The following is a 56,957-nucleotide window of genomic DNA, read 5'->3' on the forward strand; positions in this document are numbered from 1 at the left end:
TAGTATTTTCGAAATCTTAAAAAATATACAGAGAAAGCAGATAAGTGAAGAACCTACCTGCTTACTACTGTAAAAAAAGAAAAAAGTACCAGCCGTGGATTGAGCGGCTTGGAAGTAGTATGTATTGATTTGGAAAAATTATTCAAGGGGTGAAGAGAAGAATGGCATCGATAGTGAATAGTGTATGTGAAATAATTCGGTTAATGAGTAAAACGAAAGTAGAACGCATCCAAATCATATACGAAATTGGCGATATTATTGAGGAGAAATGCAGAAGGTGTTATTACAATCGTTCGGAAAAAGAGTGTTTCAGTATTAGTGTCTGTCAAAATTGCCCGACTGGCCAAGAATTACGTCAGTTGGGTAGATACCTTGATACGCAGCCGAGAAATCGTGGTGGAAAACGAAAAGATATACCCATTGGGCTTACTCCGGAGCGTGTACGCGAATTGAATCAACAAGGCATCCCAGATAAAGATATTAGCATTATGTATGATCGTAGCCCCTCTTATGTAGGGAAAATGAAACAACAATGGAAGCAAGCTGGTGTTTGGAAAGGCCCGACTGATACGAGAGAAATAAAAAAAGGCTAGGATTGCTCCTAGCACTCAAAAAGGAGTTGAAGTTATGGGGAATGTGACAGAAAACCCTTATTTCCTGTCGCACCTTGCGCCTTGATTATATAACGTTTGCCAAACAAAAAGTGCGAACGACAGCAATCTTAACACACCTTTTATGTGATATTCGTATAATTCAAGTTTTGGATGAATGCTAAAATTAATGAATAGGGGAAGGTACACTATGTTTTGGTTAGGATGTTCTTTAGGATACGTTGTAGGTTCGGTTATTACATGTACGCTATTCTATTTTGGTTTTAGATCTGAAGAAAGTAAAAAAGCTGATATGCAAAGAAGAATGATAGATGAGTCGGAAAAGAAAGCGCGGTAAAATTTGAATTTTGTTAAGAAACGAAATGGTTAATAACTGTGAATGATTAGATGATAATCGTGAAAAGACAAAAGAGCCCTTTATAAGGATTTTGTTGGTGTGTTAATCTAACAATCACATTCGTAATCACGGTAATATTCATCGCACGAATCATTCTTATCATTGCAGCAGATGCAAAAAGTTTTTTGGATCAAAATATCAATAAAATCAAGGATTTCAGTATTATTTGTGAGGGTCAGATTTTGGAAATCTTCTACTTGAAATACTCTTGTTTCATCTGGGACAAGGGTGGCGATAATTGGTGTGGGGGACCTTCTTGTTCGAATAGTTACTTCAATCGAGCTGACATCACTGGGAACAGATATTTGAATTAATGTTTTATTGTGGTTATTAGTGAAATCTTCAAAAACTCTTCTTGAAGCGCCAGGAGGTACGATAATAGTTAAAGGTAAATTTTCAGTTGGGGTGATATTTGAACCAGCTATGGTATGAGTTTCGATATAGCAGTTATCTTTTTGACAGTGAGAATACGATGGTTCTTTATAATCCTTTTTACAATAATCATTTTGATTATTGCAGCAGATACAAAATGTTTTTTGAATAAATATAGAAATGTTGCTATTGATATTAGTATTATTTGTGAGAGTGAGGCTATGGAAATCCTCTACTTGGAATACCTTGGTTTCACCTGCAACTATTGTTACAGTAATCGGCAGACGAGAACTTCTTGTTCGGATAGTTACTTCAATTGGTTGAGAAGTACCAGGAATGCGAAGATCAAGTAATGTTTTATTGTGGTTATTGGTGAAATCTTCAAAAGCAGTTCTTGTAGTGTTAGCTGGTACGTTGAAATTTAAAGCTGTATTTGAACCAGTTATTGTATGGGTTTTGATAAAACAGTTATCTTTTTGATGGTGCGCATACGATTGTTTTTTATAATACTTTTTACCACCTTTATAAAAATAATCAGCCATATGTCCCTCTCCTTGTAGTTTTGTCTATATATATTATCTGGAAAACACAAGGCAAGATTGGACAAAATGGTATTAAGTTTTTTGTATAGGAATTTCATTTTGTAAAAAAGGGGAATTGATATGTGTACTTATTGGGAAGATGCAGTTAAAGAATTATTTAAGAAGCAAGAAAAGGAACGAAATAAAAGAACAGCTAGCAAAAGCTAACTGCTGTACTTAATTTATGGCTTATTCCAAAAAAGAGACATACCACCAAAATATAAAATTATTAAAAGGACAATTACTATGAAAGCAATTAAAGAAACTTTCTTCCAGAAATTTTTCATTAGTAGACCTCCTTTATAGAAAATATTAACATCTATCGAAAATTTGAACAAAATAATCCTTTGAATAGAAAGAGAGGTTAGGATCAATGGAAAATAACATTAAACTTTTAGGTGACGATGGGATGCTAGGAATGGAGTACAAGGAAAGAACGATTCGTGTATATAACACAGAAGGCAATCTGATGGAATTACTTTCAACGAGAGCACAGACTCAAGAAGTAATCGATTTTCTTGAAGAATGTAAAAAGGAAATGAAGTAAAAGTTTAGCAGAGTAGATCGAACGGAGGGGAACCGTATCGTATGAATCAATTGTCATTTTTTGAAGACATCGATGAAAAGGAGATGCGTAGACTTGTGGTGAAGGAGCTGAAAAACTACAAAGCATTGTGCGTCCGGATGAAAAATCAAGAAGAACAGGCTCAAGCGGGGGGCATCGTTCTTTTTCCTAAAATGAAAGGTGACGATAAGAATCATGAGATACGTTTTAAACAAACTGAACGGACGTTACAATATGCGCTTGATGAAGATGAACGCAAGATAATTGAAATGAAGTACTTGGGAAATCGGAAGGTTAAAGATTCGTTTGTGTACAATGAGTTGATGATGAAACGTGATCCGTTTTATCAGAAGAAAAAAAGTGCTATTCAGTTGATAGCTACGGCTTTGGGGATTATATAAATTTAGTTTTGTAATGAGATTGTTCTACTTTATTGCATCCTTCTCCTGCCTAATGGTGGTTTTTTATTTAGAATAATCAATTGAAATTGATTATAAATAGGTCAATTATTATAATAGATTTGTATAATTTTGTATGGAGAAAAAATAGAAATCATATAATTGAGTGGTTTGGAGGAAGTTGAATGGGTGGAAAAGAAGGTTCAAGAGGATATCTTTATCAATCTATTGCTACTGTTTTGGATTCATTATTGGATGAAAAATGGATTACATATACGAAATTGGCGATATTATTGAGGAGAAATGCAGAAGGTGTTATTACAATCGTTCGGAAAAAGAGTGTTTCAGTATTAGTGTCTGTCAAAATTGCCCGACTGGCCAAGAATTACGTCAGTTGGGTAGATACCTTGATATGCAGCCGAGAAATCGTGGTGGAAAACGAAAAGATATACCCATTGGGCTTACTCCGGAGCGTGTACGCGAATTGAATCAACAAGGCATCCCAGATAAAGATATTAGCATTATGTATGATTGTAGCCCCTTTTATGTAGGGGAAATGAAACAACAATGGAAGCAAGCTGGTGTTTGGAAAGGACCAACTATTTGTAGTTTAAACAAGCATTAATTAATTAATTATACAAACAAAAAAAGAGCACTTTGTATAGGTGACATGATAGGGCGTGCGTAATGATCAAGATAATTACTTGCCTTTATTTATATGTTTTAAATAAAGGCCCTTTTCGTATAGATTGTTGTTTTTTTGCGATGAAAATAAGACCTTAGATTAAATCCAGGTCTTAAGTATTTATGAAAGCTTTCTTCGTATGGCGATATTAATCTTCAACACGATTTCCAAGTCCAAACAATAACCTAAATAAATGCACAAGGTAGAATCCGAAAATCAGCTTTATAAATATAAATATTTACTAAAATTCTATTTTTTGTGCATATTACCATTTAGAATATTCTTGCATTTTCTAATATTTCGTTTGATTTGCTGATTTTCAAAAAAATAAACCTCTGTACCTGCCCAAATAAAAACCCAACACACAATGCTTAATACTCCTGCAACATAGGCATGAGTGCTTGAAAGTTTCAAGAATATTAACCCAACAATAATACCAAGCACAAACAAAACAATAGCCTTTTTGACATTTCTCGCATATGTATATTCCTCTTCGTTCAAGAGGTTAGAAAAAGTGTTAAATGTGGCAGTCTTCAATGACTTTTCGTCAAAATCATTCTGACCTGAAAAAAATATTTCTACTTCTTTTCTTTTGCCACTGTGCAGCTTTGACAAAATAAAATCTTCAAGGTCAGAGCTTAGGTGAACATCATCTGAGCTATAATATCTTGAAAACGGAGTATCAGTTTCATCTAAATAAATATTTATACTTAATTCATCTTTCATGTTAACCCTCCTTTAAATCCAATTTACTAGTTGAAAGTCAACCTTTTATCAGTATGGTCAAGATAGCAACAATTCTTACGAAAACAGCGTAAATAAAAAACAGAACAGAATCCTTATTTAAACATAAAAGAGCGCTTTCCAATGCGCTCTCTGACCAAAATTAATATTGAAAAAGAATACCACATGTTATCGTATGTATGCTTCTTAGGGGTGTGTGGATTTAATACAAAATCGTTATTTGAGAAGGAAGAGAACTAAATGGAAAAATTGATCTATGATTTTGAGTTAATGATACAAGATGGTGATTTGAAAGTAGGAGATGAAATTTATGCTCCTAATGATAGAAAAGCGGAAGTACTATCAATTAAATCAATTAAAATCTTGGGTTGGAAAGTAAAGATTAAAGGAAAAGACAAGTTAAAAAGGCTATAACAAAAACGCTATTTGAATAAAGGCTAGTGAACCAGTTTTTAACACTCACTGAAATTAAGAATCATAACATACTTTGTAATAACTTATATGGAAGTGAGTTGAATAATAATGTTTTATTCATATTTTGATACCCGAGCTAGAATGCGTCCGTATGGTACGGCGGGTATTACGTATAGCGGAGCACAAAGTACAATTCACGCTGTTCAACAAGCGTTACAAGCACAGCAGCAAATGCAGCAAGGTATACAACCGTACTATTCATCTATGGAATATTATTACCCAATGCATCATATTACGCCATATGGAATTTCTTTTTCAACAATTCCATATGGAACTGTATACAATTTATAAAAATATACGGGGGAATAAATTTGAGTATTTATATAAGGGCGCAAGTACAGAACGCTCTTATAAGAAATGATATGTGTCTGATGAATTAATATTCAATTAAATGTGTAATTTAGATTAATATAAAAATTTTATTTTGTAGGGTTATTTATATATGAAAAAGAGCACTTAATAAAGTGCTCTCGTGACGAGTTTCGTTTTCTCAAAGAAAGGATACGCCATATCATACGGTTTTTTTCAAAATGTGCTGGGATAAATTAATTAGTATTTGAAAAAAGAGCAGCTAGCAAAAGCTAACTGCTCAGTCTTGAAGGAAGTCTCGAATAGTACGGTTACACACAAGAGATTTCCGGCTGTTTACCAGCTTATCTACAGTATGGACGGAATATTGAGTTTTATTCAGAGGGAGATACTGAAGGAATGCTTGTTAACTCAATGCATATCCAACAACCAAAGTAAGTGTTAAAAACACTGATAATGAAAGTGTTAGTAGAACTGTTACTATGCTTCTAAGCATTGAAATCCAATTATCTACTTTAGAGAATCCTTTCATACCAGCAAAAAAAGTTCCTATAAACGAAACGAATTGGATTTGTGAAAATTGTGCCCAAATTATGCATGAACAATGTATTGAAAGAGATGAATAGAATCCTTTACATCTTATTCCATATATAACAAAGCTGGTTAGCTTCTGATTCAAGCGCTATTAAATGATTATTATTAATAGAGTTATTCGTATACATTCTGTTCTTTTGGATGTTAAGGACCGTATAATTCACATCGTTATGTTCATTTGAAAATGTTGATTCATTTAATAATGTCAGTGTTGAGTTGATGTTGTATTTATCAATTCGCTCTTTTTTTCCTTTGAAAAACAGTTTGATAAGATGCGGCTCATCATTAATGAGCAAACCGAGTTCAGGTGATGAGCGGACGATTAAATCATCTGATATCCAACGTGATTTACCTGGATCGAACCAAGAGACGTCTTTGTTTTTAATAAATTTTTTGTACTGCTTTATAACATCAATGTAGTTTTGCTTTTTCTTCTGATCAACCGTTTGTACTAATGTTTCAAAACATTCAAAAGGTAGTTCGTTTTGATGAAATTTAATAATAGTGTCTCGTAATTGTTTCCAGTAATCAAAAGCTGGTTGGTATTCAGGTTGAGATTTTAGATTTTTTACAAAGTTTGTTTTAGCTGCACTACTTTTCAGTGTGAAGTCTAGAAATTGTGTAAGTCCTACTTTAATTTCTGTCATATTACACCCCCGTAGTATTTATATTTAATACTATCACTATTTATGAATTATTTGGATTGAATTGTATTTTAAAACTACAGTTGAATGCATCGAGGAAGAGCTCGGTATCGTTGTTTGTAAGCTGCAGGGGTTCCTGAGTGTGCGTAATGGTTTCTATGTAAATAGATGAGTTTTTCTCACTTATCTATTTACATAGAAATTTCATTTTAATACAAAGGGGAATGGACATGAATAATACTCTAGATATCTTGCAGAGTTCAATTAACTTATTAATAGAAGTTAGAGATTGGATGTATGTCATACCAAATGCTAATTCAAGGGGATTTAGTACTGACAAAGAGTATTGGTTTAATTATGAAGACTTTAAGATGTTTAGAACATCAGAAGAAGTTGGTATAGCTGTTAAAAATGATACGGGAGCATTTGAACATTTCAGCTACAGTGAATTTTTATCATTCTTTGATCGTAAATAAAAGAGCAGCTAGTAAAAGCTAACTGCTCAGATTCATAATATTATTCCAAAAGTATTATTTATTCTTTCTCGTCTAATGCTCGTGCAGCAATTTTGACTTTAGAAAATGCACCGCTATTGTTTCTAAATACAATCTGGTATCTACCATCAGGGAGCCAGTCCGACCATTCAATGCTGAATTCATTTATAGTTTGCTGTCCAGGTGTTAACTTACCATTCGATAACCAACCGCCTTTAGAATTGTATAGATCATAACTGAAAGTTTCATCACCAATGTTTTTTATGAAAACCCTTAGGTCTTTTCCTCCTTCATGATAAAATTTAAAAATTCCTGAACCATGAAAAGTGTACTCTTCATTAGCTTCTAAAGCATATTGAATCGGCGGAAGTTGTGTTTTGTTAGGCTCAGTAATTTTAGGAATTACATTTATTTCTTCAGTTGCCGCGAATGTTGAAGTTTGACCTACTCCGATAAGAGAAGCAGCAATTACAGGGATAACTAATAATTTTTTCAAGATAAACACTCCTTATGGTTTTTAATTGAGAATTAATCTCAAACACATAATAACCAATTAAGATGAATGAGTTAATAAATAAATGTTATGTTTTACAAAAGTAATCAATAATTTACAGGTAACCCAACATATTGATAAAAGTTAATATAGAGTTTTCGCGTTGAAAACCTAACAAAATAATCCTTTGAATAGAAAGCGAAGTTGGAAGAATGGAAGGTAACGTAAAGTTTTTAGGTAATGATGGAATGTTAGGGATTGAGTACAAGGAAAGAAAAATTCGTGTATATAATACAGAAGGCAATGTAATGGAATTACTTTCAACAAAAGAACAGGTTCAAGAGACTATCGATTATTTAAAAGAATGTCAAAAAGAAATGAAATAATGTCCTAAATAGTAACAAAATCGAACGGAGGGGAACCGTATCGTATGAATCAATTGTCATTTTTTGAAGACATTGATGAAAGGGGGATGCGAAGACTTGTGGTGAAGACGATGGGAAAATGCAAAGCATTGTGCGTCCGGATGAAAAAACAAGAAGAATAGGCTCAAACGGAGGGCATCGTACTTTTTTCTAAATTGAAAGGTGCCGATAAGAATCATGAGATACTTTTTAAATAAATTGAACGGAAGTTAAAATATACTCTTGATGAAGATGGGTTTGTTATACTTTATTATATTTTACTATTTTTAATTCTATTAAAAATAGTAAAAACCCGTCCAAACTTTTTAAATCTATTTTACATAATATATAGTAAAAAGTTTAAAGGAGGGAAATTAGTATGTCTTATTATTACTACTGTAAGTATTGTAAGGATTACCAAAAGAAACAGCATGATTGTCACAAAAAAAGCAGTAAGTGTTATGACAAATATGATGGCTATTATGAAAGATGCGATAAAAAACAAGAGGAAAAACCTTGTGTTAATGTAAAAGTGGATTGTTGTTGTGATGATAAGGATAAGCTTGTAAGGGCGTCTGCGTTTAGAGCTATAAATACAGTGAATCAAAATGTTCCAGCTAATACTTTTGTTAAAGTTTTATTCCAAGATGAACAATTTGATTTAGCGAATGAGTATAATCCAGTTACATCAATTTTTATTCCAAAGACAAGAGGCGTTTATTCTGTTATTGGAACAATTGCTTTCATTCCTAATAACCTAAACGTAAATTATAGAGCGCGGGTAGAAATTCGTGTTAATGGAAATCCAGCAATTGCAATAGATAATGATTTTTTTGGTCCAATAAACTTTGCTAATGTTGTGGCTGTTTCATCAATACTTCAATTACATGCAGGGGATTCAGTCGAAATTTTTGCACAAAGTAGCGTAGCTGGAGTTATTAGTAATGTAGAAGATAGTACGCATTTTGAAACTGCAAGATTCCCGTCTCCAAAAGTATAAGTTGTAAGTAATTTCATATAAGGACATTCCAAAATTTATACTTGCCCTGTACAAGAACGGATGATTTATTTGTAGTGCATGAAGTATTTTAACGGTGTCCAAGCTGTTTTGAAAGTACTGGATAAATTAACGATGTACTATTAAATAGTGTCTGATGATTGTAAATGAAACAGTCGAAGAAGAGTAGCGGTGTATGCAAAAAGAAATACATGATGTTCAGGTAAAGAAAGTCAACTGGTAAGGGGATCTTACCGATTTAGTTTATGAAAAAAGGCCCTGTTGTCTCCAACAGGGCCTTTTCTAAAATGGCAAAGAGTAACTCTTACCTTACTCCTTGTCCATAGAATACACAAAAATCTTACGCTTGTACAGGTCAATAATTTACAATAATAATATTGGAATATAATGCTTAAGAATAATTCTAGAGGATAGAAAAATATTTTGTATAGAGTATATTGTTGATTTTAAAGGGGATTTAAGAGATTGTTATCAACTTACCGGTAATAAAGAGATATTGAAATAATAAAATATGAAATGTTACATATCTCACTGAACAATATAATCTATTTAATAATAATAAAATTGCATGGAGGAATTTTTTCTGAAAATCCGAGTTGATGAAACTAGATAATTTGCATTACTGATATAACCGGAATGTTACATAAGTGCTTTGTTTTAAAAGTTATACTTTCTTTTCGCTTTGCCTGATGGTGAAGCATTCTTATTTTTTGTAATAGCAACAATTAGTTTAAACTTTTCAAATCAAGCTTGCATAGTATGCAGTAATAGAGTAGAAAGGAGCGCTATATATGTCTTGTTATTACTACTGTAAGAATTGTGAGAGTTACAAAAAGAAAAATCATGATTGTTGTAAAAAAAGAAGTGATTATTATAATAAGTGCGGTAAAAGATGTGATGACTGTTCTTGCGATCATAAGGAGAAAAACCTTGTAAGAGCATCTGCTTTTAGAGCTGTAAATACAGTTGATCAAAACCTTCCGGCAAATACTTTTGTTAAAGTATTATTTCAAAATGAACAATTTGATTTAGCGAATGAATATAACCCGGCAACATCAGATTTTACTCCGAAGACTAGAGGCGTTTATTCCGTAATTGGAACGATTGGTTTCTTTCCGAACGATACAAATGTAAATTATAGAGCGCGTGTAGAAGTTCGAGTGAATGGAAATGCGGCGATTGCTATAGATAACGACTTTTTTGGTCCGATAAATTTTGGGAATGTCGTAAGTGTTTCAACAATACTCCAATTACATGCAGGTGATATTGTTGAGATTTTTGCGCAAAGTAGTATAGCTGGGGTTATTAGTAGTACAGAAGATGGTTCTCATTTTGAAGCCGCAAGATTCCCATCTCCAATAAAATAAAAGAGATGTTTGTGATTTATGGACTATTTTTTTAAAAAAGGCTCTACCGTATGGTAGGGCCTTTTAGTTAAAGGTGTTAAATTGGTAATATATTAAAATAAGTTCATAAATACTTGATAAGCAACACCTAGAGTTAATACGATAGCTAATAGTTTTGCTACCCAACTCGGTGCATTTAAATTTAGTAAAAGGGAATGACATATACTAAATGTAATGCCGAGTGTTAAAAGAATTGCGATAAGATATAAAACTAATAGGAAGAAAGGGTGCTCTATGGAGCCAAAGTTAATTTTGGATTGAGTCATGTAATGTGTACCTCGTTTTTGTTTATATATTAATATAATAATAAATAACGCAAAAAATTGGAAGAGTTATGTAATAAATACTATAAAAGTAAATTTGAAGTTATGGATGAGTAGAAAAAAATAATCTTTGAAAAGACGATAAAAAGCTATCATTCGTTTAAGTATCTTTACAGTGGTTTTTGATTAAAGTTTAAGTTCGATATACAAGAACGAGTGTTCTTGATATACTGAAAACTAAAAAAGGTGCGTCTACATGATTGATTTTAGTAATATAGTTGGAAAACTAGATGAAATAATTTACAAACCTAATAATCTATTCATTACTAACCAAAAAGAAGAAAAGCAAAATTCAGAATATGCAGGAGGGGTATTCCAGCTAAATAATAGAAGCGTCCGATTTAGGGTATCAAAAATTACGCCTAATAAGATTGGACAGTTTGTTTCTTTTTGGGAGAAGGATGCTTCCATGAAAAATCAGGCATTTTCTTATGATTTGGCTCCTAACCTTTTAGTTATCACTTGTATAGCGGATAATAAACTAGGACAATTTATTTTTCCAAAAGAGATTCTTCTAAAAGAAAAAATATTAAAAACTCAAAATCAAAAAGGGAAAATGGCTATGAGAGTTTACCCTATTTGGGATAAACCTGTTAGTAATCAAGCTAAGAAGAGTCAACTATGGCAACTTCATTATTTTGTCGATTTAAGTGATGCTGAAAATGTAGCTACAGATAAATTATTAAACTTATATTTATAGCGAGTAATAAGAAAATGATTTTTTGAAATACCCAATGTTTGTAGGGGTGGATCTTCGGAAATGTGAACAGGGTAATGGTAAGTAAAGAATAAAAAAAGAGCATACAAATAAAGTATGCTCAAAAAAAGATAGGTTTTATGAGTGGAGAATCTCCATAAGATAATATATGCTCATTTCATTAATATGTGTAAAATATCAACAAAATATCAACAGAATATCAATAAATGAGTTATTTTAGTTTTTTAATGAAGTCATGTTTTTGTGAAATGAAAAAAGAGCCGTTTCTTTAGAAAGATTCGGCTCTTTCTATTTTTTTATTATCGTACTGTTCGAAATAAAAAATCATGAAATTATATGATTAACAATTTGATAATGATCGGACTTCAGTTATATATTTCTTGAAGTCTGGATACTGAGATATAGGCTGGCAGTTAGGGGTTAGTAGTTGATTAATTAAAGATACGTTCGTAATCACTTCGTTACAAGGACCGTAGAATGTAACTTTTAGCTTTGAATTCGGAGGAACTTTGAATACGATAGGGATTTTTTTCATTAAATCAACTCCTTATATAATAGGGGGTATATGTTTATTTCTTTTAAATTAGGAAGACATATTAATATAATATGTAATTTTATTGTATTTGATTATTATATATACGGTATTAGTAGATGGAGTTTTATTTCACCATATCATTTGAAAGTAAGGTGAGGAAATTTAGCATGCTTTTTCTAAATTGTTTTATCGCTATGAAAAGTAAGGGGCATTTTCCTAAATCGGAAAAGTCTTTTCTAATACGTATCAAAATAGCGCTGTGAAAAAATATATATCATGTTAATAATAAGCTTAAAAAATACTAATCCGAGGGAATAAGCGGTAATTAACTTTTCTCTATATAATAAATTGTAAAAAGGCAGCTTTTTTTAGCTGCCTTTTTACAGGGAAATTGAAAAATCTTGGAGGTCATTCATGAGTATAAGCAAAAATTGCTTATATATAGTATGCACATTAATTATAGTTTTATCCCAATATTTAGTATGAAATAAACGCAAGTCTATCGTTTACAAATGCAAAAAAGAAGAACTTGTTTATTATGGATAAAAGAAATTTTTTTGAGAAATTATTTAGTTTTAAAAAATGATGAAAATATATTTATTTGTTTTATAGAAGCTTGCTATTAGGCGTATGGGTCTAGCAATAAAACAAGCTTTGAATAAGATGATAAAAAGGAGTTGATTAGTAATGGGTTATATTGTAGATATTTCGAAATGGAATGGAAATATTAATTGGGATATTGCAGCGGCGCAGCTAGATTTAGTTATTGCTAGAGTTCAAGATGGTTCGAATACGGTCGATTTTATGTATCAAGGTCATGTGAAAGAAATGAAGAAACGTAGTATCCCATTTGGGAATTATGCATTTTGCCGTTTTATATCTATTTCAGATGCAAAAAAAGAAGCGCAAGATTTTTGGAATCGTGGCGATAAAAACGCTAAATTTTGGGTGGCAGATGTAGAAGTTCAAACAATGGTAGATATGCAAGGCGGGACTCAAGCATTTATTGATGAATTACGCCGATTAGGTGCAAAAAAAATTGGTTTATATGTAGGGCATCACACGTATGTATCATTTGGAGCTCGCAATATTGATGCTGATTTTATTTGGATTCCTCGTTATGGAGGGAATAAACCAGCATATCCTTGTGATATTTGGCAATATACTGATTCAGGAAATGTTCCTGGTATTGGAAAATGTGATTTGAATCAATTAATTGGGAATAAAAATCTTTCTTGGTTTATAGGTTCAAATCAAATAAATCAATCTAGTATTGGAGATAGTAAGCAACCAAATGGAATTGGTATTGCAGTTTCAAAATATGATGATGGATATGGCATTAATTTATATGAAAATCCTGTGAATCCGCAGTTTACAGGAAGACTTACGAAAAAAATCCCATATTTAATCTATAAAGGTTATTGGGGAGGTGGCGAAAAAGATATGATTTGTTTAGGTGGTGACCAACAGTGGGCTAAGTTAGAACATTTTAATGTACAATGGTTTTATGCATATTCAAAATACACACCTGGATATGAAATTAGAACGTACGATGGACCAAACGGGAATGATACAGGTGCGGTCGATGGGAAGGTCCCTTATCGTATTTGGAATCATCAAGATGGATATATAGATATAGGTGGGAACAAATGGATCAAAGAAGAACATGTGCAGATTAAATGATGTTAAAAAGTCGGCTTTATGCCGGCTTTTTTATTTAATAAAGCTTGTCTCTGACATGAAGAGAAATACTTGCGGAAAACACATTAATTTCACAATAGCGCTGTATAGTTCCTAATATACATTTATCAAAGTGAGGTATTTGAATTGAAAAAGAAAAAGCTATTTATGGGAACTATTATTACATGTGTGGCGCTAACATTGTCTGCGTGTGGTTCCTCAGAAAATGTTGCAACATCAAAAGTAGGAAACGTGACAGAGAAAGAGTTTAGTAAAGAATTAAGGCAAACATATGGAAAAAGTACTTTATCTCAAATGATGTTAAATAAGGCATTGCTAGATAAATATGAAGTTTCAGATGAAGAAGCTCAAAAACAAGTAGACGCAGCGAAGGAACAAATGGGTGACAAGTTTAAAGTGGCTTTAGAGCAAGTAGGATTAAAAAATGAAGATGAATTAAAAGAGAAAATGAAGCCAGAAATTGCACTTGAGAAAGCGATTAGAGCGACTGTCACAGATAAAGATGTGAAAGATAACCATAAACCAGAAATGAAGGTAAGTCACATTTTAGTGAAAGATGAAAAAACTGCGAAAGAAGTAAAAGAGAAAATAAATAATGGTGAAGATTTTACTGCTTTAGCGAAACAATATTCGGAAGATACTGGTTCAAAGGAACAGGGCGGAGAAATAGCTGGTTTTGCTCCTGGTCAAACTGTGAAAGAATTTGAGGAAGCTGCGTATAAATTAGATGCAGGACAAGTAAGTGAGCCAATAAAAACATCTTTTGGTTATCATATTATAAAAGTGACGGATAAAAAAGAATTGAAACCATTTGATGAAGTGAAAGATTCGATTCGAAAAGATTTAGAACAACAAAGACTACAAGATGCGACAGGTAAATGGAAACAACAAGTAATCAATGATCTATTGAAAGAAGCGGATATTAAAGTAACAGATAATGAATTTAAAGATACATTTAAATTCTTAGATGAGAAGTAAAGTTTAGAAGAAAAACAGAGATTTAGCATAGTGCTATATTTCTGTTTTTTAATTTTCAATAGAAAAGGGAACTCATATAGAGTTCCCTTTTCTCGTTAGTGTGTGAGTTATAAATAGATAGTAAGACAATACAATATTACATTTAAATATTAAGAATTACAATAGAAAATTTTGGTGTAAATAAAAAGGAATAAGTAATTACTTCGCAAAATGTTGAAATGATAATGTTTTAGTTAATTAATTTTGTTAAATATAAACCAAATATATTTTTAATATTTTCTTAGAAATTGAATAGAGTACATAATTTAAAGAATGGTACATATCATATCTTTGAATTATTTAGTTGTTGGGTTTGTGATGAAGATCAGGAAAAAGTTTGGGAATTAAACTTGAAAATAAATCAATTTGATATAGCTGAAATTTATATTCCAGAAAGAACGTTAGTTAGGATAGAAAAGTAAAATTAAAAATATAATTAGTTCAATAAAAGCGACTTCACATTAGGTGGAGTCGCTTTTATTGTTGCTACACGTATTCCATGATGCGATAGGAAGTGCAAAGAAATATGATTAATAAAAGGGAGTAATCAATGAGTATGAATAAACTTCATAGATTAAAGTTTTGTTTGAAAAATTTACATGTTGCACTTCCGAAAGAACGTTCGTTCGTGTATAATTAGAACGAATGTTCTTTTTGGGTTGAGATTCCTACAAATTCATAAATAGTTTTGAATTGGAAAGCTACGCTACATATAAATAAGAGATGGATAAAGTGTATTTAGAAGTGAAATTTCTATTTTTATGAATGGATAGATATAGAAAATTGAGGAGTAAAGATAATGAATCATGTAAAGATACAGAAAAAAGGAAGAGAGTGGGTTCCATTTACAGTAATGTCGGAACAATTATTAAGTATAAGAAAAATTATTGGAGAGAAATTAAAAGTCCAAAGGCCGTTATTAACGAATGAAGTGAAAGAAAGTATTTCAGACAAATTATTAACTTCATTATTGTCTGAAGAAGAGATGTTAGTGACCTATTTTGAAGAAGGATACATACTTACAAGTTATATGACAGTGGTTCATATAAATCCAATTCAACAAATTGTAAAATGTACAGATGCATTTTATAAAACATATATATTTTCTGCAAGGGACATAATTGATGTAACTTAAAGGAAGTTGAATTTTGAAGTTTAGCTTCTTTAATTTATCCAGCTATTTGCGGGCAGTTAGATTCACGCTTCAAAATTCGGCTGTGAGTCAGGCTACCTGTAAAAGCCTAATTTTTTTGAAGAGGTGAAGAACTAAATGAAAAAGCAGCTAGATGCAAACTAGCTGCTTAGTCCCAGGGAAAGGGAGAAAAAGATTGGCACTCAAAAAATCGACGTTAGCTGTGTATCAGCCTGAGTATAGTATAGACAAATCTAAAAATGTTATACAAAAATGATTACAGACCTGGTTATGCCGTACCAACTTGGTTTTGATCTGCTAGATCAGAATCAAATGTATTAGTCGCGCTAACCCCACTAAAAGTGTTCACTACGAAACCAACGTTAGATGCGCCAGAGCCGTTATAAGCTTTCGTATTCTCTTTTGGAGAGACGTTGTAGAAATCACCTAAGTTGAAAGATCCGTTACTATTTTGTACAACTAAATTCCCTACAACTGAGGGCATAATTTTCACCTACTTTATAAGTAATTGTTTGCATTACTATATGAAGGTATAGTCTAATTGGTTCATTTGACAAATATTCCGGAATAGAAAAATGTTTGAAGCTTTGTTTAATCAATCGAGCAAAAAGTATGTTAAAATTAACGAAGAGTTGAATTTTAAAAAGAATGAATTTGAATAATTAATATATATGGAATTAAAGGAGGCAAAATGTAATGGATAATGTTATAAAAACAGTGGATTTAACAGATGCAGAATCAAGTAAACTTGTTGCTTTTATTTATAGTAATGATGTTACATTGATCGAAAAAGCATTTTGTCCTAATGAAATAAAATTAAAGTTTAATGAAATAGCAATTTTATCGGCAATTAAAACCGCATATATTACGAAAGTATCTATAAGGAAAGAACTTGAAGCGATTTTTCACGATACAGGCGTTTTACTAGTGAAGCAAAATGTTGAAAGGAACAGTATTCAATCTATAACAATGCATTTTGAGCAATTTAAAAAGTTGCAAAATGAGATTGAGAATTTAAATAAAAGTATGTTATAAGACTAGGTGGAAATTCTTTGATAGAGGTGGGCTCTGTTAAGTTGAAAAAGTGGATTGAAAAGTATTTGGATAAATCGAACCGTAAACATAAATATACTTTCATTAAGGTGTAGCCTATATTTATCGATGTGAGAAATGTAGGAAAGAGAAGATACAATTTAAAAATAATAAAGATATAAACAAAAAGAGTAACTATGATGGTTACTCTTTTTGTTTGTAATATGTAATATCAAAAATACTTCTAAAGTATGAAATGCATTGATACTTAAGTGAGAAGTTGAATAAGAATAAAAAGAGTAATATTAATTGAAAGGAGGAGATGAAGTTGGAGCGAAACGACATTGGGAAACTCGTAATTATTACTGGAGTAACGCAAGGGTTAGGACGTGCAATGGTTGATAGGTTTCATGAATTGGGATGGAACATAGCAGGGTGTGGACGCTCAAAAAATAAAATTGAAGAGCTTAATAAATATTACGGTGCTTCACATGATTTTCAAATAATTGATGTCTCAAATCATCACCAAGTTAGTGAATGGGCAAGTCGTATTCTTAATAGGTATAGAGCTCCCGATATGTTAATAAATAATGCATCGATTGTTAATCAAAATGCACCGCTATGGAAAGTTACCGCTCAAGAATTTGAAAGTGTAATGAGTGTGAATGTGAACGGGGTAGTAAATGTTATTAGGGCGTTCGTCCCGGCGATGATAGCTAGGAAAGAAGGAATTATTATTAATATGAGCTCTAGTTGGGGAAGAGAAGGCGAGGCTGAACTTGCGCCATATTGTGCTTCGAAGTTTGCTATTGAAGGTATCACGCAGTCTATGGCAATGGAACTTCCAAATGGCATGGCCGTAGTTGCTTTAGATCCAGGTGGAAGTATTAGCACTCCAATGCTTCACTTATGTGCACCTCAATATGTAAAAGAATCTCCTACACCTGAAATGTGGTCACATAAAGCAATTCATTATATATTAAATATATCAATAGATAAAAACGGAGATTCATTGACATGTCCGGCATGCATGTAATGTTCAGATAAGTATTAAATGTTATATTCACAGTTTTGAAGGACAAGCATATGTTGTAATATGTAGGAAGCATTTGCAAATTATACATTCATCGAGAAACTCCTTGTCAAAAAGAGCGCCTGAAAGGTGCTCTTTTGTATTATTAGTACATTATGCGATGCACAAAATTACATATGAAAAATAAAATAATGAATTAAAGGTGATATTTGTTTATTTCGAATGTACTAGAAAATTTTAATATAGGTGATGGGAAATGAACCTACGCGATTTAGAATTGACAGGGGCATGGTTTCAAGTAGGAGGAAATCTTATAGCAGCTATTGGAATAACTAGAGGGTTTGCAGGAGAAGAAAAGATTGAGTCGGATCTTGTTATTGTAGGGAGTTCATTACAAGCCCTCGGATATATATTACAAATTATAGCAACTATTGATGCGAAAGATGAAGATAAATGTGAGGAGCAAGATGTAACTATAGATAATAAAAATAAAGCGCTAGCGAAGACGGGGATTGAATTGTTAGCTTTAGGTAATATTTCTAATGTAATAGGAACGTATTTTAATCTAAATGAACAAATGAAAGAAAATGATTTTCTTATAATTACTGGAAATAGTTTGCAATCAATTGGAGCTTTTTTAGGAGTAGAAGTAGCATTGAATGAGATAAATGGAATACAGTGGATTATTGTATTAGGGAATTCAATGCAAAGTTTAGGTGCAGGATTACAAGCATATGAAGGTATTCACAATATATCAAAAGAAGAAAAGGGAAATGAAGACAGTAATATAGATAAAGAAAATCAACGTATAATAGGGCTAATAGGTATTTGGATACAAGCAATAGGTACTGTAATTTCAGCAATTGGATTAACCGAAATAGTAGAGGAACAAAGATTGGAATCTAAGAAAAAGCAATGAAATACTCTTTTAAATGAAGTTTGGAGTATTTCAATTTTAGAAATAGGACAAGATTGATGTGATAATTCTTTTTGTAGGCTTTTTCATATAGGCGTAGAATATACATATAAACGAACAGGTGAAAATAGCTTGTTAACGTTAGTGAGAGGCTCCTTATTTAGTCATACTATTATATATGATTTTTGTAATGATGAGTTCTTATATACGCTTTTAGAAATAACATGATTTCATAGGTTTGATAGTGTAGGAGATGGATGGGTAAGAATTGAAAAATAAACATTAAGGAGTTTTTCAGACATGATGTACTTATTAGCAATTCTACTTCCGCCGGTAGCTGTTTTGTTTTGCGGAAAGCCGTTTCAAGCGATTATTAATTTTATTTTAACCTTAATTTTTTGGGTTCCAGGAGCGATACACGCAGTTCTTGTCGTACATGATAAAAAAGCCGACAGGCGACTTAAAAGACAAGTTCAAGCGTACGATGAAATTAATAAAAGAAATAGAAGGTAAATTGCGATTGGCATACAAAAAAAGAAAGGGGATTTGATTCGCCTTTCTTTTTTGTATGCCAATCAAGTTTAAATTTTAGTGTAGCGGTAAGAATTTTTAATATAAGTATTATGATAATAACTTTTAGAGTGTGCGTTTAATAAACCAGTGTAGATGCTTTCTGGTACGTTAAAGAAATCATACATACTATTTTTTAGTTGGATTCTTAAAATCATTGAAAAAGGGTTATAGCCAACAGCAACTATATTTCTTGATATAACGGGAGATAATTTCATCATTACGCAACTCCTTACTTTTCATTTAAGATGTTTTCTTGTAGGTAAGGGGATTGTGGGATTGAAATCCTTATAATTAAAGGGATATTATACTTATATGTAAGATATTAAATGTTCGTTATACGTAATTATAAGGAAGTTCACACGAAGTACATATCGTTGTGCTATTTTTATTTCACCTTTGATTTATAAATAAGAAAATATTGACCATTTGAAAAAAAGGTATATTATTTATACGAGGTATTAAAATTCACTTCTTACATTCTATGCTTTAAGGGGCAGTATTATTAGAAAAAATAGAGGTGAATATAGTTTGTATAAGAAGTATTCCAAAATTTATAATCTGTGAATTGGGAAAATATTGAATGCTCCAGGTCAATATACTTTCTTGACTAAATGTATTTGTGAAAGTGACCTCAATATTTTTAAGTAAATCAACGGGAGAATTGAAAGGCAGGAGAAAGTAGCATGTCAGAAAATTATCGTTCTCGAGAGGAGCGACGACAAGTTCAAAAGAAAAAACAGCCAGCTTCTAAAAACACAAAACCAAAAGGTAAAACATCGTTTTTCCGTAAATTTTTAATCAGTTGTTTACTAATTGGTATTATAGGTTTAGTGGCAGGGGTTGCTACCTTTTTCGTAATGATTAAGGACGCACCAAAACTTGAGAAAGCAAAACTTGTTAATCCGTTATCCTCAAAAATTTATGATAAAGACGGCAATTTGGTATATGAATATGGGAAAGAAAAAAGGACGAATGTTACGTATGATCAAATCCCTAAATTAGTAGAAGAAGCATTTTTAGCGACAGAAGATGCACGTTTTTATGAGCATAGCGGGGTAGACTTCAAAGGTACTGCACGTGCAGTTTTAGTTAGTCTTAAAGGCGATTATGGCTCTCAAGGTGGTAGTACGATAACGCAGCAAGTTATTAAGAACTACTTCTTATCGATGGAAAAAACGTCAAAGCGTAAGGTTCAGGAAATTTATTTAGCATATAAGCTAGAACAACAGTATTCAAAACATGAAATATTAGAGATGTATTTAAATAAAATTAATTTAGGTAACCGTTCATATGGAATCGCAACAGCAGCACAAAACTACTATGGTAAAGAATTAAAAGATTTGACATTACCAGAAGTCGCGATGCTTGCCGGTTTACCGAAAGCACCGAATAACTATGACCCAACGAAAAAAGAAAATGTTCAAAGGGCAACAGAAAGAAGAAATACTGTACTAGGATTAATGAATCGACATGGTTATATTACAAAGGCAGAAATGGAAGAAGCATCGAAAGTTGACGTAGAAAAGGGACTTAAGACTGCAACTGAACTACAAGCGATGCCACATACTGCATTTATGGATGCAGTTGTGAAAGAAGTAGAAAAAGAAATACCAGATGTTAATATTGGATCTGACGGTTTAGAAATTTATACAACTTTGGATCCAAAAGCGCAAGATTTTGCTGATCAGCTTTTAAATGCAAATATTATTAATTATCCAAACGATAGCTTCCAAGGCGCATTTACATTTATGGACACGAAAACAGGAGAAGTTCGTGCTATAGGTAGCGGACGTGGTGAAAATAAAGCGGTATTTAAAGGGCATAATATGGCAATTGAATTAGATCGTGCAGCTGGTTCAACAATGAAGCCAATCTTTGATTACGCTCCTGCTATTGAATACTTAAAATGGGCTACTTATCATCAAATTGATGATTCTCCATTTAAATATTCAACTGGACAAGAAGTTCGAAATGCAGACAGAAGTCATTTAGGTTCAATTACTATGCGTGAAGCATTAAAGATGTCACGTAATGTTCCAGCAGTTAAAACTGCAAAAGAAGTAGGAATTAGTAAGTCGAAGGAATTCTCTGAAAAATTAGGTATTACATTTAATACAGCACCGACAGAATCTACAGCGATTGGTACAAACGAAGTATCACCAACTGAAATAGCGGGTGCTTATGCGGCATTTGGTAATGATGGTAAGTATACGAAGCCGCATTTTGTTAAGAAAGTAGTTTATCCAGATGGCAAGTCACAAAGTTTTGGACAAAAACCAAAACCAGTTATGGCGGATTCTACAGCATATATGATTACTGATATGCTTCGTTCTGTAGTTACATCAGGTACTGGTACATCGGCAAATGTGGCTTCTTTAGATGTAGCTGGTAAAACAGGTACAACAAACTATTCTTCAAAACAAATAGCGCAATATAAACTACCAGAAAGTGCAACTCGTGATAGTTGGTTTGCAGGATATACACCGCAATATACGATGGCGGTATGGACTGGATATATGAAAGATGGTAAAGACGAGTATATTAGTAGTAAAAATACGAAAATTGCACAGTTGATTTTTAAAGAAATGATGAGCAAGATGGCTACAGATAAATCACGCTTTAAAATGCCAAGTAGTGTTATTCAAGAAGGTAGTGAGTTACGTATAAAAGGTGAAAAACGTGATACATCTCCAAATACGAGCGTACCGGATACAACTGAAAAACCAACACAGAATCAGCAGCAAAAAACTGAAGAAGAGAAAAAACAAGAGGAATTAAAGAAACAGGAAGAACTTAAGAAACAAGAAGAGCAAAAGAAACAAGATGAACTTAAGAAGCAGGAAGAGCAAAAGAAGCAAGATGAACAGAATAAGCAAAATGAACAAAATAATGGAAATGGTCAAGGAACTCCAAATCCACCGAACAATGGAAATGGTCAAGGAACTCCAAACCCACCAACTAATGGAGGTGGCCAAGGAACTCCAAATCCACCAAACAACGGTGGTGGCCAAGGAACTCCAAATCCACCAAACAACGGTGGTGGCCAAGGGACTCCAAACCCACCAACTAATGGAGGTGGCCAAGGAACTCCAAATCCACCAACCAATGGTGGTGGCCAAGAGACTCCAACGCAACCAACTACAGGCGGGAACACTGGAGAGACTCCTTCCAATAATGGACAATAAATAATGTATTTGAAAAACACTTAAGGAACCGCAAAAAGCGGTTCCTTAAGTGTTTTTTTGTATTTAAAAAGGTTGTGATTGCTTACAAATATTTTTAAATATTAAAAGTACCATAAAAATTTTGAAAATAAATTGATGGAAAATGGTAAAAGATTTGAGTTGAAGGTAAAGGAATATAACTGGGGTTATAAAAGGTGGTACTACTTGGATGTGTGCCATGATGCCAAAATGAGGGGGTGACTTGACCAGGAAGTTGATATTGTTGCCAAGTTGCGGGAAGTTCAATACCAGCATCGGAACTTGCTGTATGGACGGTGGGAACGTGTACTGATGGAACGGATGGAACCGCAGTAGTTATTCTTGGTGATACCCACATGAAAACGATCACTCCTAAGTTTCAATGATAAAGTAGTATATTCTTTTAATGCTTATAAAGGTACATATAGATAGGACTTTCGCTTAAAACATAGGTATAAAGTCGTAAGACCAACTTAAATTGAGGGTAGACCATTTATTATGAAAAGATAAGTCTATTAGCGGAGGGCAAGGGAACATGAAAAATATACAATTGATGTGTTGATTGCAATATTTTACGTGTTTATGGAGGAATTTTAATGGAACGATTATGGACGAAATCATTTATTCAAATGACTATCGCGATGTTATTTTTATTTACAGGGTTTTATTTACTTGTTCCAACGCTCCCGCTCTTTATTAAAGAGATAGGTGGAAATGAATCACAAGTTGGACTGATGATGGGAATGTTTACAATAGCGGCAGTAATGATACGGCCAATTATTGGAGGTATGTTAGATAAATATGGTAGGAAATCTTTTATCATTTGGGGACTTATCTTTTTTGGACTAACAATGTTTTCTTATAATTTAGCAACAACTATTATATTCTTAGCAGTTTTACGCGTTATTCATGGTGTGACATGGGCCGTTTCTACAACAGCTGTTGGGACAGCTATAACTGATATTATACCAGATTCACGCCGCGGAGAAGGAATGGGCTGGTATGGGATGGCGATGACAATTGCGATGGCAATCGGCCCGATGATTGGATTATGGGTTGTACAAAATTATTCATTTCATGGTCTATTCCTTTTAGCTACGATTTTATCCTTTATGGCAGTCGTATTATCATTAATAACGAAAATGCCATTCGCGCCACAAAAAGAAAAAGGGAAAATTCAGCTGTTTGAAAAATCCGTTTTATCAATAACGATTGTTGTTTTCTTTTTATCATTTGCATATGGAGGAATTACAACGTTTTTACCGTTATTTGCATCATCAATTGATGTGAATCCTGGGACATTCTTTCTTGTATATGCAATTGCCTTAACAATTGTAAGGCCGATTTCAGGTAAATTATTAGATAAATATGGAGAAGTATTTATCATACTCCCGGCACTATGTATTACCATTTTAGCTATAGTTGTATTAACTATTTCAAATAGTTTAATAGGAGTAATTATTGCAGCGGCATTATACGGTGTTGGATTCGGTTCAGCACAGCCCGCTTTGCAAGCAGCGATGCTTACAATTGTTGCTCCGAGTAAAAGAGGAGTTGCTAACGCTTCATTCTTTACTGCATTTGATTTAGGTATTGGATTAGGTGCGATTTTACTTGGGTTTGTTTCACAAATATTTGGTTACCGTATTTTATTCGCAGGTAGTGCAATTTCAGGATTAATAGCTTTAATTATATTTGTCACTTTTGTAAAGCAACGATTAGGCAAAAAAGATTTTGCGTAAACTGGAGGAACAAAGATGAAAATTTCAGTTGATGATGAAGCGCTACAATGGTTTAAGGAAGAATTACGTATAAAACATGATGAATCTGTTCGATTTAACGTAAGGTATGGTGGGAATAGCTCAACTCAGCCCGGATATTCTTTAGGAATTGTTTCTGAGAAACCAGTTGGGGAAATAGTGTCAGTTGAAAAAGAAGGTATTCTATTTTTTGTGGATTTTGATGATCTTGGGTACTTTCAAAACTATGATTTAGTTGTAAGCTATCGTAAAGAAACGGAAGAAATTCAATTTAATTATGTAAAATAATAACTTTATTAAAAATAAATAAATTTTATATAAGAATTATATTAAGGGGAATATGAAATAAATATTATAAAAAACGAGCTGTGCATGAGGGCAGCTCGTTTTTTATATATTTGTTAAAAAAAAGGAGATTAAAGGTATATTTAGTGGGATTATATGGAATATCTTTATATTTCGCTTTAGAAAATCGAAAAAGGATGTCTGTCCTTTTTTTATAAAATATGAAAGTTATTTTTGAAAAATTGTATTATTACATCGATAAAAGTATAGGAAACTTATCGTTATAAAATAAATTGAAATCTTCTAAAAACTCTGATACATTGAAATAGAAATGTAGTTACACAGTATTGTAAAGGCTTACAGTTATGTGCACGAAGATCTATTAGGATTGGAGGAAATAATGATGAAAGCTGAAGAAAAATTTTCCCCGGGATTAGATGGTGTAGTAGCAGCGGAGACGAAAATTTCGTTTCTTGACACAGTAAAAGGTGAAATTGTAATTCAAGGGTATGATTTAATCGAACTCTCAAAAACAAAAGAGTATTTAGACATTGTGCACCTTTTATTAGAAGAACATCTACCGAATGAGGATGAAAAAGCAACAATCGAAAAGAAATTAAAAGAAGAATATGCGGTGCCAGAAGGTGTATTCAATGTGTTAAAGGCATTACCTAAAGAAACGCATCCTATGGATGGATTACGTACAGGTGTGTCTGCATTAGCTGGTTACGATAGTGATATCGAAAACCGCTCGTTAGAAGTAAATAAAAGCCGAGGGTACAAGCTATTAAGTAAAGTACCGAACATTGTAGCGAATAGTTATCATATTTTAAATAATGAGGAGCCAATTCAGCCTCTTCAAGAATTGTCATATAGTGCGAATTTCTTCTATATGTTAACTGGTAAAAAACCGACTGAACTTGAGGAGAAGATTTTTGATCGTTCCCTTGTTTTATATAGTGAACATGAAATGCCAAACTCTACATTTACAGCGCGCGTTATTGCATCGACACAATCAGATTTATACGGTGCTTTAACAGGAGCAGTTGCATCTTTAAAAGGAAGCTTACACGGCGGTGCGAATGAAGCGGTTATGTACATGCTTTTAGAAGCTGGCAATGTTGAGAAATTTGAAGAGTTATTACAGAAGAAACTTTACAACAAAGAAAAAATTATGGGCTTTGGACATCGCGTATACATGAAAAAGATAGATCCAAGAGCACTGATGATGAAGGAAGCTTTAAAACAGCTTTGTGATGTAAAAGGTGATTATACACTATATGAAATGTGTGAAGCTGGAGAGAAAATTATGGAGAAAGAAAAAGGCATTTATCCAAATCTTGATTACTATGCTGCGCCAGTATATTGGATGCTTGGTATTCCAATTCAACTATACACGCCAATCTTCTTTAGCTCTAGAACAGTAGGATTATGTGCACACGTAATTGAGCAACATGCGAACAATCGCTTGTTCCGTCCACGTGTAAATTATATTGGCGAGCGACATGTATTTAGTAAATAAAAACAACTGGGGAGTTGTTAGCGCCGCCCGCCAGATGGGTGTTTGACCGACACCCATCATTAATAATAACGAATTTTCGACAGAAAGGGAAGATTAGTATGATTAAAACAAATGAAATTAAGCAAAAAGATGCATTATTAGAAGAGATTACGGATTATGTATTAAATAAAGAGGTTACTAGTGCAGAAGCATTCAGTACAGCTCGTTACGTATTACTTGATACACTTGGATGTGGAATTTTAGCACTACAATATCCAGAGTGTACGAAATTACTAGGACCAGTTGTGCCAGGAACAATCGTGCCAAACGGTACACGTGTACCAGGTACGTCTTATGTACTAGATCCAGTAAAAGGTGCATTTAATATCGGATGTATGATCCGTTGGTTAGACTATAACGATACTTGGCTTGCAGCAGAGTGGGGACATCCATCTGATAACTTAGGCGGAATTTTAGCTGTTGCAGATTATATTAGCCGTGTTCGTATTTCAGAAGGAAAAGAACCATTAAAAGTACGTGAAGTATTAGAAATGATGATTAAAGCACATGAAATTCAAGGTGTACTTGCTTTAGAAAACAGCTTAAACCGCGTTGGACTTGACCATGTATTATACGTAAAAGTAGCAACAACTGCTGTAGTTGCGAAAATGCTTGGCGGAACACGTGAAGAAATCTTTAATGCATTATCACATGCGTGGATTGATAATTCTAGTCTTCGTACATATCGTCATGCTCCAAATACTGGATCACGTAAATCATGGGCAGCAGGTGATGCGACGAGTCGCGGTGTTCATCTTGCAATGACTGCTCTAAAAGGTGAAATGGGTTACCCAACAGCATTATCTGCGCCAGGCTGGGGATTCCAAGATGTATTATTCAATAAACAAGAATTAAAATTAGCAAGACCACTAGAGTCATATGTAATGGAAAATGTATTATTTAAAGTTTCATATCCAGCAGAATTCCATGCACAAACAGCTGCAGAATGTGCAGTGAAGTTGCATCCGGAAATTAAAGAAAGATTAGATGAAATTGATCGTATTACAATTACAACTCATGAATCAGCAATTCGTATTATCGATAAAGAAGGTCCATTAAATAACCCAGCTGATCGTGATCATTGCTTACAATATATTACGGCAATCGGTTTATTAAAAGGAGATATCGTTGCGGACGATTATGAGGATGTAGTAGCAAATGATTCACGTGTAGATGAATTACGTAATAAGATGGTTGTTGTTGAAAACAAGCAGTACAGTTTAGATTATCTTGACCCGAACAAGCGCTCAATCGCCAACGCTGTTCAAGTTCACTTTAAAGATGGTACTGTAACAGAAAATGTGGAATGTGAATACCCACTTGGTCACCGTTTCCGTAGAGACGAAGCGATTCCAAAAGTTGTTCAAAAATTCACTGCAAATATGGCAGGTCATTATTCTAGTAAGCAACAAGAACAAATTCATGAAGTTTGTTTAAATGAAGAAAAACTAGAAAATATGAATGTAAACGAATTTGTAGATCTATTCTTAATTTAATAATAGGGGGAATCTAGAATGGCTTGGGTTGTGAATAAACAGTCAACACAAGAAGAGCTTGCGAATTGCTTCCGATCTTTAGTAGAAGCAAATGAAATTTTGCAAATTCCAGGTGCTCATGATGCAATGGCAGCTCTTGTTGCGAAAAATACAGGTTTTTCAGCTCTTTATTTATCGGGAGCTGCTTATACTGCAAGTAAAGGACTACCAGATTTAGGTATCGTGACGTCTACTGAAGTAGCAGAGAGAGCAAGGGATCTAGTAAGAGCTACAGATTTACCAGTTCTTGTTGACATTGATACAGGATTTGGTGGCGTACTAAACGTAGCGAGAACAGCTGTAGAAATGGTAGAAGCGAAAGTAGCGGCTGTTCAAATTGAAGATCAACAATTACCAAAGAAATGCGGCCATTTAAATGGCAAGAAACTTGTTACTACAGAAGAATTAGTTCAAAAGATTAAAGCGATTAAAGAAGTTGCACCAAGCTTATATATTGTAGCACGCACAGATGCTCGCGGCGTTGAAGGATTAGATGCAGCGATTGAACGAGCGAATGCATATGTGAAAGCAGGGGCAGATGCAATTTTCCCAGAAGCGCTTCAATCAGAAGAGGAATTCCGTCTATTTAATAGCAAGGTAAATGCACCTTTATTAGCGAATATGACTGAATTCGGGAAAACACCATATTATAATGCAGAGGAATTTGCGAATATGGGCTTCCAGATGGTTATTTATCCTGTAACTTCACTTCGCGTTGCAGCGAAAGCGTATGAGAATGTATTTACTTTAATTAAGGAAACAGGTTCTCAAAAAGATGCACTTTCTAATATGCAAACGAGAAGTGAATTATATGAAACAATTTCATATCATGACTTTGAAGAGTTAGATACTGGAATTGCAAAAACAGTATTATCTGAAGATCAATAGGTAAAGCAACTAAGGCGATGAGAATACATCTTTGGCAAAACGAACTGCTTGGTGTGAAAACTCATCGCCTTCTGTTTTCAATAATAAGATATTCCACTCATCGTAGACGAGCATATGCAAAGAGCAATGAAGGCCGAAATGATAGGGGGATTCAGATGGAGAAAACGAAGTTACCATGGGATGAATTTTTTTCACTCAATAAAGATGTGAATAATACTTTCTTTACACCAGAAGATTTTTCAGGGGATGAAGATTTAATTGCAAAAACGACAGAACAATTCGTTAAACAAGAAATTGTCCCACAAATTGAGAACATCGAACAACATAACTATAAAGTTTCTCGTCAATTATTTGAGAAAGCTGGGGAACTTGGATTATTAGGCATTGAGGTACCAGAAGATTATGGCGGGTTCGAGCTAGGAAAGGCTGTCTCAGGTCTTGTAGCAGAGAAAATGGGTTACGCTGGTGCATTTAGCGTTTCTTTTAATATACACGCTGGTGTCGGTACATTGCCTTACATATATTACGGAACGAAAGAACAAAAGGAAAAATATTTACCAAAAATCGCATCGGGAGAATGGATTGGGGCGTATGCTCTAACTGAGCCAAATGCTGGTTCTGATGCATTAAGTGCAAAAACAAGCGCAGTTTTGAATGAAGAGGGTACAGCTTGGAAGTTGAATGGTGAGAAGCAATGGATTACAAATGCTCATATGGCAGATGTATACGTTGTTTTTGCTAAGACAAATAAAGGAATGACAGCGTTTATTGTCGAAAGAACATGTGAAGGTGTATCCATTGGATTAGAAGAAAAGAAAATGGGCATTAAAGGTTCTTCAACAGCGACGCTTATTTTAGAAGATGTTGTTATCCCTGCTGAAAATACTTTAGGGGAAGTTGGGAAAGGGCATCACGTAGCTCTTAATATTCTTAACTTCGCTAGACTAAAACTTGCTTTTGGAAATATTGGAACAGCAAAACAAGCAATCGGTTTATCGGTCCAATATGGAAAAGAGAGAAAACAGTTCCAAACGGAATTAGTAGACTTTACGATGATTCAAGAGAAAATTGCAAATATGATTATTGCTACATATGGAGCAGAAAGTGCAGCTTACCGTACAGCAGGTGTAATTGATGAAGCAATTCATGAGAGTGATGAAGATCTTATGAAAAAAATGTCCCAATTTGCAATTGAATGTGCACTTAATAAAGTAAATGCTTCTGAAACACTTGGCAATATTGTAGATGAGGCTGTACAAATTCATGGTGGATACGGTTATATGCAAGAATACGAAGTAGAACGTTTATATCGTGATGCTAGAATTAGTCGTATTTTTGAAGGAACGAACGAAATTAATAGATTAACAGTTGCTAAAATGTTAATGAAACAGTTCGAGCAAATTGACGATCATGTAGTAGAAAGTGATATAACAAATGTAGAAAGAAACCATCGTTACATTTTATTAGCGAAAAAACTGTTGAAACAATCTTTGAAAACGCTCTCTAAAACTCCAGGCTTAAAAATTGATCAAGAGCAAGAATATTCACGCGTATTATCAAATATGTTGACGGACGTGTACGTTATGGAATCCGCATTTTTACGTACGAGGAAAGCGGTTAGTAAAAATGGTGAGGAAAAAGAACGTACGAAGCAAATGATAACAGATGTTATTTGTGAAGAAGGCTATCGTAAAGTAGAAGAAGCAGCGATTTCTATTCTTTCAGCGACTGTCACAGAAGAACAAGATAGACACATTGTTTTAGCTGAAATCCGTCAATTATTAGTGCCTTTATACACGAACTTATTTACGAAAAAGAGAGAAATTGCGAAAGTTATTATAAATCGCGGGAAATATATTGTGTAAATAGGAGGAAAGCGATATGAAAAAGATTGGTTTTATCGGTTTAGGTAACATGGGTCTTCCGATGTCTAAAAATTTAGTTAAATCGGGTTACACAGTATACGGAGTGGACTTGAATAAAGAGGCTGAAGCTTCCTTTGAAAAAGAAGGAGGAATTATCGGCTTATCAATCTCAAAACTAGCAGATACATGTGATGTGATTTTTACAAGCTTACCTTCACCTCGTGCTGTTGAAGCGGTATATTTTGGGGAAGAAGGATTATTTGAAAATAGCCATTCGAATGTAGCTTTAATTGATACAAGTACAGTATCTCCACAATTAAATAAACAATTAGAGGAGTCGGCGAAGGAAAAGAAAGTAGACTTTTTAGCGGCGCCTGTTAGTGGTGGTGTAATTGGAGCAGAAAACCGCACATTAACGTTTATGGTTGGTGGATCAAAAGAGGTATATGATAAAACTGAATCTATCATGGAAGTGTTAGGAGCGAATGTTTTCCATGTTAGTGAGCAAATCGATAGTGGCACAACTGTTAAATTAATTAACAATCTATTAATTGGTTTTTATACTGCTGGTGTGAGTGAAGCTTTAACATTAGCGAAAAAGAACAATATGGATTTAGATAAAATGTTTGATATTTTAAATGTAAGTTATGGCCAAAGTAGAATTTATGAGCGTAATTATAAAAGTTTCATTGCATCAGAAAACTACGAGCCAGGCTTTACTGTAAATCTATTAAAGAAAGATTTAGGATTTGCGGTTGATTTAGCTAAGGAAAGTGAACTCCACTTACCAGTAAGTGAAATGCTATTAAACGTATATGAAGAAGCGAGTAAAGCAGGATATGGTGAAAATGATATGGCTGCTTTATATAAGAAAGTTAGCGAACAATTAATTTCTAATCAAAAATAATAGACTTATATACATCATAAAAAAGGAGAGAATATAATGATTACAACTGAAATTAAACGAGTAAAAAATCATATTAATGGTGAGTGGGTTGAATCAACAGGTACGGAAGTAGAAGCAGTTCCGAATCCAGCGACTGGAAAAATTATTGCTTACGTTCCACTATCTCCAAAAGAAGATGTTGAAAAGGCTGTTGAAGCTGCAAAAGCGGCATACGAAAAATGGTCTAAAGTACCAGTTCCGAATCGTTCAAGACAATTATATAAATATTTACAGCTTTTACAAGAAAACAAAGATGAGCTTGCAAAAATCATTACACTTGAAAACGGTAAAACACTAACGGATGCAACTGGTGAAGTGCAGCGTGGTATTGAAGCAGTAGAACTTGCAACATCAGCACCAAATTTAATGATGGGACAAGCTCTTCCGAATATTGCTAGCGGAATTGATGGATCGATTTGGCGCTACCCAATCGGAGTTGTTGCTGGTATTACACCGTTCAACTTCCCGATGATGATTCCATTATGGATGTTCCCACTTGCAATTGCTTGTGGTAATACATTCGTATTAAAAACATCAGAAAGAACGCCACTTTTAGCAGAGCGACTTGTAGAGTTATTCTATGAAGCTGGTTTTCCAAAAGGGGTATTAAATTTAGTACAAGGCGGAAAAGATGTTGTAAATAGCATCTTAGAAAATAAAGATATTCAAGCTGTTTCGTTCGTTGGATCTGAGCCGGTAGCTCGTTATGTATATGAAACAGGTACGAAACACGGAAAACGTGTACAAGCGTTAGCTGGTGCGAAAAACCATGCGATTGTAATGCCAGATTGCAATCTTGAGAAAACAGTACAAGGTGTAATTGGATCTGCATTTGCAAGTAGTGGAGAACGCTGCATGGCATGTTCAGTAGTAGCGGTAGTTGATGAAATTGCTGATGAATTTATTGATGTATTAGTAGCAGAAACGAAGAAGTTAAAAGTAGGTGACGGTTTTAACGAAGATAATTATGTTGGACCATTAATCCGTGAATCTCATAAAGAGCGTGTTTTAGGTTATATTAATAGCGGCGTAGTAGATGGAGCAACATTATTAGTAGATGGCCGCAAAATTAATGAAGAAGTTGGAGAAGGATACTTTGTTGGTGCGACAATTTTTGATGGCGTAAATCAAGAGATGAAAATTTGGCAAGATGAAATTTTCGCTCCAGTATTAAGTATTGTAAGAGTAAAAGATTTAGAAGAAGGTATTAAGGTGACAAATCAATCGAAATTTGCGAATGGTGCTGTTATTTATACATCAAATGGTAAACACGCACAAACATTCCGAGACAATATTGATGCTGGTATGATTGGTGTAAACGTTAATGTTCCAGCACCAATGGCATTCTTCGCATTTGCAGGAAACAAAGCTTCATTCTTTGGAGATCTTGGTACAAATGGTACGGATGGAGTTCAATTTTATACACGCAAAAAAGTTGTAACTGAGCGCTGGTTTTAATAAATTGAAATGATAATGAGTGGGGTGCATTCCCACTCATTATAAAAATAATGCAAACGAAAATACACTACTCATAATGGAGTAGTGTATTTTCGTTTGCATTGTGTTAACTATTTCTTTCAAAGGCTAATTTAATACCAAACCCAATTAAGACGATTCCTGTAATCCCTTGAATATAACGCTGTGTCTTCGGCTTTTTCATAAAAGCACTAATTTTATCAATTAAAAATATATAAAAAGCAAACCAAATGACTGTTAAAATGAGATAAGTAAGTCCCATAACGAGAAGTTGTATAAATGTATTATGATTTGGATTTAAAAACTGTGGTAAAAAAGTTAAAAAGAAGACTGCAATCTTAGGGTTTAGTAAATTTGTAAGAAACCCTTGGCGAAAGCAAGAAGTATGTTTATTGTCATTATTTATTGGAACGTCATTTGTATTTAAGTCTTCTGTGTTTCTTACTGCTAAAAGGGCTTTAATACCGATATAGACTAAATATACAGCACCAACATATTTAAAAATAGAAAATAAAAGAGCAGACTTTACAATAAGTGCTGAAAGACCAATTACAGCAGCCAAAGTGTGAATTAAAAGCGCAACACAAGTACCAAAAACAGTTTTTACGCCACCGATTTTGCCAGCAACCAATGTGTTTTTCGTAGCCATTGCTGTATCAGGACCGGGTAGAATAATAAGACATATAGACATAATAATAAACAGAAGAAAATTTTCCATAATGTTATCCGCCTTCCTTTGTTGTTTTTAGAAAATTCGATTAACGTTAGTTTAACATACATTTTAGTTAAATAAAATTAAATTATATTTAAAAATATTTAACTGGAAAGAAGAGGCCATATAGAGTAGCTGAAAGTGAGCTACAATATATGGCCTCTTTGTTTAGGCGTTAAGTAAGTTAAAGAATCGATTTACATCTTCTTCTGAAACATCACTTAATTGTTTATACTTATAATTTGGATTTTGGTCTTTATCAACTACAACGGAGCGTACTCCTTCAAAGAAATCTTCATGTCGCAAGAAGTTTTTAGCGAGTATAAGATCTGTCGCGAAACATTCTTCAACTGACTTTTCTTGGCCATCGATAAACTGTTTTAATGTTACTTTTAATGAAACAGGGGATTTTGATAATAGCTTTTCTTTCGTTGTTTGGGCAAAAGGACTTTGATCTTTCTCTAACGATTGAATGATTCCCTCAATTGTATCGAATGCAAAATGCGAATTAATTTCTTCTAATGAAGAAGAAAGATTACCATCTAAGTTTGGAGCAGTTGCAAATGTACGAATAACTTCTTTTAAATGAGTATGTACATCTTCTTTATTCCAATTTACATTTTCAAGTGCGGTAAGGAAATTTGGTAATGAATCTGATGTCATAAAGTAATCAGCAGCGTTAATATATAATACATCAGGAGCTTTTAAAATGGATGCTGTTAAAGCAACATATCGACCAGTATATCCAGGCGCTTTATTTAAGAAATAAGCAGCACCGACATCAGGGAAGAAACCAATGTTCATTTCAGGCATTGCCCACTTCGTACGCTCTGTTACAATTCGATACGTAGCTCCATTTGTCAGACCGACACCACCGCCCATTACGATTCCGTCTAAACAAGCGATAATTGGTTTTTTGTATTGATAAATAAATGTATCAATTTCATATTCTTCTTCAAAAAACTGCTCTGCATGTTGTAATGCAACTTCGTTAGAACGTGCTTCGTATAGCGTTTTAATATCACCACCTGCACAAAAACCTTTCGTCCCAGCTCCTTTTAAAACGATGAGTTCAATACGCTCATCTTGCTCCCATTCTTTAAGTTTTTGCCCAATTGGCTGTAACATGTCATAAGATAAAGAATTGAGTGCTTTTGGACGGTTTAAAGTAATTGATGCAACGCCGTTTTCGCTAACAGAAAATAAAACGTGTTCAGTCATTATAAATCCTCCCTTACTTAATCTTTCTATTCTTATTTCTTGATACATGTTGAAATGTCCTCTATAATTTTTGTCTAAATTAGGTGCTTATTGTTATTATTTATCGCATATTTTGACGAGTTATATTTGCAGGATTTCAGAGAATGAAGAGGAATATTACAACATTACTGTAAGCGCAATTATTTGAAATCATAGTGTTGAAGGCGCTATTATATGTATAACTTATATTGTGTTATTATGCGTGGCGTAACAATCCATTAAAGAGTGGATGTAGAAAATTCCAAAAGGCTGAATTATCTAACTTTTAAAGAGCGTGGGGTTTGTATATAATTAGAAATAGAGAAAGGAGAGATCGGAATGCCAGGACCTTTACTATTGTCGGTAATTATTTTGTCATCTCTTATGGTAGGAATTACACAGTATTTTCATCATACAGATACGACAGAAGAAGTGAAGGATAAGGTGCGTCTCGTGTTTCCGATTTTTATAATATCTATTTCCATATGTTTTTTACTAAATAAAGACGGGTATGTTGTGGCTGTATTCGCGTTTTTTGTAGCGATTGTCTTAATAACTGTATTGTACTACGTAATGAAAGAGTACTTACAAAAATAAGGATGCCTGAATGGCATTTTTATTTTTGTAGATTGATAATTTCACATACCGTATTTTATGTAAAAAAACATAAAATATTTATAATTAAAAAAGTATGTACATCGCGGTGTATTTACTTGTCAATCTTGCATGACCACTATACTATTAAAATGTAGAGATTAGAAAAAAAGGGGTTGTATCTAGCATGAAATTTGAGATGCACACAAAAATTATTTCAAATGAAAAAGAAGTAAGATTACATATAGAAGATAATTTATTTCAATTAATTTTAGATGGTTATCATCTATTTACTATTCAAGAAATATTACCTTTATATAAATCAAACGAAGAAAGAATCGGTAGTGCAATTGTCCAAAAGTTAGAATGGGAGAATGGAAAAACTACACTAAACTATCAGCTTGTTTCACTACAATCAGTAAACTAAAAGGAGAAGGGTAATATGAAGTTTTTTCATACAGCGGATTGGCATTTAGGTAAGCTTGTTCATGGTGTATATATGACTGAAGATCAAAAAATTGTGTTAGATCAGTTTGTACAAGCTGTTGAAGAAGAAAAACCGGATGCTGTAATTATTGCAGGAGATTTATATGACCGAGCAATTCCACCTACAGAAGCAGTAGACTTATTAAATGATGTATTACAAAAGATAGTTATTGATTTACAAACACCGGTAATCGCGGTTGCAGGAAACCACGATAGTCCAGACCGCATACATTTTGGTAGTAATTTAATGAAAAAACAAGGATTACATATTGTTGGACAATTCCAGTTTCCATACAATCCTGTTGTTTTAAATGATGAATACGGAGAGGTTCATTTCCATCTCGTTCCGTATGCAGATCCAAGTATTGTTAGACATATATTGAAAAATGAAGATGTTCGTTCTCATGATGATGCGATGCGTATTTTTATGAACGAACTCTCTGAAACAATGGATAAAGAAGCGAGACACATATTTGTAGGACATGCATTTGTAACTTCCTCAGGAGAAGCAGAGGAAAATACGAGTGATGCGGAACGACCACTTTCAATTGGTGGTGCTGAATATGTAAATAGCCATTATTTTGATAAGTTCCATTACACGGCGCTTGGCCATTTACATCAAGCGCATTTTGTACGTAATGAGACAATTCGTTATTCAGGTTCACCACTTGCATATTCTATTTCTGAAGAAAAGCATAAAAAAGGATATTATATTGTGGAACTGGATGAAAAAGGTGAAACAACAATTGAAAAACGTTTACTTACACCACGTCGTAAAATGCGTACAGTAGAAGCGAAAATAGACGATTTATTGCTTCATCCAGTAAATGAAGATTATGTATTTGTGAAATTATTAGATGAAAATCCTGTCTTGCAGCCAATGGAAAAAATACGTTCTGTATACCCAAATGCAATGCATGTTGAAAGATCTATTCAAAGACGAGAGTTCACAGATGAAAATGAAGTAACTGTTTCAAGACATAAAACGGATGATTTATCTCTTTTAAAAGCATTTTATAAAGAAATGAAAGGGCTAGATTTATCAGAAGAGAAAGAACGTCTATTTTTAGATGTTTTGCAAACAGTGCAAGAACGGGAAGGTGAACGAGGATGAGACCGATTCAGCTTATAATGACCGCATTTGGTCCATATAAACAGAAAGAAGTAATCGATTTTAAAGATCTTGGTGAGCATCGTATTTTCGCTATTTCTGGAAATACAGGAGCTGGAAAGACAACGATTTTTGATGCGATTTGTTATGTATTATATGGAGAGGCTAGTGGAGAAGAGCGCAGTGATACAAACATGCTTCGTAGCCAATTTGCTGATGATAATGTTTATACAAGTGTGGAATTAACTTTTCAGTTAAAAGGGAAAAGGTATGAAATAAAACGACAACTGGGCCATAAAAAACAAGGGAATAAAACAATTACAGGACATGCAGTCGAATTATATGAAGTAATTGATGAGGAAAAAGTTCCATGTGTCGATCGTTTTCATGTAACGGATGTAAATAAAAAAGTTGAAGATTTAATTGGATTAAGTAAACATCAATTTAGCCAAATTGTTATGTTACCGCAAGGAGAGTTCCGAAAATTATTAACATCTGAAACGGAAAATAAAGAAGAAATATTACGCCGCATTTTTAAAACAGATCGTTATAAATTAATGCGTGAGTTATTAGATCAAAAGCGTAAACAATGGAAAGACGTCTTACAAGAAAAACAAAAAGAACGTGAGCTATATTTCCGTAATGTATTTAAATTACCAATACGTGATGGAGCATTATTAGAGACATTAGTAGAGCAAGAGCATGTAAATACACATCAAGTAGTAGAGTCATTAGAACAAGAAACAATTTGTTACAATGCAGAGGTTGAGCAATTACACGTAGAACAAAATGACAAAACGAAACAATTAAAAGAAGCAGAGGCACGCTTTCATGCAGCAAAAGCTGTAAATGAGAAATTCAAAGATTTAGAACAAAAGAATGAGAAATACAGTACTTTACAAGAAAACCGTGCCGTAATCGAAATGAAAGAAAAATCTTTTAAACATGCGGAACAGGCGAAGCGATTATTACCATTTGAGCAATGGTATGAGGAAGCGATGCAACATGAACAGCAGTCTGAAAGTTTGTTAAAACAGATAATCACAAAAAAAGAACATATAATGAACAGTTTTGAACTTGCCCAGGAGAAATATGAAGCATTAAAGAATAAGACATCTGAGCGAGAAAATGCTAAAAAACAAATTCAAAGAATAGAAGAGTTACAACCAATTATTGCATCGTTAGCTGAGAAAAAGTTGAATTTGCAAAATGCTGAAATTCAAATAGGAAAATTAAAAGAAGGTATGCAAAAGTTAGATGAACAACTAGAAGTGCATACAAATGAAAAACAAAGAATGTCTGGTGAATTACAGCAATTAGAAGCAGCGCTTGAACAATATGTAGCTAAAGTAGAAGAACTAACGAATATGCGAGAAGACGCAAAAGTATTAAAGCAGGCATATGATGTATGGCAAGAAAAACAAAAATATGAGCAAGAAAAAGAAATTGCGTTTCATAAGATGCAAGAGGCAGTTAGTGCATATGAAAATATGGAACGCCGCTGGTTAAGTGAACAAGCTGGTATATTAGCTCTTCATTTACATGATGGTGAATCTTGTCCAGTATGTGGTAGTATGGATCACCCGAAAAAAGCTACAGAGCAAAGTAATGCAATTGATGAAAAAGCGTTAAATGAGCTAAGAGAAAAGAAAAACGTTGCGGAAAAATTGCATGTTCAATTAGAAGAAAAGTGGAATTTCTATCGATTTCAATATGAACAAGTGATAGAAGAAGTGCTAAAGCGAGGGTATCGCTCAGAAGAATTAGTAGAAACATATAGTGCGCTTGTTCAAAAAGGAAAGCAATTAGCAGCAGAAGTTAATACGTTAAAAGCAAGTGAAGAAACGCGTAAGAAAATTGCTGTGAATATAAAAAGCGTAGAAGAAAAAGTGGAAGAACTCCAGAAACAACAGCGTGAAGTAGAAACAATTCAGCACCGTACTGAAATGGAGTGTATGCAGCTTCGTACGTCATATGAACATGATAAGCAAAATATTCCGGAAAGCTTGCAAACGGTACAAGCTTGGAAAGTACAGTTTGACCAAGCTCTGCAAGAACTCAGGTTAATGGAAGATGAATGGGAGAAAGTACAAGAAGCGTATCAACATTTGCAAAATGAAAATATACGTATTCAAGCAGAACATGATAGTGCTTCTAATCAATTTAATAGTGCAAAAGAGAAGAAAGAAGAGACTTTTACACGCTTTATGAAAGAGCTAGAACAAAGCGGATTTACAGATCAATTAACATATACAGAATCCAAATTAAATGATGCTGAGATGGATAAGTTACAACAAGAAATCCAAAATTATTACTCATCTCTAGAAGTACTTACAAAACAAATTGAAGAATTAAAGGCAAACTTAAAAGATAAAGAGTATATGGACATTTCTTCATTAGATGAGCAAGTGAAAGAATTGGAAATTAACCTTGATATTATTAAAGAAAAACGTCAACGTGCGCAAAACGCCGTATCATATATTACGGATTTACATGAAAATATTAAACGAATTGATGAACAAATTCATGAGGAAGAAAAAGCATTCCAAGAACTTGTTGATTTATATGAAGTAATGAAAGGGGATAACGATAGTCGTATATCCTTTGAACGTTACATCTTAATTGAGTATTTAGAACAAATTGTTCAAATTGCGAATGAACGACTACGTAAATTATCAAATGGACAATTTTATTTAAAACGAAGCGAACGAGTTGAAAAGAGGAATCGACAAAGTGGATTAGGTTTAGATGTATACGATGCATACACCGGCCAAACCCGAGATGTAAAAACATTATCAGGCGGTGAGAAATTTAACGCATCACTTTGCTTAGCACTTGGAATGGCAGATGTAATTCAAGCGTATGAGGGTGGTATTTCTATCGAAACTATGTTTATCGATGAAGGATTCGGCTCATTAGATGAAGAGTCATTAACGAAAGCAGTTGACGCCCTAATCGACTTGCAAAAATCTGGTCGCTTTATTGGCGTAATTTCACACGTTCAAGAACTGAAAAACGCAATGCCAGCTGTTTTAGAAGTAACGAAGCAGAAGGATGGGTGTAGTCAGACTAGGTTTGTGGTGAAATAAGCTTGTAACCTATTTGATTTATCCATCGTTTCCACCGTTTTTTAGGCCCGAGTCACACTAGCGGTCACACTTTTCGAATACTTCGTCGAGTTTTTCAGCTACAGAACGTTGCATATCGGGTAACACGTGACTGTACGTATTTAACGTCGTGCCTATATCAGCATGACCTAAACGCTCTGATATGAGTTTTACATTTACATTCTGTTGGATTAATAAAGTAGCATGCGTATGTCTTAAATCATGAAATCTTATTCTAGGTAATCCAAGTTTTTCGGTTACATTATAAAAGGATCTACGTATGCTACGAGAATCTAAAGGTTTCCCATATTTAGATGGGAGAACCAAGTCTAAGTCGGTGTATTTAACGCCGGCTTTTTCTTTTTCATATTCGACGAACTTACGGTGAGTTTTTAATTCTTCTACTAAAATATTCGGAATATGAATCGCACGTATACTTGTTTTATTTTTTGCGCCGTACTTTAATTCTCCACGCTCAGCTAGCGTTTGTCTAATGAAAATTTTATGGTTTTCTAAGTCGATGTCCTTCCATCGTAGTCCTAAAATTTCACCTTGACGCATTCCAGTTAATATCGCTATTGAAAAGCTAATACGAAATCTCGTTGCGTTCCTCATCTTCTTACTTCCACTTAAAAAGTAATTTACCTGATCCAACGTCCATACTTCCATTTCAGTTTTAGTTATTCTAGGTAAAACAACATCGGTTGCTGGGTTATTCTTTATAAGTTTAAGTACTTTTGCTCTTTTTAAAGACGTTCGTATAAAACTGAAAGTTAAATTTACTGTACCTTTTGAGTAACGATTCTCCTCGATTAGCGTGTTGATGTAATGTTGTAGATGCATTGTTGTAATATCTTGAATCCTCAAGTGACCGAGACGAGGTTTTATGATATTTAAGTAATGCGTGTAATTTGCTCGAAAGGTAGATTTTTGAAGTTGGTTTTGCCTTTCTTTAAACCACTGTTCCATAAATACCTCGTATGACATATGAGAAAGCTTAAGAAAATCATCGTTAAGATACTCAGCCTTTAAAAGCGTCATTTCTTCATTTGCTTCCCGTTTAGAAGGAAAACCTCTACGGCGTATCTGTTTACGCTTGCCTGTCATTGGATCTTTAATAGCGAAGACAAAATCCCATTTACCTGTATCCTTATTTTTACTTACTGTACCACTCAATCTTATGTCCTCCTTTAAAAAGTCACAAGAAAGAGAATTATACCATCCATTATCAGTATTTTAACGTTTTGGTCACGCTTTGTATAGAGACATATAAGATGAAGACAATTACATAGGGGGATCGATATTTGTAGAAAGCTAGAGTAAGAAATATATGATATTATAGAATATAGGGAAATAATGTAAAGTCTATTAAATAAAAACTATATTTTATACAAGGAGTGAACAGTGTAATGGATGAAAATAAATATCGATACAAATTCGAATTTTCCAATGCTCCTAAACTCGACATCAGAAGCGAAGTCGCTGAAAGAAATAGAATGTTTGAAGAAGCAGCAAAGAAGGCTTTAGAAGCCAATATACTAATGTTTAAATCTTTTTTTGACGCGTTAGCCTCCTTAAGTGATATAGATTGGGAAGAAGTTGATCGACCATACAAAGAAGCTGCAGAATCTCTAGCTCAAAAGGGTTGGACTATACCAATGAACATGGCAACCAATGATATAATTAAATTAGGAAGAATCCAGGATCAATACGAGTTAGATTATATCTTCCAAGAGTTTTACAAAATCGAAGAGAACTATGTATATATCAAATCTGCGGTTCTTGAAAACAGACTAACTCAAGAATGGAGAGAACTAATCGCACAATGCTTTAACAGCTATGAAAACGATAATTATTTAATTGTCATTCCTAATCTGTTTATTATTATAGAAAGTCTTGCTCACAGACTTATATCCCAAAGGTTTCAAAAATATATAAATCCTAATAAAAAGCAAAGACTACATGTAAGAGATCAATACAAAAAAGTTAGGAAAGAAATTGAAACCGATGGGACATATATAATACGTTACATTTCTGTTCTAGAGTTTTTATGTTGTGTATTTAAAAGTGGGAATTTTGATAAAAGAACGGCTCGATTGCCGATTATAAATAGAGATTGGGTATTGCATGGAAGAGATAATCCACGCCATTGGAAAAAAGTAGATGCATTACGTTTATTTAATGCAATACATACAATCATTCGATTAGATTTTTTGTTGGAAGATGTAGAAAAAGAGGAATTTGAAGCAAAATCTATTAAATAAAAGTTTAATTTTACTCAAAGGAGTGATATCATGAGTTTCATCCTGTGGATGTTTGACGTGGGTAAGAAGATAAAAGTAGGTAAACATTCGATGTTTGCAAATGAAGAGTTAAGAGGTAAAAGTGGAATAGTTATAGATAGAAAAAGTGAAGAAGAGAATAGGTCACAAAAATATACAGTAGACTTTGGAGAATTTGGCATTTATAAAGATTTGCCAGCAATTGTTTTTGATACAAGATCAAGAAATAGATTAACTTGAGATAATACTGAAATCAAAGTTACATCAATAGTTGAATGAAATAAGAGTTTTATACAAAGGGAGTGGGAGCAATGACAAGTCCAACAGTGAATTTAAATATCAAAGATGTTGAAGTAGATATGAATACAGATGGTGTTTTTGGGAATGAATATGGAACTTCACTAATGAAGATAACTACAATAGAAGAGTATTCTCTTTGTCTATCTTTTTTTATTGATATAAAAACCAATGCTATTGGAGCAGTAAACGCCCATACAATCAGAGATATTTGTCCTTGTTGCAAAGTAAAGATATTACAGTGTGAAGAGTTAAATAAATCAGAAAACAAGAAAAAAGTTTTACAAGATGCATATGCTTGGATGAAAAAAGCAGAAAAATATCGTCTTCAATTATTATTAGGCAATTATGGAAAATTAAACGTGATAGGGTAAAATTCTCGTTTTATAAAATCTTATTAGGAAGAGAATGTATGAATACATGAATTTTAAATAATCTCTTTCCTAATAAGTATCATTACGTTGTTTATTTGATATGCATTTTTTACTCCATATCGCGTAAAGGTAGATAGTGAAACTCTAAGGGTTCTTGTGAAAGCATAACCAGTGCCTGTTTATATCTATCATGCCAATATTTACGCTTTTTTTCCATTTTACTTTTTATAGCTCCCCATGTATCCTTTTCGTTTAACTCCCTTGAATCAAGGAAGTTCTTTTTCTTTGACTCCTCATATCTTTCTTTATACCACAAGAAATCTAATTGTTTTGCAAAAACAGGTGCTAGCACTAAGCTAGATATGTTGTAAATGGATTCATAATCATATTCATGGAAAAGTAAATATCTAACCTCACTAAATTCACGCAGGTCCTTTGTGAGAGTATGATACAATCGTTGATTTTTACAATTTATGCAGATTGAACTGCAAATTTCATTATCATATTTCACTAATTCTATTGAATCATGTATTTTATAGCGATTTCCTATAAAATTTGTATCCTCTAAAAAATGAATAAAAGAATTAGCGTGTTCAGCTACCTTTATCGCATTAATATTTTCTTCTTTTATAACATCCACAAGAATGCATCCTTTGTCTTCTGCTGTTTCTGAAATTTTAGTACGGAACATAAATACTATTTCATTTAAAGCAGTATTACCATAACCTATTTTTAAAAAATCGTATCTATACCGAGCGTTTAAAATTAAATGATTGTTATAATCTAAATCATTATATATTCTATTCATAAATGTACTTCCTTTCGAATTTTATCGATACAAATTATAATCCATTGTGTGACATTTAAATACAAGAAAGAGGTGGGGGGCATTACAGTATATTGAAGTAATAACATATACTCGGAGACTCTTTGATTTAACTTATGCTTTTTGTAGTACGGGTAGTAAAAAAGACGCTTGATATTAAGCGCCTTCCTCATCGACCAATTTTCAATGACACAATAGAACTAAGTAAACAAAAATACAAGCAACAGCAATAGAGATTTATGCTGAAATAAACAAAATTACGGAAAAACATCTCAAATTCACTTATATTCCAGGTAACAAATTCGAGAAATCCCCTAGATTCGTAGATATTTGGATAACTATTATTAACTCATTAGAAGAATTAGATGGCCATGAACACCCAGCAGTAATTCTGCCATTCAAAGACCCAATAAAACAATAATACACAGGAGAATAAAGCAACCATGAGAAAGAAAAAACAACTAAACATACCATTAGTAATGTTCTTCATTTCAAGTCCTATATGGATAATCATCGTCATCGGGGGTCTATTAGATACCTTCGACGAGGGCACATGGAAAAGTAATCACATGGATCTAGAATTAAAATTATATGATTGCAAACAATTATACACTGGCTACTCTTCTAGAGGAGATGGCATACCACCACTAAAAGGTGACCAAATACATTCCGAATCAGAATGCAAAAAGCTTAGAGAAGACATCAATACGTATAATAAAAAACTATATAACGAAGAATATCCATACGATTGGAAAATGGATAGAATAGAAAATTGGGATGAATTTAGAATGGAAGGCGAAGTGAAAACCGGAAGTTCAAGAAGATAAATAACCAGAAGAAAACATATGAGAAAAGACGTGACTTGTATTCACGTCTTTTTTTATAATATTGGTAATAAAACTGAGTGATTTTTAATCATATAATCTTTAGAATCTATTTTGATTCCTCTGAAGCTTTGCTTCTAAGCCTTCAATTTTGTTTAGTGTATCTCTACGAATAAGAAAAACTACCGCAAAGAATAACCCAACAATTAAAGTGCCCTTGAAAGTATCAGTAGGATCGAAAATTAATATAGCAATTGTTATATAATTCATGAACCACGATAATGCATAAAAGACATTTACATTACTTAACCGCTTTTCATAATACCAAATGTTATCAAGTATTAGAAATTCGTTTGATCCAGTATTTCTTGTTTCTTGATGGTGGACGATTCTACTATCTGTATTATTTCTTAGTTCTTGATAACGAGCCATTCTACTATCTTCATTGTTTTTATCTAATCTCACCATACGTTCACTCCTGTATATGTATTTCTATGATATTATACCAATCGAGAAAGAGTTTGTGGCTAGTTATATACAAGTCATTGGGTGAACCTTAAGGAATACAGAATAACTACAAATACTCCACTTTCTGGACCTTGGATTATAATTAGACAAAAACCAAGGAAAGGTAGGGTACAAATGATTTGGAATCATGGAACAACAGAAATAAAAGCAGAAAATATTTTTAAAAACGGTTTTAAGTTTCAAAGTGAAGAACAAGGGATGTAGGGTAAAGGGAACTATTTAAGCAACAAACAAAAGGATTAGAAAAAGCCTAAGAATTTATTCTAAGGCTTTTTTATTTCACAACGTATTGGAAAATGAAAGTTATGTTTGGACATAGTTTGGGGACTATGAATATGTGAAAAAAGGTCTACTCAGGCAATGAGTAGACCTTTTTTTATTTATTTAACTCACTCATTTGTTGAATTTAAACCCTTAATTTATATTAAATTCATCTTTTAAAGTACAAGGCATATCATAGCAAAAAGAATAAGTGTATCTTTAGAAATATTGATATAATGTTATTAGAATGCGAAATGCATTTAGCTATAAATTAGGGGGATTGTTCAATGCCAGTATCAACCAGTGAATCCATGGAGTATACAATTGATAGTATATTGGATTACATAGAAAGTGGTATAACAGAATATGCTGTTTTATTAAATGGAAGATGGGGTAGTGGAAAAACTTATTTTTGGGAATATGTATTAAAAGGAAAGATTGAAGGAACAGGAAAAAAAACTATTTATGTGTCATTATATGGTATTAACAGTATAGATGAGATTAGTAAGAGGATTGCCTTAGGTAGATGGGGGATTGTTCAGAAAATAAATGATAATAAATGGGGCGGGAGAGTGACGGAGTTAGCAAAAGCTACCTTTGGGATTCTAAAAAATGTTGAAATTCCGTTTGTAAAAGATACACAGTTTCCTGGAATAAATTTTGAACAGTTCATTGATTTTTCTGATACAGTTTTATGTTTTGATGATTTAGAAAGAGCAAATATAAGTGTTAATGAAATACTTGGCTATATAAACAACTTTGTGGAACATGATGGTATCAAGGTTATTATTATTGGTAATGAAGATGAAATCGATGAGAAATTAAATGAACAAAATCTGGAATTGAAAATGTTGACAACATATTTTTATTTAGAAAAAACGGAAGAAGGTAAGTTGAATAATATTCAATCTTCAAAAGAAGAACAGATGCCAATAAATAATTTAATCACCAACAAATTAAGAGACTTATTTCATAAAAAAAATGAATATAAAAGAATAAAGGAAAAGCTCATTGGAAAAACTTTAACAATCCAATTAGATGAGGGACCTCTAATTCAAGATATTATTAATGAAACAAAGAAAGCAAAATTACATAGTTTTTTAGAACATAATATAGACATTATTGAAACAACCTTTAAAGAAAGTGAAACAAAAAATATTAGAATCTTAAAGCAGGGATTAGATGATTTTGCGCTAATTCATAAACGTTTTGAAGAATATGGTTATATATCAAATATAATGCTTCAATCAATATTAAAATTTGTATTGGCAGCTTCATTCGCAATAAAAACTAATATGCCAAGTAACGAAGAACTAGAGGAAATTAATTCACATGATGATTTTATGACGGAAATAAGTTTATCAAGCATAATAGCCAGGAAAGCGAAGAAGTTCCCAGGAGAATTTCAAAAAAAATATTACAATGGCCAAGGTGAATTATATAAAAGGAAATTTATAAAATTTGCTGAAGTACTAATAAGAAAAGGAATATTTAACAAAGAATTATTTAAAGTAGAGATGGATAGTTTTCAATTGGAATTAGATGAAATAAAAAATAAAGATCCACACATAGAGTTTATTAAAGGAGGATATTGGGATTTATCAGACGCTAACTTTGCAGAAGTCGAACAATCTACATACGATAAATTAAAGAATGGAGAAATACATTTCACTTGGTATTTCAGAGCATATCAAATGTATGAATTCTTTGTAAGAAATAAAATGGTTTCCAAAAATATTATAGATATAAAGAAGGAATTCATGGAGGGGTTAGAAAAAGCTGGAGAAAGAGGAGAATACATTGAATATACTAATTCCATGTTCTATAGGGAAGGAAATATTGATGACGAACATCTCGATGAGTTTAAAAATAAGATAATTGAAATAAATAGTGGTTTGAAATTGGAAAAAGAAAAAGAAAATGTACAGATGTTGTTGGAATTAATGCGAAATGATGCCTATAATTTTTACATAAAGATTAGAGAACACTATCTATCTAATCCGTTTTTTGTATATTGTAATACAGAAGAATTATATGATAATATAATTAATTTATCAGCAGAAGCCATTAATACCGTAAGAGGTTTAATAGAACAGAGAATTCAATTAGTTGATGATAATTATAACAGTAACTTACAAAAGGACTTGCCTAATTTAAAGATAATAAAGTGTAGATTGAATGATGAAATCAATTCACAAAGAATGACGCCTAGATTAGTTTTATTAGTCAAATTAGCAGATACAATTGAACAATTTGAAAATAAGGTAGAAGAGTTAAATAGTACAAGTCAAGGACCCTTATAAAGTTATAAATTAAAAATTGGTTCATTAGGGTCGGCTTTTAATTTAAATTAACTAATTCATCAACTTAAACTCAGTATTCAAACCAAACGCATCTGTGCAATACACAGTTCGCAATAGTAAAGGTAAAACATACTATGTAACTACTAATGAAGCCTATGTGTATGTGAAATAAAGAAGAGCCGTCCTGTTGGATGGCTCTTCTCATTTTAATATTTAATCTTGCTATTCAAATAGTTTATCCATTAAATTTTGAATCTCATGCCTTCTTTTTTCTGTTTCATTTTTATCGATTGTATACTTATTATCCTCAATAATAAGAACATCACCCTCTTTTGCAGCAGAAGGAAGTTTTGATTTTGGCACATCAATTGTTATGCTATTAATTTCAATAACTGCTATTTCCCCTTCAAAACGGTCAATAATACCTATATGCATAATTATCTCTCCGTTCTTACAGAAATATTTGAACCATCACTATTAACAACTACTGTCCCATTTAAATCTGTTCTATACACCTTAACAGACATTGAAGATAACTTAGCTAAAGTTTCCTGTGTAGGATGGCCATATTGGTTACCAGCACCGGCACTGATTACAGCGATGCTTGGTTTTACTGTATCTAAAAATGGCTGTGAAGAAGAAGTCTTACTTCCGTGGTGGCCAGGTTTTAATACATCAGATTTTAGGTTTGAACCATGTGCCGCAATCATATCTTTTTCACTTTTTGATTCAGCATCACCAGTAAATAAGAAGGATTTGCTTTCATGTGTTACTTTTAATACAGCACTCCATTCGTTTAGGTCGTTACTGTATTCTTTAACAGGAGCTAAAAATTGTGAGTTTAAACCATTGATTGGTAAAGTTACACCAGATTTTGCTTCTTTAATTGTTAATCCTTTGTTAGCCACTGCAGTTAAAAAGTCTTTAAACGTTTGTGTCGTATGGTTTACTTTAGGAGCGTAAACATTTTTTACATTCATAGAATAAAGGACTTCATCTAAACCGCCTACATGATCAGCATCAGGATGCGTAGCAATCAAATAATCAATATTCTGGAATCCTAATTCTTTTAGATAATTCGCTACTACGTTACCTTTTCCGTTGTTTCCTCAAATTGAAATAAGTAAGGGTTTAAAAGGATTAGAATTAATAATTGAGAAATATAGTTTTCTAATAAACTGGATAATATTTTTCGTATCATTGATTCTAATTCGCTGGTTTATTAGAAAAACGATTGAGAAACTACAGACACCAGCACCATCTTGGTTTGGTACTGGAAACTATGATAAGGAAATTTATAAAGAAATTAACGGGTTTAATTGGATGGTTCATGCAAACATCAGATACAAAGATCCTTTCAATAAGGAAAAATTAGATGTCTATGTAGGTCAAGTAGACGGCCCATATTGTAAGAATGATGATAGAGAAATGAAGTTATCTAGAACGTATCTTGGCAGATATAAATACAAATGTCCTAAATGCGGATATCAAAAGGTGCTCTTTAAAAACAGATGGACCATTGAGAATGACATTAAGGATGAAATTGAAGCATTAGCTAGAAAACAAATAAGAAACAATCAACAATAGGAAGAGGGTGGTAATGAATCCACTCTTTTTCTAACACATATAAGTTCGCACGAAATATCAATTTTACGAACAATAAGGTTAAATATATAAATAAGAACAACAATATAGCAATATTAGTCTCCAGGCATGTAGGATTCTAACTTACAATACATATGGATCAAGATATCATATATACTTAGAGTAATTATATTGTAGTTTGCATTTATGAGAATATAAATTATATAAGGAGGAATTTTGATTGAACAAAAATTACATATCTTTCGGCTTAATAGCAGCAATTGTCTTTATGTTTTTCTGGAACAACAAATCAGACTATTACGGAGAATATAGCATGAACGGTCAACCACGTTATGATATAAAGATTATGGACAATGACACAGCTACATTTAATTTCGATAATCAATTTGTCACTGTAAATTATAAAGAAAAGAATGATCGATTAGAAATAATCCAAGATGATGTCTATCGTATTTACAATGAAGGAATAACGAATGTTTATTTAGAACCCCAAAAGGATGACACTCTTTTGTATAGTGTGGTTCAGTTTGGAGAAAAAAATACGATTGGTAAATATAAAAAAATCGATGGTAGTAATGGAGATAGCGGCCAACCTAGTGTATTTTGGTTAACTGTTAAAAATATATTTTACGGGTTCATTATCTTTGGTGTGATTATGACTATTCTTTGGTTTGGTTTTTCATATCTACGGAGAAATGAGAAATAACAATAAACATCAATAATAAAACTACTTTAAATATATATGCACCTTATTATTAATAGTTTATATATAACACCCTCCCTTCACACTAATAATGATGGAGTTTTTTTAATTACCATAATATTATTATGTCATAAAGTTTGTGTGAGAATCTACAAAATGTAGGTTCTTTTTTTGTTTAAATATCATTCGACTATTTTACAAAACCGAGTGATATAATTAAATTAGAATATAAGATTATAAGATAATGGGGGAGTCCTATGGATTTGAAAGAGTTTGTAATCAATAATAAAACTTGGATATTAGGGATTGCTGGGTTGTTAATAATTTGTTACTTCTTATTTGGCAAAACTAACGGTTTAACAAGAGAACAATTTGAGGATAAGCTGAAGGAAATGTCAAATGGTAAAATTGCAATTGTAGACTCTGAAGTATCAGAGATCACGAAAGATAAAAGTTTATATAATGCTAGTTGGAATGGGATGGGAATTTCTGCAGGTATAGACAAAGATAATAATATTACGATGCCATTTTTAATAGGGATTAAACCTGGTGGTCAAATAAATGAGATAACAATCGGTCAATATCAAGAACTGATTCAACACATTAGTAGAATAGTCGATCCAAAGCTATCAGAAGAAGATGCACAACATTTGATTACAAATGAGTTAAACTTTAATAATTATATTATGAATAGAGAAAAGCACTCTACAATTAAGCATGATATACGATATGAGCTTAGTCCTGGAGGGGATTCTGCTCCATGGTTTACATTAATGATTACTCCAAGTAAACAATGATACATATAAAAGAAAGTATTAGGTAAATATATAATCGTAAAAATAAAACTCTGTTTACTCAGGGTTTTATTTTTATGCCCAAAAACGTCATTCTCAATTTGCCTGACTTTTTAAATGGTATATATAATAGAAATAATGTAAAGGGGGAGGAATAAATGAATAGAGAAATATCATTAAATTATTTTAATGAATTAATAGATAAAAATAAAATATTGCATAATATGAAGTTTATATATATGGTAAAATATGATAGTTTATTAGTTGCAGTGAGAATTTTATAAAAGGGGATATATATATGTTGAAAAAATGGGGAGTTACGCTATTGATAGTGGCATTAGTGGCTGGATGTTCGTCAAAGACGGATACAGTCCAAGAAGAACCTAAAAATGAAGAATCAAAAGTAGAAGAAAAGGTAGAACAAACTAAAGTTGAACACGTTAAAGAAGAACCAAAAGTTAGTTCAGTTGAAGATGAGAAAGAGAAGAGAAAAAAATATGTTGATAATATTGTCATCATTACTGAGAAGACTGGTTTATCGAACAAACTTATAGAGAAACTTCTTATGGAAGCAAATGATAACACAAGTTTGTTTGGAGACAATAAGTGGAAAGATGCTATAAGAAAAGGATACAAAGCAATTGGAAATGATTATGACACATTAAAAACATACCCACAACAACATATTCCAGATGCATATAAACAACATCATGAAACATTATTAAAAAGTTATGAAACTTACATGGATAGTGGAGTGAAAATAATACTCTCAGTAGAGGAATTAAATTCAAGCAAAATGAAAGAAGGATTAGAATTAAAACAGAAAGCCGTAGAATTGTTAAACAAATATACTGATGATATTAAAAACGTTCCAGACCCAAAATAACTAAGAAAATGAGGAGTTACATATTGTCAGCCAAACGCTCACGACGCACGTCCAATTTCTGAACCCCACTCTTTACAAAGGTGGAGGACGGTGAAGTAAGTGGTAAAAGGAGAAGGAATTAATCAATATTGTTTAGACATTATACAGATGTGACTTTAACGACTAAAATAAAAAAACGTAGGAAAAAATCCTACGTAATGGATGTTATAATCTCTTGATTTGTAACGGATTATTATATAAATTTTATCGTTCTATCGGTCACACCAGCGGTCACACTTTTTACGAATATCCTTACTAAATACCTCCTAAAAAGCCTTTTGTATAGCCATTTTCGTATACGATGCATACACCGGCCAAACCCGAGATGTAAAAACATTATCAGGCGGTGAGAAATTTAACGCATCACTTTGCTTAGCACTTGGAATGGCAGATGTAATTCAAGCGTATGAGGGTGGTATTTCTATCGAAACTATGTTTATCGATGAAGGATTCGGCTCATTAGATGAAGAGTCATTAACGAAAGCAGTTGACGCCCTAATCGACTTGCAAAAATCTGGTCGCTTTATTGGCGTAATTTCACACGTTCAGGAATTGAAAAACGCAATGCCAGCTGTATTAGAAGTAACGAAGCAGAAGGATGGCTGTAGTCAGACACGGTTTGTGGTGAAATAAGCTTGTCAAATTGAAAGTATCTATCATTACTTTGAACATTGTACCAAATCGGTATAACGTTTTTTCAATAAAGTTCAAATGAATTTAATAATATTTTTATTTAAAGCCGTCTCTATAGCAGAGGCGGCATTTTTATTATATAAAGGAATGAACGATGCAATTATGAATCATTTGAAGAAGGTGGCGTATTTGCCAAACGGTTATAACTTTTAAAAGCTGCGATTGCCGATATTACACCACCTGTTAAAAATAAAGCTGAACCACCAACTAAAATAATACGACTGACATACGTTTCCCGAGCTTCTTCAACCTGTTCTTGTGATGGTGTTGGCATATAAATTCCCCCTCAATAATAATGTGTTTTGTAATAGTATATACAAATGCCTAACATGTGTTAAAAAAGCTGGATAGTTTATATGTAGAATCATCTAGTTTTTTGTTTTGTATGAAAAATTATAGAAAGTTAAATGAATCCTATAGTATCAAAAAGCGTTTCAATTATTTGAAAATCTTCATCCTAAATTTATGCTAACTTCACATACAGCACATATTAAGATTGTATTATGTATATGTACCAAATAAATAAAATAAATAGAATTTCTGTTTTTAATGAAATGAGATCTTATTATTTCTATATAAGGGTCTTAATTGGGGATTGTGGTTTTCTTTAGAAATGGATCTAAATAAAAAGGAATCAATATAAAAGGGGAATGTCTTATGACAACATATACGAGTGAGTTGACAAAAAAATTAGTTACTGAAGAAGATGTAGATATTTTAAAAATAATGGCGCATCCAATACGATTACAAATTGTAAATGAATTAAGTGCACGCAAAACTTGTAATGTAACACAATTAACAGAAATATTAAATATTCCTCAATCGACTGTTTCACAGCATTTATCAAAAATGAAAGGTAAAGTGCTAAGAGCTGAAAGAAGAGGATTAGAAATTTATTATTACATTAATAATTTAAAAGCAAGCAAGATTGTTAGTGTTTTAGGATATATAAATTAATGAAGTGTTATTATACAAAATAGCCTCCGCTGTTAAGCAGGGGCTATTTTGTGTTATTTTATTTATTTGCATTTAAAATTTTATAGTTTTTATGATTTACAATTGTTCGGTCAAATTCAAAAGTACCACCGCTTACATCTGTAACTTCAACTAAGACCGATTCAGTGTATAGTTTTAGCACAGATCCTGTAATCTTTAAGTTATTTCGTTGAAATAGTATAGTATCCCCTACGTTTGCTTTCATAGTACCTCCTTATAAAAGACAGAAATGTTTGTTTATTATATATATTAAACCACGTATAGATATATTAGTGAATGTTTAGTTTTATTTATCAATAAAATATTTGTTGTTTAATAAAAATTAAAGTGCAACATTATGTAAATGAATTATATATTTTCTATTTTTATGTAGAAAATTGTAAAAAACGTTGTAATTCTGTATGTTTCGTTAGAAAAACAAAATATACGGTCGACGCATAACTTTTTATAAAAGCTGCTACGAAAACCCCCGTAAGTCGTATAGATGCAAAACATTATAAAAGCTGCTACGTATTTAACAAGTAGTTTTTTGTATTTCACCCTTCGTTTTATGTAACTGGTTCCATATATTTGACGCTCCATCTTGTAAGTGCTTACATAGACGGAAATATCCTATACAATGAAGTTGTTAAATCGAATGAGGTGGCGAAAATGAAAATAAAAAAAGCATATTTAGCGAATAGCATTGAAATAGAAAGAGGAGGAGAAATGGTATGAAAAAATCATCGGTTAATCCATGGCTTGTTGTTCTTGGCACAGTCATAGTACAAATGGGGCTTGGAACGATATATACATGGAGCTTATTCAATCAGCCTTTAGTTAGTAAATACGGTTGGAGTCTTAACGCAGTTGCTATAACTTTCTCAATTACTAGTCTTTCTTTAGCGTTTTCAACTTTGTTTGCAAGTAAATTGCAAGAAAAATGGGGACTTCGTAAACTAATTATGATAGCTGGACTAGCATTAGGACTAGGATTAATACTTAGTTCACAAGCTTCCTCATTAGTATTACTTTATGTACTAGCAGGATTTGTTGTAGGTTATGCAGATGGTACAGCATATATCACTTCACTATCCAATTTAATAAAGTGGTTTCCAGAGCGTAAAGGTTTAATCGCTGGTATTTCTGTCTCTGCATATGGTTCGGGTAGCTTAATCTTTAAATACATTAACGCACAGTTGATTGAATCAGTTGGTGTATCACAAGCGTTTATATACTGGGGTGTAATTGTTACAGCTATGATCGTGATTGGTGCTTGTTTAATCCATCAAGCTGCTGATCAAGGTGCAGTTCAGGAAACAAAAACTAAAGAATATACAACAAAAGAAATGCTAGGCACAAAACAAGTATACTTATTATTTATTATGTTATTTACATCATGTATGAGTGGCTTATACTTAATTGGTATGGTAAAAGACATCGGTGTTCAACTTGTAGGGCTTAGCGCAGCAACAGCAGCTAATGCGGTGGCTATGGTTGCAATCTTCAATACATTGGGTCGTATCATTCTGGGACCGTTATCAGATAAAATCGGCCGTTTAAAAATCGTTACTGGTACTTTTGCTGCTATGGCGACTTCAGTCTTGGTTCTAAGTTTCGTAGATTTAAATTATGGTATCTACTTCGTCTGTGTAGCAAGTGTAGCGTTTTGTTTTGGTGGAAATATCACTATTTTCCCAGCTATTGTTGGTGATTTCTTCGGAATGAAAAACCATAGTAAGAACTACGGAATTGTGTATCAAGGATTTGGATTTGGAGCGCTTGCAGGTTCCTTTATCGGTGCACTTCTAGGTGGATTCAAACCAACCTTTATGGTGATCGGCGTATTATGTGTCGTGTCATTCATTATCTCAATTTTAATTCAAGCACCTAATCAGAAAAAAGAAAAAGAAGAAGAGTATCGCAGCGTAGCGTAAGTATATAAATCTTCTATTACACTACTATAACTAAAAAGTACCCTAATAAATAGGGTGCTTTTTTACGGTATATTATAAAATTACGAAAGGGAAGTGGATGAAAAACCACTTCCTTTTTTCTTCATGAACTATGTTTTTAGTATTTTTCTTTATCCAGGCTTTATTATCTTCGGAATTTTCTCAAACGGTGAAATCAACAGTATCTAAATTTTTTGGAAATCTTTATAAGCTAAAAAAATCAATATAGATAGTTGTATTTACAAAAGTGCAGAAATATTTATCTGAAAAATAAAAAAAGATTGACAAGTTAAATGAGAGAAATTATCATTTAGGTGTAGGTTATAAGTGAAAGTGATTATCAGGTGAGTAGTTTTCTGTACTTGTTATAATAAAAGCAATATTGATATTACAAGGGAGCGTATATGAAATACAACAATTAGATGCAAGAGAACTTTTGAAAAATTGTCAAGTTAATACTAGTTAATGAAATATTTTATAGAAGAGGTGTTCCTCATGTTAGTGGCGGAAAATAGAAAAAGCGAATTAACTTATAATGTACAAGCAATTAAAAATATTTTATTTTCTGGAGATACATCATCTATTCTTGCTTTAGAAAAGCTTTTGAATGATACAGTTCAATTGGATGTTCTCGAACAAGAGGAAATCGATAGACAGTACATTCCGAAAGAAGCAAAGAATTTCTTTGATAAAAACGGAACATTTCTTTACCGCGTATCTAATGTTAGTTATAAAGGTAAGGTGTTATCTGAAAATCTAATTTTTGCGGACACATCGTTTTTACCGGATACTATAAAGCAAGAATTAGAGGATGGAAATATTCCAGTTGAAAAAATTATAGAAAAAATGGAAGTAAGAAGAAACGTATTATACGAAGGATATCAGCCATCCGGAAATATTATCGAATTGTTTGATGGATGTTCTGTTGCGGCGAATGTTTATCCGACTAGAAAATATCAGGTTGTAAGTAACTGCAAATGTATATTTTATATTTGTGAAGTGTATCATGCGGAGAATATAAAGGAATTGCTTAAATAAAACAAGAAACCAGCCTATAAAAAGGCTGGTTTCTTGTTTATTTAACAGCTTCTTTTAATTCTTTACCTGCTTTAAATGCTGGAACTTTACCAGCAGCGATTTGAATTTCCTCACCAGTTTGTGGATTACGTCCTGTACGAGCAGATCTCTCACGCACTTCAAAAGTTCCAAAACCGATCAATTGAACTTTATCGCCAGATTGTAACGCATTAGCAATTGTGTCAAATACGGATTGTACAGCTGCAGAAGCATCCTTTTGAGAAATATCAGCTGATTGTGCGACATTTTTAATTAATTCTGTTTTGTTCATGTTTTCACCTCATAAAAAAATTTTAGAATAAAAGTCTTAGTATAATGAATGTTATAGAATAAGCTACTTTTGCTAGTAGAAAGAATACTGTATAGTTATGTTAATTTCGTTGCAAGAGACTGAATCCCTGCTAATAATCAGGGATAAATTAAGAATCGATGCATATAAAAAGCTGTAGTATGAAGATGAGGGGGATTATATAGATGATTTTTCGTGAAAAGAATGAGAAAGAAAGTATATTAATTCGTCAACATGATCATAGTTTTTTAGCTGGAGAGATTGCTAGTAATATAAAAGAGGATTTCT

Annotated in this window: 63 protein-coding genes and 5 pseudogenes (1 of these 68 cut by a window edge); 48 read left to right on the forward strand and 20 right to left on the reverse strand. The window is 32.8% G+C overall.

Translation table 11 applies throughout. The features are described 5' to 3' along the window. Positions 1–203: 203 nt before the first annotated feature. Entirely contained in the window at positions 204–593 is a 390-nt protein-coding gene (locus tag QUF93_RS13570) for a hypothetical protein (protein ID WP_434476097.1), read from the forward strand. 208 nt (positions 594–801) lie between these two features. After that, positions 802–948 (forward strand): hypothetical protein, encoded by a 147-nt coding sequence (locus tag QUF93_RS13575; RefSeq protein WP_289375362.1) that lies wholly within the window; start codon positions 802–804, stop codon positions 946–948. A 107-nt stretch (positions 949–1,055) separates the two neighbouring features. Here QUF93_RS13575 and QUF93_RS13580 read toward each other — a convergent pair whose 3' ends face one another. Then, the gene (locus tag QUF93_RS13580) at positions 1,056–1,922 is read right to left on the reverse strand and encodes an exosporium protein D (RefSeq protein ID WP_289375363.1); all 867 of its coding nucleotides are present in this window, start codon (positions 1,920–1,922) and stop codon (positions 1,056–1,058) included. 412 nt (positions 1,923–2,334) lie between these two features. On the opposite strand from QUF93_RS13580, the gene QUF93_RS13585 reads away from it, so the two are divergent. The 3 genes from QUF93_RS13585 (at position 2,335) to QUF93_RS13595 (ending at position 3,549) form a co-directional block, all read left to right on the forward strand. Then, positions 2,335–2,508: a hypothetical protein gene (locus QUF93_RS13585; protein ID WP_289375365.1), complete on the forward strand. Its 174-nt coding sequence runs from the start codon at positions 2,335–2,337 to the stop codon at positions 2,506–2,508. A gap of 41 nt (positions 2,509–2,549) precedes the next feature. After that, positions 2,550–2,927, forward strand: a complete 378-nt coding sequence (locus tag QUF93_RS13590; RefSeq protein ID WP_289375366.1) for an ArpU family phage packaging/lysis transcriptional regulator — start codon at positions 2,550–2,552, stop codon at positions 2,925–2,927. A 259-nt stretch (positions 2,928–3,186) separates the two neighbouring features. Beyond that, positions 3,187–3,549, forward strand: coding sequence for a hypothetical protein (locus QUF93_RS13595; RefSeq protein WP_289375368.1), 363 nt, complete (start codon positions 3,187–3,189; stop codon positions 3,547–3,549). Between the two features lie 309 nt (positions 3,550–3,858). Here the strand turns inward: QUF93_RS13595 and QUF93_RS13600 are convergent, their stop codons facing one another. After that, positions 3,859–4,335 (reverse strand): hypothetical protein, encoded by a 477-nt coding sequence (locus tag QUF93_RS13600; RefSeq protein ID WP_212936669.1) that lies wholly within the window; start codon positions 4,333–4,335, stop codon positions 3,859–3,861. A 258-nt stretch (positions 4,336–4,593) separates the two neighbouring features. Here QUF93_RS13600 and QUF93_RS13605 point away from each other — a divergent pair, with 258 nt between their 5' ends. Both QUF93_RS13605 and QUF93_RS13610 read left to right on the forward strand, forming a co-directional pair. After that, positions 4,594–4,767 carry a hypothetical protein gene (locus QUF93_RS13605; protein WP_002119185.1) on the forward strand — a complete coding sequence of 58 codons (174 nt, stop codon included), beginning with the start codon at positions 4,594–4,596 and terminating at the stop codon, positions 4,765–4,767. Positions 4,768–4,875: 108 nt separating this feature from the next. Next, on the forward strand, positions 4,876–5,118 hold the full coding sequence (locus QUF93_RS13610) for a DUF3947 family protein (protein ID WP_002119188.1): 243 nt from the start codon (positions 4,876–4,878) through the stop codon (positions 5,116–5,118). A gap of 650 nt (positions 5,119–5,768) precedes the next feature. Here QUF93_RS13610 and QUF93_RS13615 read toward each other — a convergent pair. Continuing rightward, positions 5,769–6,377: a hypothetical protein gene (locus QUF93_RS13615; protein ID WP_289375369.1), complete on the reverse strand. Its 609-nt coding sequence runs from the start codon at positions 6,375–6,377 to the stop codon at positions 5,769–5,771. Between the two features lie 248 nt (positions 6,378–6,625). On the opposite strand from QUF93_RS13615, the gene QUF93_RS13620 reads away from it, so the two are divergent. Then, the gene (locus QUF93_RS13620; protein WP_289375370.1) at positions 6,626–6,850 is read left to right on the forward strand and encodes a hypothetical protein; all 225 of its coding nucleotides are present in this window, start codon (positions 6,626–6,628) and stop codon (positions 6,848–6,850) included. 58 nt (positions 6,851–6,908) lie between these two features. Here the strand turns inward: QUF93_RS13620 and QUF93_RS13625 are convergent, their stop codons facing one another. Continuing rightward, entirely contained in the window at positions 6,909–7,364 is a 456-nt protein-coding gene (locus QUF93_RS13625) for a hypothetical protein (protein ID WP_289375372.1), read from the reverse strand. Positions 7,365–7,573: 209 nt separating this feature from the next. On the opposite strand from QUF93_RS13625, the gene QUF93_RS13630 reads away from it, so the two are divergent. From QUF93_RS13630 to QUF93_RS13640, 3 genes are all read left to right on the forward strand, one after another. Further along, the gene (locus QUF93_RS13630) at positions 7,574–7,747 is read left to right on the forward strand and encodes a hypothetical protein (RefSeq protein WP_289375373.1); all 174 of its coding nucleotides are present in this window, start codon (positions 7,574–7,576) and stop codon (positions 7,745–7,747) included. A gap of 397 nt (positions 7,748–8,144) precedes the next feature. Then, positions 8,145–8,765, forward strand: coding sequence for an ABC transporter permease (locus QUF93_RS13635; protein WP_289375375.1), 621 nt, complete (start codon positions 8,145–8,147; stop codon positions 8,763–8,765). Positions 8,766–9,574: 809 nt separating this feature from the next. Further along, entirely contained in the window at positions 9,575–10,150 is a 576-nt protein-coding gene (locus tag QUF93_RS13640; protein ID WP_002119206.1) for a C1q-like domain-containing protein, read from the forward strand. 92 nt (positions 10,151–10,242) lie between these two features. Here the strand turns inward: QUF93_RS13640 and QUF93_RS13645 are convergent, their stop codons facing one another. After that, a complete protein-coding gene (locus QUF93_RS13645) occupies positions 10,243–10,455 on the reverse strand; it encodes a hypothetical protein (protein WP_289375377.1) in 213 nt (70 codons plus the stop codon). A gap of 253 nt (positions 10,456–10,708) precedes the next feature. Between QUF93_RS13645 and QUF93_RS13650 the strand changes: the two genes are divergently transcribed. Beyond that, entirely contained in the window at positions 10,709–11,212 is a 504-nt protein-coding gene (locus tag QUF93_RS13650) for a MepB family protein (RefSeq protein WP_289375379.1), read from the forward strand. A gap of 358 nt (positions 11,213–11,570) precedes the next feature. Here QUF93_RS13650 and QUF93_RS13655 read toward each other — a convergent pair whose 3' ends face one another. Continuing rightward, complete coding sequence (locus QUF93_RS13655; RefSeq protein WP_289375381.1) at positions 11,571–11,765, reverse strand: hypothetical protein; 195 nt, start codon at positions 11,763–11,765, stop codon at positions 11,571–11,573. A gap of 687 nt (positions 11,766–12,452) precedes the next feature. Between QUF93_RS13655 and QUF93_RS13660 the strand changes: the two are divergent. The 3 genes and pseudogenes from QUF93_RS13660 to QUF93_RS13670 form a co-directional block, all read left to right on the forward strand. Continuing rightward, a pseudogene (locus QUF93_RS13660) lies at positions 12,453–13,302 on the forward strand (glycoside hydrolase family 25 protein); the annotation flags it as partial. Between the two features lie 290 nt (positions 13,303–13,592). Next, positions 13,593–14,444 (forward strand): peptidylprolyl isomerase PrsA, encoded by an 852-nt coding sequence (locus QUF93_RS13665; protein ID WP_002119216.1) that lies wholly within the window; start codon positions 13,593–13,595, stop codon positions 14,442–14,444. Positions 14,445–15,282: 838 nt separating this feature from the next. Beyond that, entirely contained in the window at positions 15,283–15,618 is a 336-nt protein-coding gene (locus tag QUF93_RS13670) for a YolD-like family protein (protein ID WP_088058750.1), read from the forward strand. 286 nt (positions 15,619–15,904) lie between these two features. Here QUF93_RS13670 and gerPF read toward each other — a convergent pair whose 3' ends face one another. Further along, a complete protein-coding gene (gene gerPF / locus QUF93_RS13675) occupies positions 15,905–16,120 on the reverse strand; it encodes a spore germination protein GerPF (protein WP_001141569.1) in 216 nt (71 codons plus the stop codon). Between the two features lie 212 nt (positions 16,121–16,332). On the opposite strand from gerPF, the gene QUF93_RS13680 reads away from it, so the two are divergent. From QUF93_RS13680 to QUF93_RS13695, 4 genes are all read left to right on the forward strand, one after another. Further along, complete coding sequence (locus QUF93_RS13680; RefSeq protein ID WP_002012726.1) at positions 16,333–16,671, forward strand: hypothetical protein; 339 nt, start codon at positions 16,333–16,335, stop codon at positions 16,669–16,671. A gap of 325 nt (positions 16,672–16,996) precedes the next feature. Then, positions 16,997–17,704, forward strand: coding sequence for an SDR family oxidoreductase (locus QUF93_RS13685; protein WP_289375385.1), 708 nt, complete (start codon positions 16,997–16,999; stop codon positions 17,702–17,704). A gap of 253 nt (positions 17,705–17,957) precedes the next feature. Next, the gene (locus tag QUF93_RS13690) at positions 17,958–18,620 is read left to right on the forward strand and encodes a DUF6944 family repetitive protein (RefSeq protein ID WP_289375387.1); all 663 of its coding nucleotides are present in this window, start codon (positions 17,958–17,960) and stop codon (positions 18,618–18,620) included. Positions 18,621–18,917: 297 nt separating this feature from the next. Further along, positions 18,918–19,130 (forward strand): YqaE/Pmp3 family membrane protein, encoded by a 213-nt coding sequence (locus QUF93_RS13695; RefSeq protein ID WP_002065263.1) that lies wholly within the window; start codon positions 18,918–18,920, stop codon positions 19,128–19,130. Positions 19,131–19,198: 68 nt separating this feature from the next. On the opposite strand, the gene QUF93_RS13700 is transcribed toward QUF93_RS13695, so the two are convergent. Then, positions 19,199–19,408 carry a KTSC domain-containing protein gene (locus tag QUF93_RS13700; RefSeq protein WP_002119234.1) on the reverse strand — a complete coding sequence of 70 codons (210 nt, stop codon included), beginning with the start codon at positions 19,406–19,408 and terminating at the stop codon, positions 19,199–19,201. A gap of 465 nt (positions 19,409–19,873) precedes the next feature. Here QUF93_RS13700 and QUF93_RS13705 point away from each other — a divergent pair, with 465 nt between their 5' ends. Further along, entirely contained in the window at positions 19,874–22,375 is a 2,502-nt protein-coding gene (locus QUF93_RS13705; RefSeq protein ID WP_289375388.1) for a PBP1A family penicillin-binding protein, read from the forward strand. A 94-nt stretch (positions 22,376–22,469) separates the two neighbouring features. Here the strand turns inward: QUF93_RS13705 and QUF93_RS13710 are convergent, their stop codons facing one another. Then, the gene (locus QUF93_RS13710) at positions 22,470–22,751 is read right to left on the reverse strand and encodes a hypothetical protein (RefSeq protein ID WP_002119241.1); all 282 of its coding nucleotides are present in this window, start codon (positions 22,749–22,751) and stop codon (positions 22,470–22,472) included. Between the two features lie 238 nt (positions 22,752–22,989). Between QUF93_RS13710 and QUF93_RS13715 the strand changes: the two genes are divergently transcribed. From QUF93_RS13715 to QUF93_RS13750, 8 genes are all read left to right on the forward strand, one after another. Then, positions 22,990–24,135: an MFS transporter gene (locus QUF93_RS13715; RefSeq protein WP_289359108.1), complete on the forward strand. Its 1,146-nt coding sequence runs from the start codon at positions 22,990–22,992 to the stop codon at positions 24,133–24,135. Positions 24,136–24,150: 15 nt separating this feature from the next. Next, a complete protein-coding gene (locus tag QUF93_RS13720) occupies positions 24,151–24,441 on the forward strand; it encodes a HesB/YadR/YfhF family protein (RefSeq protein ID WP_289375390.1) in 291 nt (96 codons plus the stop codon). A gap of 397 nt (positions 24,442–24,838) precedes the next feature. Continuing rightward, complete coding sequence (gene mmgD, locus QUF93_RS13725) at positions 24,839–25,960, forward strand: citrate synthase (RefSeq protein ID WP_289359109.1); 1,122 nt, start codon at positions 24,839–24,841, stop codon at positions 25,958–25,960. A 98-nt stretch (positions 25,961–26,058) separates the two neighbouring features. Next, positions 26,059–27,495, forward strand: a complete 1,437-nt coding sequence (gene prpD, locus QUF93_RS13730; protein ID WP_002119248.1) for a 2-methylcitrate dehydratase — start codon at positions 26,059–26,061, stop codon at positions 27,493–27,495. A gap of 18 nt (positions 27,496–27,513) precedes the next feature. Then, positions 27,514–28,422: a methylisocitrate lyase gene (prpB, locus tag QUF93_RS13735; RefSeq protein WP_289375392.1), complete on the forward strand. Its 909-nt coding sequence runs from the start codon at positions 27,514–27,516 to the stop codon at positions 28,420–28,422. A 155-nt stretch (positions 28,423–28,577) separates the two neighbouring features. Then, entirely contained in the window at positions 28,578–30,287 is a 1,710-nt protein-coding gene (locus QUF93_RS13740) for an acyl-CoA dehydrogenase FadE (RefSeq protein ID WP_289375393.1), read from the forward strand. A gap of 16 nt (positions 30,288–30,303) precedes the next feature. Further along, on the forward strand, positions 30,304–31,194 hold the full coding sequence (locus tag QUF93_RS13745) for an NAD(P)-dependent oxidoreductase (RefSeq protein ID WP_002119256.1): 891 nt from the start codon (positions 30,304–30,306) through the stop codon (positions 31,192–31,194). Between the two features lie 36 nt (positions 31,195–31,230). After that, a complete protein-coding gene (locus QUF93_RS13750; RefSeq protein ID WP_289359111.1) occupies positions 31,231–32,691 on the forward strand; it encodes a CoA-acylating methylmalonate-semialdehyde dehydrogenase in 1,461 nt (486 codons plus the stop codon). 106 nt (positions 32,692–32,797) lie between these two features. On the opposite strand, the gene QUF93_RS13755 is transcribed toward QUF93_RS13750, so the two are convergent. Then, positions 32,798–33,430 (reverse strand): LysE family translocator, encoded by a 633-nt coding sequence (locus QUF93_RS13755; RefSeq protein ID WP_289360978.1) that lies wholly within the window; start codon positions 33,428–33,430, stop codon positions 32,798–32,800. A 159-nt stretch (positions 33,431–33,589) separates the two neighbouring features. Beyond that, entirely contained in the window at positions 33,590–34,642 is a 1,053-nt protein-coding gene (locus QUF93_RS13760) for an enoyl-CoA hydratase/isomerase family protein (RefSeq protein WP_289375394.1), read from the reverse strand. Positions 34,643–34,999: 357 nt separating this feature from the next. On the opposite strand from QUF93_RS13760, the gene QUF93_RS13765 reads away from it, so the two are divergent. The 4 genes from QUF93_RS13765 to QUF93_RS13780 all read left to right on the forward strand — a co-directional run bounded on the left by QUF93_RS13765 (position 35,000) and on the right by QUF93_RS13780 (position 39,940). After that, a complete protein-coding gene (locus QUF93_RS13765; RefSeq protein WP_001119412.1) occupies positions 35,000–35,257 on the forward strand; it encodes a hypothetical protein in 258 nt (85 codons plus the stop codon). A gap of 184 nt (positions 35,258–35,441) precedes the next feature. Then, positions 35,442–35,681, forward strand: a complete 240-nt coding sequence (locus QUF93_RS13770) for a DUF2584 family protein (RefSeq protein ID WP_002085739.1) — start codon at positions 35,442–35,444, stop codon at positions 35,679–35,681. Between the two features lie 15 nt (positions 35,682–35,696). Then, on the forward strand, positions 35,697–36,854 hold the full coding sequence (locus tag QUF93_RS13775; protein WP_242236495.1) for an exonuclease SbcCD subunit D: 1,158 nt from the start codon (positions 35,697–35,699) through the stop codon (positions 36,852–36,854). Next, positions 36,851–39,940 carry an AAA family ATPase gene (locus tag QUF93_RS13780; protein WP_289375395.1) on the forward strand — a complete coding sequence of 1,030 codons (3,090 nt, stop codon included), beginning with the start codon at positions 36,851–36,853 and terminating at the stop codon, positions 39,938–39,940. The genes QUF93_RS13775 and QUF93_RS13780 overlap by 4 nt, the downstream gene beginning before the upstream one ends. A 57-nt stretch (positions 39,941–39,997) precedes the next feature. Here the strand turns inward: QUF93_RS13780 and QUF93_RS13785 are convergent, their stop codons facing one another. Continuing rightward, on the reverse strand, positions 39,998–41,134 hold the full coding sequence (locus tag QUF93_RS13785; protein ID WP_289375397.1) for a site-specific integrase: 1,137 nt from the start codon (positions 41,132–41,134) through the stop codon (positions 39,998–40,000). A 233-nt stretch (positions 41,135–41,367) separates the two neighbouring features. On the opposite strand from QUF93_RS13785, the gene QUF93_RS13790 reads away from it, so the two are divergent. The 3 genes from QUF93_RS13790 to QUF93_RS13800 all read left to right on the forward strand — a co-directional run bounded on the left by QUF93_RS13790 (position 41,368) and on the right by QUF93_RS13800 (position 42,911). Further along, a complete protein-coding gene (locus tag QUF93_RS13790) occupies positions 41,368–42,222 on the forward strand; it encodes a hypothetical protein (protein WP_289375398.1) in 855 nt (284 codons plus the stop codon). A 30-nt stretch (positions 42,223–42,252) separates the two neighbouring features. Further along, on the forward strand, positions 42,253–42,480 hold the full coding sequence (locus QUF93_RS13795; RefSeq protein ID WP_289375400.1) for a hypothetical protein: 228 nt from the start codon (positions 42,253–42,255) through the stop codon (positions 42,478–42,480). A gap of 71 nt (positions 42,481–42,551) precedes the next feature. After that, positions 42,552–42,911 (forward strand): hypothetical protein, encoded by a 360-nt coding sequence (locus QUF93_RS13800; RefSeq protein ID WP_289375401.1) that lies wholly within the window; start codon positions 42,552–42,554, stop codon positions 42,909–42,911. A gap of 109 nt (positions 42,912–43,020) precedes the next feature. Here the strand turns inward: QUF93_RS13800 and QUF93_RS13805 are convergent, their stop codons facing one another. Beyond that, complete coding sequence (locus QUF93_RS13805) at positions 43,021–43,719, reverse strand: hypothetical protein (protein ID WP_289375403.1); 699 nt, start codon at positions 43,717–43,719, stop codon at positions 43,021–43,023. Between the two features lie 461 nt (positions 43,720–44,180). Here QUF93_RS13805 and QUF93_RS13810 point away from each other — a divergent pair, with 461 nt between their 5' ends. Continuing rightward, positions 44,181–44,564, forward strand: coding sequence for a hypothetical protein (locus QUF93_RS13810; protein WP_289375405.1), 384 nt, complete (start codon positions 44,181–44,183; stop codon positions 44,562–44,564). A gap of 99 nt (positions 44,565–44,663) precedes the next feature. Here the strand turns inward: QUF93_RS13810 and QUF93_RS13815 are convergent, their stop codons facing one another. Continuing rightward, entirely contained in the window at positions 44,664–45,029 is a 366-nt protein-coding gene (locus QUF93_RS13815) for a hypothetical protein (RefSeq protein WP_289375407.1), read from the reverse strand. Positions 45,030–45,637: 608 nt separating this feature from the next. On the opposite strand from QUF93_RS13815, the gene QUF93_RS13820 reads away from it, so the two are divergent. Then, the gene (locus QUF93_RS13820) at positions 45,638–47,653 is read left to right on the forward strand and encodes a P-loop NTPase fold protein (RefSeq protein ID WP_289375409.1); all 2,016 of its coding nucleotides are present in this window, start codon (positions 45,638–45,640) and stop codon (positions 47,651–47,653) included. A gap of 37 nt (positions 47,654–47,690) precedes the next feature. Here QUF93_RS13820 and QUF93_RS13825 read toward each other — a convergent pair. Then, a pseudogene (locus QUF93_RS13825) lies at positions 47,691–47,770 on the reverse strand (YolD-like family protein); the annotation flags it as partial. Between QUF93_RS13825 and QUF93_RS28880 the strand changes: the two are divergent. After that, positions 47,739–47,825 (forward strand): annotated as a pseudogene (locus tag QUF93_RS28880) (N-acetylmuramoyl-L-alanine amidase); the annotation flags it as partial. The pseudogenes QUF93_RS13825 and QUF93_RS28880 overlap by 32 nt on opposite strands. A gap of 50 nt (positions 47,826–47,875) precedes the next feature. Here the strand turns inward: QUF93_RS28880 and QUF93_RS13830 are convergent. Together QUF93_RS13830 and QUF93_RS13835 are read right to left on the reverse strand one after the other, a co-directional pair. After that, positions 47,876–48,088 (reverse strand): DUF3006 domain-containing protein, encoded by a 213-nt coding sequence (locus QUF93_RS13830; RefSeq protein ID WP_289375411.1) that lies wholly within the window; start codon positions 48,086–48,088, stop codon positions 47,876–47,878. Between the two features lie 2 nt (positions 48,089–48,090). Next, a pseudogene (locus QUF93_RS13835) lies at positions 48,091–48,762 on the reverse strand (ComEC/Rec2 family competence protein); the annotation flags it as partial. Positions 48,763–48,853: 91 nt separating this feature from the next. On the opposite strand from QUF93_RS13835, the gene QUF93_RS13840 reads away from it, so the two are divergent. From QUF93_RS13840 to QUF93_RS13865, 6 genes and pseudogenes are all read left to right on the forward strand, one after another. Then, positions 48,854–49,240 carry a hypothetical protein gene (locus QUF93_RS13840; RefSeq protein WP_289375413.1) on the forward strand — a complete coding sequence of 129 codons (387 nt, stop codon included), beginning with the start codon at positions 48,854–48,856 and terminating at the stop codon, positions 49,238–49,240. Positions 49,241–49,478: 238 nt separating this feature from the next. Further along, positions 49,479–49,964 (forward strand): hypothetical protein, encoded by a 486-nt coding sequence (locus tag QUF93_RS13845; RefSeq protein ID WP_289375415.1) that lies wholly within the window; start codon positions 49,479–49,481, stop codon positions 49,962–49,964. 254 nt (positions 49,965–50,218) lie between these two features. After that, entirely contained in the window at positions 50,219–50,758 is a 540-nt protein-coding gene (locus QUF93_RS13850; protein WP_289375417.1) for a hypothetical protein, read from the forward strand. 155 nt (positions 50,759–50,913) lie between these two features. Then, on the forward strand, positions 50,914–51,039 hold the full coding sequence (locus QUF93_RS13855; protein ID WP_289375419.1) for a hypothetical protein: 126 nt from the start codon (positions 50,914–50,916) through the stop codon (positions 51,037–51,039). Positions 51,040–51,053: 14 nt separating this feature from the next. Further along, complete coding sequence (locus QUF93_RS13860; protein WP_289375421.1) at positions 51,054–51,641, forward strand: hypothetical protein; 588 nt, start codon at positions 51,054–51,056, stop codon at positions 51,639–51,641. A gap of 321 nt (positions 51,642–51,962) precedes the next feature. After that, a pseudogene (locus QUF93_RS13865) lies at positions 51,963–52,313 on the forward strand (SbcC/MukB-like Walker B domain-containing protein); the annotation flags it as partial. Positions 52,314–52,473: 160 nt separating this feature from the next. On the opposite strand, the gene QUF93_RS13870 reads toward QUF93_RS13865, so the two are convergent. Then, a complete protein-coding gene (locus QUF93_RS13870) occupies positions 52,474–52,647 on the reverse strand; it encodes a hypothetical protein (protein WP_002200571.1) in 174 nt (57 codons plus the stop codon). Positions 52,648–53,030: 383 nt separating this feature from the next. Here QUF93_RS13870 and QUF93_RS13875 point away from each other — a divergent pair, with 383 nt between their 5' ends. Next, on the forward strand, positions 53,031–53,330 hold the full coding sequence (locus QUF93_RS13875) for an ArsR/SmtB family transcription factor (protein WP_002119279.1): 300 nt from the start codon (positions 53,031–53,033) through the stop codon (positions 53,328–53,330). Between the two features lie 58 nt (positions 53,331–53,388). On the opposite strand, the gene QUF93_RS13880 is transcribed toward QUF93_RS13875, so the two are convergent. Beyond that, positions 53,389–53,574: a YkvS family protein gene (locus QUF93_RS13880; RefSeq protein WP_088058777.1), complete on the reverse strand. Its 186-nt coding sequence runs from the start codon at positions 53,572–53,574 to the stop codon at positions 53,389–53,391. 508 nt (positions 53,575–54,082) lie between these two features. On the opposite strand from QUF93_RS13880, the gene QUF93_RS13885 reads away from it, so the two are divergent. Both QUF93_RS13885 and QUF93_RS13890 read left to right on the forward strand, forming a co-directional pair. Then, positions 54,083–55,285, forward strand: coding sequence for an L-lactate MFS transporter (locus tag QUF93_RS13885; RefSeq protein ID WP_289375423.1), 1,203 nt, complete (start codon positions 54,083–54,085; stop codon positions 55,283–55,285). A 513-nt stretch (positions 55,286–55,798) separates the two neighbouring features. Then, a complete protein-coding gene (locus QUF93_RS13890) occupies positions 55,799–56,341 on the forward strand; it encodes a chorismate pyruvate-lyase family protein (protein ID WP_289359116.1) in 543 nt (180 codons plus the stop codon). A gap of 37 nt (positions 56,342–56,378) precedes the next feature. On the opposite strand, the gene QUF93_RS13895 is transcribed toward QUF93_RS13890, so the two are convergent. Further along, positions 56,379–56,651, reverse strand: a complete 273-nt coding sequence (locus tag QUF93_RS13895) for a non-specific DNA-binding protein Hbs (protein WP_001043905.1) — start codon at positions 56,649–56,651, stop codon at positions 56,379–56,381. A gap of 203 nt (positions 56,652–56,854) precedes the next feature. On the opposite strand from QUF93_RS13895, the gene QUF93_RS13900 reads away from it, so the two are divergent. Beyond that, positions 56,855–56,957, forward strand: partial view of a DUF3891 family protein gene (locus QUF93_RS13900; RefSeq protein WP_088058780.1) — the 5' end (the start) only. Its footprint extends 665 nt past the window's final position; only the first 103 of its 768 coding nucleotides appear in the window; the start codon lies at positions 56,855–56,857; its stop codon lies off the right edge, out of view.

The organism is Bacillus hominis (assembly GCF_030348325.1).
Classification (GTDB): domain Bacteria; phylum Bacillota; class Bacilli; order Bacillales; family Bacillaceae_G; genus Bacillus_A; species Bacillus_A hominis.

Bases quoted from the DNA above. Each gene is read 5' to 3' on its own strand.
- QUF93_RS13600 (WP_212936669.1), bottom strand. From the start codon at position 4,335: ATGAAAGATGAATTAAGTATAAATATTTATTTAGATGAAACTGATACT.
- QUF93_RS13610 (WP_002119188.1), top strand. From the start codon at position 4,876: ATGTTTTATTCATATTTTGATACCCGAGCTAGAATGCGTCCGTATGGT.
- QUF93_RS13885 (WP_289375423.1), top strand. From the start codon at position 54,083: ATGAAAAAATCATCGGTTAATCCATGGCTTGTTGTTCTTGGCACAGTC.
- QUF93_RS13870 (WP_002200571.1), bottom strand. From the start codon at position 52,647: ATGCCAACACCATCACAAGAACAGGTTGAAGAAGCTCGGGAAACGTAT.
- QUF93_RS13690 (WP_289375387.1), top strand. From the start codon at position 17,958: ATGAACCTACGCGATTTAGAATTGACAGGGGCATGGTTTCAAGTAGGA.
- QUF93_RS13655 (WP_289375381.1), bottom strand. From the start codon at position 11,765: ATGAAAAAAATCCCTATCGTATTCAAAGTTCCTCCGAATTCAAAGCTA.
- QUF93_RS13860 (WP_289375421.1), top strand. From the start codon at position 51,054: ATGTTGAAAAAATGGGGAGTTACGCTATTGATAGTGGCATTAGTGGCT.
- QUF93_RS13650 (WP_289375379.1), top strand. From the start codon at position 10,709: ATGATTGATTTTAGTAATATAGTTGGAAAACTAGATGAAATAATTTAC.
- QUF93_RS13830 (WP_289375411.1), bottom strand. From the start codon at position 48,088: ATGCATATAGGTATTATTGACCGTTTTGAAGGGGAAATAGCAGTTATT.
- QUF93_RS13585 (WP_289375365.1), top strand. From the start codon at position 2,335: ATGGAAAATAACATTAAACTTTTAGGTGACGATGGGATGCTAGGAATG.
- QUF93_RS13720 (WP_289375390.1), top strand. From the start codon at position 24,151: ATGAAAATTTCAGTTGATGATGAAGCGCTACAATGGTTTAAGGAAGAA.
- QUF93_RS13790 (WP_289375398.1), top strand. From the start codon at position 41,368: ATGGATGAAAATAAATATCGATACAAATTCGAATTTTCCAATGCTCCT.
- QUF93_RS13710 (WP_002119241.1), bottom strand. From the start codon at position 22,751: ATGTGGGTATCACCAAGAATAACTACTGCGGTTCCATCCGTTCCATCA.
- QUF93_RS13700 (WP_002119234.1), bottom strand. From the start codon at position 19,408: ATGATGAAATTATCTCCCGTTATATCAAGAAATATAGTTGCTGTTGGC.
- QUF93_RS13760 (WP_289375394.1), bottom strand. From the start codon at position 34,642: ATGACTGAACACGTTTTATTTTCTGTTAGCGAAAACGGCGTTGCATCA.
- QUF93_RS13805 (WP_289375403.1), bottom strand. From the start codon at position 43,719: ATGAATAGAATATATAATGATTTAGATTATAACAATCATTTAATTTTA.
- QUF93_RS13855 (WP_289375419.1), top strand. From the start codon at position 50,914: ATGAATAGAGAAATATCATTAAATTATTTTAATGAATTAATAGATAAA.
- gerPF (WP_001141569.1), bottom strand. From the start codon at position 16,120: ATGCCCTCAGTTGTAGGGAATTTAGTTGTACAAAATAGTAACGGATCT.
- QUF93_RS13595 (WP_289375368.1), top strand. From the start codon at position 3,187: ATGGATTACATATACGAAATTGGCGATATTATTGAGGAGAAATGCAGA.
- QUF93_RS13895 (WP_001043905.1), bottom strand. From the start codon at position 56,651: ATGAACAAAACAGAATTAATTAAAAATGTCGCACAATCAGCTGATATT.
- mmgD (WP_289359109.1), top strand. From the start codon at position 24,839: ATGATGAAAGCTGAAGAAAAATTTTCCCCGGGATTAGATGGTGTAGTA.
- QUF93_RS13680 (WP_002012726.1), top strand. From the start codon at position 16,333: ATGGATAATGTTATAAAAACAGTGGATTTAACAGATGCAGAATCAAGT.
- QUF93_RS13580 (WP_289375363.1), bottom strand. From the start codon at position 1,922: ATGGCTGATTATTTTTATAAAGGTGGTAAAAAGTATTATAAAAAACAA.
- QUF93_RS13745 (WP_002119256.1), top strand. From the start codon at position 30,304: ATGAAAAAGATTGGTTTTATCGGTTTAGGTAACATGGGTCTTCCGATG.
- prpB (WP_289375392.1), top strand. From the start codon at position 27,514: ATGGCTTGGGTTGTGAATAAACAGTCAACACAAGAAGAGCTTGCGAAT.
- QUF93_RS13780 (WP_289375395.1), top strand. From the start codon at position 36,851: ATGAGACCGATTCAGCTTATAATGACCGCATTTGGTCCATATAAACAG.
- QUF93_RS13570 (WP_434476097.1), top strand. From the start codon at position 204: ATGAGTAAAACGAAAGTAGAACGCATCCAAATCATATACGAAATTGGC.
- QUF93_RS13605 (WP_002119185.1), top strand. From the start codon at position 4,594: ATGGAAAAATTGATCTATGATTTTGAGTTAATGATACAAGATGGTGAT.
- QUF93_RS13880 (WP_088058777.1), bottom strand. From the start codon at position 53,574: ATGAAAGCAAACGTAGGGGATACTATACTATTTCAACGAAATAACTTA.
- QUF93_RS13695 (WP_002065263.1), top strand. From the start codon at position 18,918: ATGATGTACTTATTAGCAATTCTACTTCCGCCGGTAGCTGTTTTGTTT.
- QUF93_RS13875 (WP_002119279.1), top strand. From the start codon at position 53,031: ATGACAACATATACGAGTGAGTTGACAAAAAAATTAGTTACTGAAGAA.
- QUF93_RS13705 (WP_289375388.1), top strand. From the start codon at position 19,874: ATGTCAGAAAATTATCGTTCTCGAGAGGAGCGACGACAAGTTCAAAAG.
- QUF93_RS13765 (WP_001119412.1), top strand. From the start codon at position 35,000: ATGCCAGGACCTTTACTATTGTCGGTAATTATTTTGTCATCTCTTATG.
- QUF93_RS13750 (WP_289359111.1), top strand. From the start codon at position 31,231: ATGATTACAACTGAAATTAAACGAGTAAAAAATCATATTAATGGTGAG.
- QUF93_RS13715 (WP_289359108.1), top strand. From the start codon at position 22,990: ATGGAACGATTATGGACGAAATCATTTATTCAAATGACTATCGCGATG.
- QUF93_RS13630 (WP_289375373.1), top strand. From the start codon at position 7,574: ATGGAAGGTAACGTAAAGTTTTTAGGTAATGATGGAATGTTAGGGATT.
- QUF93_RS13795 (WP_289375400.1), top strand. From the start codon at position 42,253: ATGAGTTTCATCCTGTGGATGTTTGACGTGGGTAAGAAGATAAAAGTA.
- QUF93_RS13670 (WP_088058750.1), top strand. From the start codon at position 15,283: ATGAATCATGTAAAGATACAGAAAAAAGGAAGAGAGTGGGTTCCATTT.
- QUF93_RS13815 (WP_289375407.1), bottom strand. From the start codon at position 45,029: ATGGTGAGATTAGATAAAAACAATGAAGATAGTAGAATGGCTCGTTAT.
- QUF93_RS13635 (WP_289375375.1), top strand. From the start codon at position 8,145: ATGTCTTATTATTACTACTGTAAGTATTGTAAGGATTACCAAAAGAAA.
- QUF93_RS13775 (WP_242236495.1), top strand. From the start codon at position 35,697: ATGAAGTTTTTTCATACAGCGGATTGGCATTTAGGTAAGCTTGTTCAT.
- QUF93_RS13770 (WP_002085739.1), top strand. From the start codon at position 35,442: ATGAAATTTGAGATGCACACAAAAATTATTTCAAATGAAAAAGAAGTA.
- QUF93_RS13820 (WP_289375409.1), top strand. From the start codon at position 45,638: ATGCCAGTATCAACCAGTGAATCCATGGAGTATACAATTGATAGTATA.
- QUF93_RS13890 (WP_289359116.1), top strand. From the start codon at position 55,799: ATGTTAGTGGCGGAAAATAGAAAAAGCGAATTAACTTATAATGTACAA.
- QUF93_RS13640 (WP_002119206.1), top strand. From the start codon at position 9,575: ATGTCTTGTTATTACTACTGTAAGAATTGTGAGAGTTACAAAAAGAAA.
- prpD (WP_002119248.1), top strand. From the start codon at position 26,059: ATGATTAAAACAAATGAAATTAAGCAAAAAGATGCATTATTAGAAGAG.
- QUF93_RS13810 (WP_289375405.1), top strand. From the start codon at position 44,181: ATGAGAAAGAAAAAACAACTAAACATACCATTAGTAATGTTCTTCATT.
- QUF93_RS13740 (WP_289375393.1), top strand. From the start codon at position 28,578: ATGGAGAAAACGAAGTTACCATGGGATGAATTTTTTTCACTCAATAAA.
- QUF93_RS13590 (WP_289375366.1), top strand. From the start codon at position 2,550: ATGAATCAATTGTCATTTTTTGAAGACATCGATGAAAAGGAGATGCGT.
- QUF93_RS13615 (WP_289375369.1), bottom strand. From the start codon at position 6,377: ATGACAGAAATTAAAGTAGGACTTACACAATTTCTAGACTTCACACTG.
- QUF93_RS13800 (WP_289375401.1), top strand. From the start codon at position 42,552: ATGACAAGTCCAACAGTGAATTTAAATATCAAAGATGTTGAAGTAGAT.
- QUF93_RS13575 (WP_289375362.1), top strand. From the start codon at position 802: ATGTTTTGGTTAGGATGTTCTTTAGGATACGTTGTAGGTTCGGTTATT.
- QUF93_RS13850 (WP_289375417.1), top strand. From the start codon at position 50,219: ATGGATTTGAAAGAGTTTGTAATCAATAATAAAACTTGGATATTAGGG.
- QUF93_RS13645 (WP_289375377.1), bottom strand. From the start codon at position 10,455: ATGACTCAATCCAAAATTAACTTTGGCTCCATAGAGCACCCTTTCTTC.